The sequence below is a fragment of the Metapseudomonas boanensis genome, assembly GCF_018704125.1.
GTDB lineage: Bacteria > Pseudomonadota > Gammaproteobacteria > Pseudomonadales > Pseudomonadaceae > Metapseudomonas > Metapseudomonas boanensis.
Genome location: NZ_JAGTIS010000017.1, coordinates 1 through 56347, shown reverse-complemented (window position 1 = coordinate 56347; position 56347 = coordinate 1). Strand labels below are relative to the sequence as shown.

52 protein-coding genes and 4 pseudogenes (1 of these 56 cut by a window edge) are annotated in these 56347 nt (G+C 62.2%); 28 read left to right on the top strand and 28 right to left on the bottom strand.

All coding sequences use genetic code 11. The features are described 5' to 3' along the window. The 13 genes from benA to pcaC all read left to right on the top strand — a co-directional run. Positions 1-551: the final stretch of a benzoate 1,2-dioxygenase large subunit gene (benA, locus tag J7302_RS22605; RefSeq protein ID WP_215379994.1), read on the top strand. 808 nt of this gene lie to the left of the window's left edge; the window shows 551 of its 1359 coding nt (coding positions 809-1359); its start codon lies beyond the left edge, outside the window; its stop codon occupies positions 549-551. Next, the gene (benB, locus tag J7302_RS22600) at positions 548-1036 is read left to right on the top strand and encodes a benzoate 1,2-dioxygenase small subunit (RefSeq protein WP_215379992.1); all 489 of its coding nucleotides are present in this window, start codon (positions 548-550) and stop codon (positions 1034-1036) included. Before benA ends, benB begins: the two co-directional genes overlap by 4 nt. 10 nt (positions 1037-1046) lie before the next feature. Next, positions 1047-2060 carry a benzoate 1,2-dioxygenase electron transfer component BenC gene (gene benC, locus J7302_RS22595; protein WP_215379990.1) on the top strand — a complete coding sequence of 338 codons (1014 nt, stop codon included), beginning with the start codon at positions 1047-1049 and terminating at the stop codon, positions 2058-2060. Positions 2061-2193: 133 nt separating this feature from the next. Next, on the top strand, positions 2194-2970 hold the full coding sequence (locus J7302_RS22590; RefSeq protein WP_215379988.1) for a 1,6-dihydroxycyclohexa-2,4-diene-1-carboxylate dehydrogenase: 777 nt from the start codon (positions 2194-2196) through the stop codon (positions 2968-2970). Between the two features lie 155 nt (positions 2971-3125). After that, on the top strand, positions 3126-4463 hold the full coding sequence (locus tag J7302_RS22585) for an MFS transporter (protein ID WP_215379986.1): 1338 nt from the start codon (positions 3126-3128) through the stop codon (positions 4461-4463). 42 nt (positions 4464-4505) lie between these two features. Continuing rightward, positions 4506-5720: a benzoate/H(+) symporter BenE family transporter gene (locus tag J7302_RS22580; RefSeq protein WP_215379984.1), complete on the top strand. Its 1215-nt coding sequence runs from the start codon at positions 4506-4508 to the stop codon at positions 5718-5720. 148 nt (positions 5721-5868) lie between these two features. Continuing rightward, positions 5869-7134, top strand: a complete 1266-nt coding sequence (locus J7302_RS22575) for an OprD family porin (RefSeq protein ID WP_215379982.1) — start codon at positions 5869-5871, stop codon at positions 7132-7134. Between the two features lie 320 nt (positions 7135-7454). Beyond that, the gene (locus J7302_RS22570) at positions 7455-8318 is read left to right on the top strand and encodes a CoA transferase subunit A (RefSeq protein ID WP_215379978.1); all 864 of its coding nucleotides are present in this window, start codon (positions 7455-7457) and stop codon (positions 8316-8318) included. Beyond that, positions 8318-9100: a CoA-transferase subunit beta gene (locus J7302_RS22565; RefSeq protein ID WP_215379976.1), complete on the top strand. Its 783-nt coding sequence runs from the start codon at positions 8318-8320 to the stop codon at positions 9098-9100. The genes J7302_RS22570 and J7302_RS22565 overlap by 1 nt, the downstream gene beginning before the upstream one ends. Further along, positions 9097-10302: a 3-oxoadipyl-CoA thiolase gene (pcaF, locus tag J7302_RS22560; protein ID WP_215379974.1), complete on the top strand. Its 1206-nt coding sequence runs from the start codon at positions 9097-9099 to the stop codon at positions 10300-10302. The genes J7302_RS22565 and pcaF overlap by 4 nt, the downstream gene beginning before the upstream one ends. A 177-nt stretch (positions 10303-10479) precedes the next feature. Beyond that, positions 10480-11841, top strand: coding sequence for a 3-carboxy-cis,cis-muconate cycloisomerase (locus J7302_RS22555; RefSeq protein WP_285899570.1), 1362 nt, complete (start codon positions 10480-10482; stop codon positions 11839-11841). Positions 11842-11850: 9 nt separating this feature from the next. After that, positions 11851-12639: a 3-oxoadipate enol-lactonase gene (pcaD, locus tag J7302_RS22550; RefSeq protein ID WP_215379969.1), complete on the top strand. Its 789-nt coding sequence runs from the start codon at positions 11851-11853 to the stop codon at positions 12637-12639. Between the two features lie 104 nt (positions 12640-12743). Continuing rightward, positions 12744-13139, top strand: a complete 396-nt coding sequence (gene pcaC / locus J7302_RS22545) for a 4-carboxymuconolactone decarboxylase (RefSeq protein ID WP_215379966.1) — start codon at positions 12744-12746, stop codon at positions 13137-13139. 51 nt (positions 13140-13190) lie between these two features. Here the strand turns inward: pcaC and J7302_RS22540 are convergent, their stop codons facing one another. Next, positions 13191-14951: an FAD-dependent oxidoreductase gene (locus tag J7302_RS22540; RefSeq protein WP_215379963.1), complete on the bottom strand. Its 1761-nt coding sequence runs from the start codon at positions 14949-14951 to the stop codon at positions 13191-13193. 221 nt (positions 14952-15172) lie between these two features. Here J7302_RS22540 and J7302_RS22535 point away from each other — a divergent pair, with 221 nt between their 5' ends. The 6 genes from J7302_RS22535 to J7302_RS22510 all read left to right on the top strand — a co-directional run bounded on the left by J7302_RS22535 (position 15173) and on the right by J7302_RS22510 (position 19943). Continuing rightward, entirely contained in the window at positions 15173-15574 is a 402-nt protein-coding gene (locus J7302_RS22535) for an MbcA/ParS/Xre antitoxin family protein (protein ID WP_215379961.1), read from the top strand. Beyond that, positions 15574-16260, top strand: a complete 687-nt coding sequence (locus J7302_RS22530; protein WP_215379959.1) for an RES family NAD+ phosphorylase — start codon at positions 15574-15576, stop codon at positions 16258-16260. Before J7302_RS22535 ends, J7302_RS22530 begins: the two co-directional genes overlap by 1 nt. A 238-nt stretch (positions 16261-16498) precedes the next feature. Then, positions 16499-17623, top strand: coding sequence for an ABC transporter permease (locus J7302_RS22525; protein ID WP_215379957.1), 1125 nt, complete (start codon positions 16499-16501; stop codon positions 17621-17623). Further along, positions 17620-18408 (top strand): ABC transporter ATP-binding protein, encoded by a 789-nt coding sequence (locus tag J7302_RS22520; protein WP_215379955.1) that lies wholly within the window; start codon positions 17620-17622, stop codon positions 18406-18408. Before J7302_RS22525 ends, J7302_RS22520 begins: the two co-directional genes overlap by 4 nt. Next, entirely contained in the window at positions 18409-19326 is a 918-nt protein-coding gene (locus J7302_RS22515; protein ID WP_215379953.1) for an MlaD family protein, read from the top strand. Then, a complete protein-coding gene (locus J7302_RS22510; protein WP_215379951.1) occupies positions 19323-19943 on the top strand; it encodes an ABC-type transport auxiliary lipoprotein family protein in 621 nt (206 codons plus the stop codon). The genes J7302_RS22515 and J7302_RS22510 overlap by 4 nt, the downstream gene beginning before the upstream one ends. 150 nt (positions 19944-20093) lie before the next feature. On the opposite strand, the gene J7302_RS22505 is transcribed toward J7302_RS22510, so the two are convergent. Genes J7302_RS22505 through J7302_RS22485 form a run of 5 tightly spaced genes read right to left on the bottom strand, consistent with a single transcriptional unit; the run spans position 20094 to position 25066 of the window. Then, positions 20094-21026, bottom strand: a complete 933-nt coding sequence (locus tag J7302_RS22505; RefSeq protein WP_215380075.1) for a 5-oxoprolinase subunit C family protein — start codon at positions 21024-21026, stop codon at positions 20094-20096. A gap of 5 nt (positions 21027-21031) precedes the next feature. Then, positions 21032-21745 carry a 5-oxoprolinase subunit B family protein gene (locus J7302_RS22500; RefSeq protein ID WP_215379948.1) on the bottom strand — a complete coding sequence of 238 codons (714 nt, stop codon included), beginning with the start codon at positions 21743-21745 and terminating at the stop codon, positions 21032-21034. Next, positions 21742-22494, bottom strand: coding sequence for a 5-oxoprolinase subunit PxpA (locus tag J7302_RS22495; protein WP_215379945.1), 753 nt, complete (start codon positions 22492-22494; stop codon positions 21742-21744). The genes J7302_RS22500 and J7302_RS22495 overlap by 4 nt, the downstream gene beginning before the upstream one ends. A 29-nt stretch (positions 22495-22523) precedes the next feature. Beyond that, positions 22524-23753 carry an OprD family porin gene (locus tag J7302_RS22490; protein WP_215379941.1) on the bottom strand — a complete coding sequence of 410 codons (1230 nt, stop codon included), beginning with the start codon at positions 23751-23753 and terminating at the stop codon, positions 22524-22526. Positions 23754-23782: 29 nt separating this feature from the next. After that, positions 23783-25066, bottom strand: a complete 1284-nt coding sequence (locus tag J7302_RS22485; protein WP_215379938.1) for an MFS transporter — start codon at positions 25064-25066, stop codon at positions 23783-23785. 307 nt (positions 25067-25373) lie between these two features. Here J7302_RS22485 and J7302_RS22480 point away from each other — a divergent pair, with 307 nt between their 5' ends. Both J7302_RS22480 and J7302_RS22475 read left to right on the top strand, forming a co-directional pair. Next, positions 25374-26327: a LysR family transcriptional regulator gene (locus J7302_RS22480; RefSeq protein WP_215379936.1), complete on the top strand. Its 954-nt coding sequence runs from the start codon at positions 25374-25376 to the stop codon at positions 26325-26327. Between the two features lie 103 nt (positions 26328-26430). Further along, positions 26431-27228, top strand: coding sequence for a putative hydro-lyase (locus J7302_RS22475; protein ID WP_215379934.1), 798 nt, complete (start codon positions 26431-26433; stop codon positions 27226-27228). Between the two features lie 221 nt (positions 27229-27449). Here J7302_RS22475 and J7302_RS22470 read toward each other — a convergent pair whose 3' ends face one another. Continuing rightward, a complete protein-coding gene (locus J7302_RS22470; protein ID WP_215379932.1) occupies positions 27450-28367 on the bottom strand; it encodes a LysR family transcriptional regulator in 918 nt (305 codons plus the stop codon). 89 nt (positions 28368-28456) lie between these two features. On the opposite strand from J7302_RS22470, the gene J7302_RS22465 reads away from it, so the two are divergent. Both J7302_RS22465 and J7302_RS22460 read left to right on the top strand, forming a co-directional pair. Next, on the top strand, positions 28457-29377 hold the full coding sequence (locus J7302_RS22465; protein WP_215379929.1) for a carbon-nitrogen hydrolase family protein: 921 nt from the start codon (positions 28457-28459) through the stop codon (positions 29375-29377). 114 nt (positions 29378-29491) lie between these two features. Continuing rightward, on the top strand, positions 29492-29920 hold the full coding sequence (locus J7302_RS22460) for a GFA family protein (protein WP_215379927.1): 429 nt from the start codon (positions 29492-29494) through the stop codon (positions 29918-29920). 86 nt (positions 29921-30006) lie between these two features. Here J7302_RS22460 and J7302_RS22455 read toward each other — a convergent pair. From J7302_RS22455 to J7302_RS22445, 3 genes and pseudogenes are all read right to left on the bottom strand, one after another. After that, positions 30007-30213: pseudogene (locus tag J7302_RS22455) on the bottom strand (helix-turn-helix domain-containing protein); the annotation flags it as partial. Positions 30214-30397: 184 nt separating this feature from the next. Further along, the gene (locus J7302_RS22450; RefSeq protein WP_215379923.1) at positions 30398-30595 is read right to left on the bottom strand and encodes a hypothetical protein; all 198 of its coding nucleotides are present in this window, start codon (positions 30593-30595) and stop codon (positions 30398-30400) included. Between the two features lie 27 nt (positions 30596-30622). Continuing rightward, positions 30623-30853 carry a hypothetical protein gene (locus tag J7302_RS22445; RefSeq protein WP_215379920.1) on the bottom strand — a complete coding sequence of 77 codons (231 nt, stop codon included), beginning with the start codon at positions 30851-30853 and terminating at the stop codon, positions 30623-30625. Between the two features lie 177 nt (positions 30854-31030). Between J7302_RS22445 and J7302_RS22440 the strand changes: the two genes are divergently transcribed. After that, on the top strand, positions 31031-32671 hold the full coding sequence (locus J7302_RS22440) for a SulP family inorganic anion transporter (RefSeq protein ID WP_215379916.1): 1641 nt from the start codon (positions 31031-31033) through the stop codon (positions 32669-32671). Positions 32672-32745: 74 nt separating this feature from the next. On the opposite strand, the gene J7302_RS22435 is transcribed toward J7302_RS22440, so the two are convergent. Next, positions 32746-32934, bottom strand: coding sequence for a ribbon-helix-helix protein, CopG family (locus J7302_RS22435; protein WP_215379913.1), 189 nt, complete (start codon positions 32932-32934; stop codon positions 32746-32748). Positions 32935-33207: 273 nt separating this feature from the next. After that, positions 33208-34137 carry a DNA-binding protein gene (locus J7302_RS22430; protein WP_215379910.1) on the bottom strand — a complete coding sequence of 310 codons (930 nt, stop codon included), beginning with the start codon at positions 34135-34137 and terminating at the stop codon, positions 33208-33210. Between the two features lie 179 nt (positions 34138-34316). Here J7302_RS22430 and J7302_RS22425 point away from each other — a divergent pair, with 179 nt between their 5' ends. Together J7302_RS22425 and J7302_RS22420 are read left to right on the top strand one after the other, a co-directional pair. After that, entirely contained in the window at positions 34317-35195 is an 879-nt protein-coding gene (locus J7302_RS22425; protein WP_215379908.1) for a site-specific integrase, read from the top strand. Positions 35196-35309: 114 nt separating this feature from the next. Further along, positions 35310-35573 carry a hypothetical protein gene (locus tag J7302_RS22420; RefSeq protein ID WP_215379905.1) on the top strand — a complete coding sequence of 88 codons (264 nt, stop codon included), beginning with the start codon at positions 35310-35312 and terminating at the stop codon, positions 35571-35573. 476 nt (positions 35574-36049) lie between these two features. Here J7302_RS22420 and J7302_RS22415 read toward each other — a convergent pair whose 3' ends face one another. After that, complete coding sequence (locus J7302_RS22415) at positions 36050-36841, bottom strand: inositol monophosphatase family protein (RefSeq protein WP_215379903.1); 792 nt, start codon at positions 36839-36841, stop codon at positions 36050-36052. 185 nt (positions 36842-37026) lie between these two features. Further along, positions 37027-37488, bottom strand: a complete 462-nt coding sequence (locus J7302_RS26690; protein WP_251702207.1) for an antitoxin Xre/MbcA/ParS toxin-binding domain-containing protein — start codon at positions 37486-37488, stop codon at positions 37027-37029. 126 nt (positions 37489-37614) lie between these two features. Between J7302_RS26690 and J7302_RS22405 the strand changes: the two are divergent. Next, positions 37615-37940: pseudogene (locus J7302_RS22405) on the top strand (transposase); the annotation flags it as partial. Beyond that, positions 37939-39329 (top strand): annotated as a pseudogene (locus J7302_RS22400) (helicase/relaxase domain-containing protein); the annotation flags it as partial. The pseudogenes J7302_RS22405 and J7302_RS22400, both read left to right, overlap by 2 nt. A gap of 113 nt (positions 39330-39442) precedes the next feature. Here the strand turns inward: J7302_RS22400 and J7302_RS22395 are convergent. From J7302_RS22395 to J7302_RS22335, 14 genes and pseudogenes are all read right to left on the bottom strand, one after another. Continuing rightward, the gene (locus tag J7302_RS22395) at positions 39443-40297 is read right to left on the bottom strand and encodes a helix-turn-helix transcriptional regulator (protein WP_215379901.1); all 855 of its coding nucleotides are present in this window, start codon (positions 40295-40297) and stop codon (positions 39443-39445) included. 370 nt (positions 40298-40667) lie between these two features. Then, positions 40668-41639, bottom strand: a complete 972-nt coding sequence (locus J7302_RS22390) for an XdhC family protein (protein ID WP_215379898.1) — start codon at positions 41637-41639, stop codon at positions 40668-40670. Between the two features lie 458 nt (positions 41640-42097). After that, positions 42098-42402 (bottom strand): annotated as a pseudogene (locus tag J7302_RS27170) (ISL3 family transposase); the annotation flags it as partial. Positions 42403-42556: 154 nt separating this feature from the next. Then, positions 42557-43849: an OprD family porin gene (locus J7302_RS22385; RefSeq protein WP_215379894.1), complete on the bottom strand. Its 1293-nt coding sequence runs from the start codon at positions 43847-43849 to the stop codon at positions 42557-42559. Positions 43850-43997: 148 nt separating this feature from the next. Continuing rightward, positions 43998-45239, bottom strand: coding sequence for a benzoate/H(+) symporter BenE family transporter (locus J7302_RS22380; RefSeq protein ID WP_215379889.1), 1242 nt, complete (start codon positions 45237-45239; stop codon positions 43998-44000). A gap of 83 nt (positions 45240-45322) precedes the next feature. Then, the gene (locus tag J7302_RS22375; RefSeq protein ID WP_215379885.1) at positions 45323-46126 is read right to left on the bottom strand and encodes an enoyl-CoA hydratase/isomerase family protein; all 804 of its coding nucleotides are present in this window, start codon (positions 46124-46126) and stop codon (positions 45323-45325) included. 27 nt (positions 46127-46153) lie between these two features. Next, entirely contained in the window at positions 46154-47686 is a 1533-nt protein-coding gene (locus J7302_RS22370) for an AMP-binding protein (RefSeq protein WP_215379883.1), read from the bottom strand. After that, entirely contained in the window at positions 47686-48192 is a 507-nt protein-coding gene (locus J7302_RS22365) for a (2Fe-2S)-binding protein (protein ID WP_215379881.1), read from the bottom strand. Before J7302_RS22365 ends, J7302_RS22370 begins: the two co-directional genes overlap by 1 nt. Before the next feature lie 2 nt (positions 48193-48194). Continuing rightward, the gene (locus J7302_RS22360) at positions 48195-49001 is read right to left on the bottom strand and encodes an FAD binding domain-containing protein (RefSeq protein WP_215379879.1); all 807 of its coding nucleotides are present in this window, start codon (positions 48999-49001) and stop codon (positions 48195-48197) included. After that, on the bottom strand, positions 48998-52000 hold the full coding sequence (locus tag J7302_RS22355) for a xanthine dehydrogenase family protein molybdopterin-binding subunit (protein ID WP_215379876.1): 3003 nt from the start codon (positions 51998-52000) through the stop codon (positions 48998-49000). Before J7302_RS22355 ends, J7302_RS22360 begins: the two co-directional genes overlap by 4 nt. 566 nt (positions 52001-52566) lie before the next feature. Beyond that, positions 52567-52878, bottom strand: coding sequence for a hypothetical protein (locus tag J7302_RS22350; protein ID WP_215379874.1), 312 nt, complete (start codon positions 52876-52878; stop codon positions 52567-52569). Between the two features lie 62 nt (positions 52879-52940). Beyond that, positions 52941-53708 (bottom strand): hypothetical protein, encoded by a 768-nt coding sequence (locus J7302_RS22345; protein WP_215379871.1) that lies wholly within the window; start codon positions 53706-53708, stop codon positions 52941-52943. Between the two features lie 154 nt (positions 53709-53862). After that, positions 53863-55656 (bottom strand): alpha/beta fold hydrolase, encoded by a 1794-nt coding sequence (locus J7302_RS22340; protein WP_215379868.1) that lies wholly within the window; start codon positions 55654-55656, stop codon positions 53863-53865. A 565-nt stretch (positions 55657-56221) separates the two neighbouring features. Next, positions 56222-56347 (bottom strand): acyl-CoA dehydrogenase C-terminal domain-containing protein (locus tag J7302_RS22335; protein ID WP_215380070.1); only part of this gene is annotated, 126 nt, incomplete at its 5' end.

The following is a 56347-nucleotide window of genomic DNA, read 5'->3' as shown; positions in this document are numbered from 1 at the left end:
GGGCCAACCCCGAGGATCGCCCGCTCTACGAGCGTCGCGACGAACTGGCCCAGGACTTCGGCCAGGCCCGGGCTGACTGGATGATCGAGAACTCGCGCAACCTTTGCCTGTACCCGAACGTCTACTTGATGGACCAGTTCAGCTCGCAGATCCGTATCGCGCGGCCGATCTCCGTCGACAAGACCGAAATCACCATCTACTGCATCGCGCCGAAGGGCGAGAGCAGTGATGCCCGCGCCAAGCGCATCCGCCAGTACGAAGACTTCTTCAACGTCAGCGGTATGGCCACCCCGGACGACCTGGAGGAGTTCCGCTCCTGCCAGATGGGCTACCAGGGCAACCGTGGCTGGAACGACATGTCCCGCGGTGCCGAGCACTGGGTGGAAGGCGCCGACGCTGCTGCCCAGGAAATCGACCTGCACCCGCTGCTGTCCGGCGTACGCACCGAGGACGAAGGCCTCTTCGTCCTGCAGCACAAGTACTGGCAGGAAACCATGCTCAAGGCCGCAGCCGCCGAGCAGCAACTGATCCCCGTGGAGGCCGTGCAATGAGCATCACCTACGACGCCGTGCGCGACTTCCTCTACCGCGAAGCGCGCTACCTGGACGACAAGGATTGGGACAACTGGCTGGAGCTCTACGCGGCTGACGCGAGCTTCTGGATGCCATCCTGGGACGACAACGACGAGCTGACCGTCGACCCCCAGACCGAAATTTCGCTGATCTGGTACGGCAACCGTGGCGGTTTGGAAGACCGGGTATTCCGCATCAAGACCGACCGCTCCAGCGCGACCATGCCGGACACGCGTACTTCGCACAACATCAGCAACATCGAGATCCTCGAAGTCGCCGACGGCTTGTGCAAGCTGCGCTTCAACTGGCACACCTTGAGCTTCCGCTACAAGACCGTGGACAGCTACTTCGGCACCAGCTTCTACACCCTCGATGTGCGCGGCGAGAGCCCGCTGATCAAGGCCAAGAAGGTGGTTCTGAAGAACGACTATGTCCGCCAAGTCATCGATATCTACCACATCTAGGGTGGCCGCCATGTCCCACAAGATCGCACTGAATTTCGAAGATGGCGTCACCCGTTTCATCGACGCCAGCGCTGGCGAAACCGTGGCCGATGCGGCCTACCGCCAGGGCATCAACATCCCGCTGGATTGCCGTGATGGCGCCTGCGGCACCTGCAAGTGCTTCGCCGAAGCCGGCCGTTATGACATGGGCCAGGACTACATCGAAGATGCACTGAGCGAAGAGGAAGCCGAGCAAGGCTACGTGCTGACCTGCCAGATGCGCGCCGAGAGCGACTGCGTGGTGCGTGTGCCGGCGTCCTCCGACGTCTGCAAGACTCAGCAGGCGAGTTTCGAGGCCAGCATCAGCGACGTGCGCCAGTTGTCCGACAGCACCATCGCGCTGTCGATCAAGGGTGAATCCCTGAGCAAGCTGGCGTTCCTGCCGGGGCAATATGTCAACCTCAAGGTGCCGGGCAGCGAGCAGACGCGCGCCTATTCCTTCAGCTCCCTGCAGAAGGACGGCGAAGTCAGCTTCCTGATCCGCAACGTGCCCGGCGGTCTGATGAGCAGCTTCCTCACCAGTTTGGCCAAAGCGGGCGACAGCATGACCCTGGCCGGCCCGCTGGGTAGCTTCTACCTGCGCGACATCCGCCGCCCGCTGCTGCTGCTGGCCGGTGGCACTGGCCTCGCGCCCTTCACCGCAATGCTGGAAAAGATCGCGGAACAGGGCAGCGAGCACGCGCTGCACCTGATCTACGGCGTGACCCACGACTTTGATCTGGTGGAGATGGACAAGCTAGAGGCGTTTGCCGCACGTATTCCCAACTTCACCTACAGCGCCTGCGTGTCCAGCCCCACAAGCAGCTACCCGCAGAAAGGCTATGTGACTCATCACATCGAGCCCAAGCACCTCAACGAGGGTGATGTGGACGTCTACCTGTGCGGCCCGCCGCCCATGGTGGAGTCGGTGAACCAGTTCATCCGCGAGCAGGGCATCCAGCCGGCGAATTTCTATTACGAGAAGTTCGCCGCTTCAGCAGCGTAAGCGAATGCCCTCGATCTAACGCACGTCTTATAGGAGCGAGCTTGCTCGCGAACCGCCTCGCGCGGAGCTATTCGCGAGCAAGCTCGCTCTTACCGGCACCGTATAGGTTACGAGCCATTTTCAAGAGGCTGCCATGAGCAAGAGATTCCAGAACAAAGTCGCGCTGGTCACCGGCGCTGCCCAAGGCATCGGCCGCCGTGTCGCCGAGCGGCTGGCGGAGGAGGGCGCGCGGGTCATAGCCGTGGACCGCTCCGAGCTGGTCTTCGAGCTGGCCGACCAACTGGGTTCCAATGCCCAGCTGCTGGCCCTGACCGCCGACCTCGAACAGTTCGTCGAGTGCCATCGTGTGGCTGCCGCCGCAGCGGAGCGCTTCGGCCGCCTGGACATCCTCATCAACAATGTCGGCGGCACCATCTGGGCCAAGCCCTATGAGCACTATCAGGAACACGAGATCGAGGCCGAAGTGCGTCGCTCGCTGTTCCCCACGCTCTGGTGCTGCCACGCGGTGCTGCCCTACATGTTGGAACAGGGTGCAGGCGCAATCGTCAATGTCTCGTCCATCGCCACTCGCGGGGTCAACCGCGTGCCTTATGGCGCAGCGAAGGGCGGAGTGAATGCGCTGACTGCCTGCCTGGCGTTCGAGAACGCCGAGCGCGGCATTCGCGTCAACGCAACTGCGCCTGGCGGCACCGAAGCGCCACCGCGTCGCATCCCGCGCAATTCCGCCGAGCAAAGCGCACAGGAGAAGGGTTGGTATCAGCAGATCGTCGACCAGACGATCGACAGCAGCCTGATGAAACGCTACGGCACCATCGACGAACAAGTCGGCGCGATCCTCTTCCTGGCCTCGGACGAAGCGTCCTACATCACCGGTGTAACCCTACCTGTAGGCGGAGGTGACCTGGGCTGAATGCTCCCTCGTAGGATGGGTTGAGCAACGCGATACCCATCGATTCCGATGTGATGGGTATCGCTCCGCTCAGCCCATCGTACAGGCTCACAAATGGGCACCGTCACGCGCCCATCCCAGCGGTTTCTACACAACAAAAACAAGAGACAGATGCCATGCGAAAAATCGACGTACACGAGATCATCGATAACGCGCGCTTTACCGGCTTTCACTGGATGGTGATGTGCTGGTGTGCGCTCCTGCTCATCTTCGACGGCTATGACTTGTTCATCTATGGCGTGGTCCTGCCCGTCCTGATGAAAGAGTGGGGCCTGTCTCCGCTGGAGGCGGGGGCGCTTGGCAGCTACGCGCTGTTTGGCATGATGTTCGGCGCCCTGGTCTTCGGCTCGCTCGCCGACAAGATCGGCCGTAAGAAGGGCATCGCCATCTGCTTCGTGCTGTTCAGTGGATTTACGGTGCTCAACGGTTTCACCAGCAACCCCACAGAGTTCGGTATCTGCCGCTTCATGGCGGGCCTGGGCATCGGTGGGCTGATGCCCAATGTGGTGGCGCTGATGAATGAGTACGCACCGAAAAAGCTGCGCAGCACCTTGGTTGCCATCATGTTCAGCGGCTACTCGCTGGGCGGCATGCTGTCGGCGGGCGTCGGCATCTACATGTTGCCGCGCTTTGGCTGGGAAGCCATGTTTTTCGCCGCCTTGCTGCCGTTGCTGCTCCTGCCGCTGGTCCTGTACTTCCTGCCTGAGTCTGTGGGTTTCCTGCTGCGCCAGGGCCGCGTGGAGCAGGCTCGCGCAATCCTCAAGCGGGTCGACCCGCAGCGTGAATTGCATGATGACGACCGCTTGGAACTCACCGAGGTGAAAACCCAGGGTGCGCCGGTACTGGAACTGTTCCGCGAAGGACGCGCGCTGCAAACCCTGATGATCTGGGTCGCGTTTTTCTGCTGTCTGCTGATGGTCTACGCACTGAGCTCCTGGCTGCCGAAGCTGATGGCCAACGCGGGCTACAGCTTGGGTTCAAGCCTGTCGTTCCTGCTGGCACTCAATTTCGGCGGGATGTTCGGCGCCATTGCCGGCGGATTTCTTGGCGATCGCTTCAATCTGCCGAAGGTCGTGGCTGGCTTCTTCATTGTTGCCGCGGTATCCATCAGCCTGCTGGGCTTCAAGAGCCCGACGCCGGTGCTCTACCTGCTGATCGGTATTGCCGGCGCCACCACCATCGGCACTCAGATCCTGCTGTATGCCACCGCCGCGCAGTTCTATGGGCTGGCGTTCCGTTCCACCGGTCTCGGTTGGGCTTCGGGTATCGGCCGTAATGGCGCAATCGTCGGCCCGCTGCTGGGGGGCGCGCTGCTCGGTATCAACCTGCCGCTGCAACTGAACTTCATGGCCTTCGCAATTCCGGGTGCCATTGCAGCCGTGGCCATGTGCTTGGTTTACCATCGCCAGCTACAACAGGCTCCGCTGGCCACAGCGGCTGATGCGCAGGGTTGACCCAGCGCTGTACCTGAAGAACGCCAGGGCCTTGGAGGAAGCATGCGCAGTTTGATGAAGGACCTTTCGTTGTCGGCGTGGGTGGCTGGTTTCATCGCCACGCTGATTTCCTATGCCGGGCCGCTGGTGATCGTCTTTCAGGCGGCCAAGAGTGCCGGGATGTCGACTGAGGCACTGTCCTCCTGGGTGTGGGCGATTTCCATCGGCAGCGGTGTGCTGGGTATCGTCCTGAGCCTGCGCTTCAAGGTCCCTGTGGTGATCGCTTGGTCAGCGCCGGGCTCCGCCTTGCTGGTGTCGATGCTGCCGGGTATCAGCCTGAACGAAGCGGTAGGCGCCTACATCCTCGCCAACGGCATCATTCTGCTGGTGGGGCTGTCCGGTGCATTCGACCGTATCGTCGGCAAGCTGCCGACCGCCATTTCGGCGGCCATGCTGGCGGGCATCCTGTTCAGCTTCGGTACACGGCTGTTCGTTTCGCTGAAGGACAAGCCGGTCATGGTGCTGGCCATGTTCGTGACCTACCTGCTGTTCCGCCGGCTGGCGCCGCGTTATGCGGTGATGGCGGTGCTGGTGGTGGGTTGCGTTATCGCCGCCAGCTCCGGGGAGTTGAATCGCTCGGCGCTGGTGATCGGCCTGGCCACTCCCACGTGGATCGCGCCGGAGTTCAGCTGGCACGGGCTGCTCAACATCGCCCTGCCGCTGGTGATGGTGGCGCTGACCGGGCAGTTCGTGCCGGGTGTTGCAGTACTTCGGAACCACGGTTATGCAACGCCGGCCAGCCCGATCATTTCTGCCAGCGGTCTGGGCAGTCTCCTGTTGGCTCCGTTTGGTTGCCACGGCCTGACCCTGGCAGCCATCACTGCCGCCATCTGCACCAGCCGCGAAGCGCACGAAGATAAAGGCAAGCGCTACATCGCCGGTGTGGCCGGCGGAGTGTTCTACCTGGTGCTGGGTATCTTCGGTGCCACGCTGGTGTCGATCTTCAGCGCCTTTCCCAAGGAGCTGATTGCGGCTCTGGCGGGCCTGGCCCTGTTCGCCGCGATTGCGGGAGCGCTGGCTGGCTCGATGGCTGCACCCGATGACCGGGAGGCGGCGCTGATCACCTTCCTGGTGACGGCCTCCGGCATGTCCTTCCTGGGGCTGTCGGCGGCGTTCTGGGGGCTGATCTTCGGCTTGGCCGCGCACCTGCTGCTCACCGCGCGAACAGCGCCCAGAACGATACCCGATGACACGGAGGCTCTGGAGGCCGACCGCTAGTTCGCTGCACCCGGTGCGGGATCCCTGCGGGAGCTGTCCGCATCCCGCGCCAGTCTTTTCCCCCTTGCGTGCATGCCCCAGGGCCCGGTTCAACAAACCGTTTCCAGGGTAGGGGGAGTTTCGTCCCTATAAAAACAAGAGTGGTGACATGAAAAACAACGCAAGCAAGCTGTGTGCAGTGCTGTCCGCCGGCGTGTCCGCTGGTTTCCCCGCGCTTTCCCAGGCCGCTGAATCGGGTTTCATCGCTGACTCGACCGCCACCCTGCAAGCCCGAAACTACTACTTCAGCCGCGATTACTCGGATATCCGCGGGCCCGAGCAGTCAAAGGCCGAAGAGTGGGCCCAGGGCTTCATCCTCAACTTCAAGTCCGGCTACACGCCAGGGTCGGTCGGCTTCGGTCTGGACGCCATCGGCCAGCTCGGCATCAAGTTGGACAGCGGGAGAGGGCGGGTCAACACCGGGCTGCTTCCGGTTCAGCAGGATGGCGAAGCAGCCGACGAATACAGCCGCCTGGGCGTGGCGCTGAAGACCCGACTGTCGAAAACCGAGCTGAAGGTCGGCGAGCTGCAGCCGAACCTGCCGGTATTGGTATTTAGCGATATTCGCCTACTGCCGCCGACCTATCAGGGAGCCAGCGTCGTCTCCAATGAGATCGCGGGGCTGACCTTGCAGGGCGGCCATCTGACCTCCACAAGCCTGCGCAACGAAGCCGGGGATGACAAGATGCAGGCCATGCTCGGCCACAAGCCCCAACGCCAGGCGTCGAGCGATGCCTTCAACTACGCCGGCGCCGACTACGCCTTCAACGCTAACCGCACCACCTTGAGCGCCTGGTATGCGCAGCTGGAAGACCTCTACGACCAACGCTTCTTCGGCCTCAAGCACAGCGAGCCAATGGGGGATTGGGTGTTCGGCGCCAACGTTGGCTATTACGACGCTAGCGAAGACGGCAAGCATCTGATCGGCGCCATCGACAACCAGGCGTTCTTCTCGCTGCTGTCGGCCAAGCGTGGCGGCCACACCTTCTTCATCGGCTACCAGGCGATGTACGGGGACAGTGCCTTCCCGCGCGTGTTCGCCAACGTCAGCCCCCTGGGTAATGAGGTGCCGACTTACGAGTTCGCCTCGGCCGACGAACGCTCCTGGCAGGCTCGCTACGACTACGACTTCGCCGCCCTTGGCGTGCCTGGCCTGGTGGCCAGTACGCGCTACATCACCGGAGACAATGTCGACACGGGGCTGGGCTACGAAGGCAAGGACTGGGAACGCGACCTCGACATCAGCTACGCCTTCCAGAGCGGCACGCTCAAAGGCCTTGGAGTTCGCGTGCGCAACGTCACTGCCCGTTCCAATTACCGCACCGACATCGACGAGAACCGGCTGATCCTCAGCTACACCTGGACGCTGTTCTGAGGAATGTGGGGCGAATGAGTTGCTCTGTCGGCGTTAGCTGTTGCTAGCCATCGAGGGTCGGGCTGAGAGCCCTGCAGGAGCGAGGGGGACGCCGAGTTCTTGCTCGCGAACGGGCTCATTAGCTAACGCCGACAGGGCCAATGAGTTCGCCCCCACAGGAAAAGCTGTACCAGCGCACGAAAGGGATAGTCGGTAGCAACGCACACATTCGTTCGATAAACGAACAGATAGTCGATTATCGGATTGTTTGAGGGGCGAGGGGAGGTTACTTTTTCATCACCCGGCGCTCCATCGCCCTGGATAACAACACGAGATCGACCATGGCTGAACTCCTCTCTCTTCGCGAAGCGGTCGAACGCTTCATCAACGACGGCGACACCGTTGCCCTCGAAGGTTTCACCCACCTGATTCCTACTGCCGCTTCCCACGAAATCATTCGTCAGGGCAAGAAAGACCTGACCCTGGTGCGCATGACCCCCGACCTGGTCTATGACCTGCTGATTGGTGCTGGCTGTGCGAAGAAGCTGGTGTTCTCCTGGGGAGGAAACCCCGGTGTCGGTTCGCTGCACCGTCTGCGCGACGCGGTGGAAAAGCAGTGGCCGCATGCCCTGGAGATCGAAGAGCACAGCCACGCCGACCTGGCCAACTCCTATGTGGCCGGCGCGTCGGGCCTGCCGTTCGCCGTGTTGCGTGCTTATGCCGGCTCCGACCTGCCGAAGGTCAACCCGCTGATCAAGACCGTTACCTGCCCGTTCACCGGTGAAGTGCTGGCTGCCGTGCCTTCGGTACGCCCGGACGTGACCGTGATCCACGCGCAGAAGGCCGATCGCAAGGGCAACGTGCTGCTCTGGGGCATCCTCGGCGTACAGAAGGAAGCGGCCCTGGCGGCCAAGCGCTGCATCGTCACCGTGGAAGAAATCGTCGACGACCTGAACGCGCCGATGAACGCCTGCGTGCTGCCGACCTGGGCCCTGGCCGCTGTTTGCCATGTTCCCGGTGGCGCCCATCCGTCCTATGCCCATGGCTACTACGAGCGCGACAACCGCTTCTACCAGGCCTGGGACCCGATTGCCCGCGACCGCGAAACCTTCACGGCCTGGATCAACGAGTACATCCGTGGCACCAAGGATTTCGCCCAATTCCAAGAAAAAATCGCCAAAGCCAAGATTGCGGAGGCCAAGTGATGAGCGCCTACACCACCAATGAAATGATGACCGTTGCCGCTGCCCGTCGCCTGAAGAACGGCGCCGTCTGCTTCGTCGGCATCGGCCTCCCGTCCAAGGCTGCCAACCTGGCGCGCCTGACCTCGTCCCCCGACGTGGTGCTGATCTATGAATCTGGCCCCATCGGCGCAAAGCCAACAGTGCTGCCGCTGTCCATCGGTGACGGGGAGCTGGCCGAAACCGCCGATACCGTTGTGCCGACTGGCGAGATCTTCCGCTACTGGCTGCAAGGTGGCCGCATCGACGTCGGCTTCCTCGGTGCTGCCCAGGTGGACCGCTTCGGCAACATCAACACCACAGTGATCGGCGACTACCATCAGCCGAAAGTACGCCTGCCCGGCGCCGGCGGTGCCCCGGAGATCGCCGGCTCCGCCAAGGAAGTGCTGATCATCCTCAAGCAGTCGCACCGCACCTTCGTCGACAAGCTGGCCTTCATCACCTCGGTCGGCCATGGCGAAGGCGGCGATCACCGCAAGCAGCTCGGCCTGCCCGGCAAGGGGCCGGTCGGCATCATCACCGACCTCTGCATCATGGAGCCGGAAGCCGGCACCAACGAATTCATCGTCACCTCGCTGCACCCGGGTGTGACCCGTGAGCAGGTGATTGCAGCAACCGGCTGGCCGATCCGCTTCGCTGCCGAGCTCAAGGAGACCGTCGCGCCGAACGAAGAGGAACTGACCGCGCTGCGCGCTCTGGAAGCCCGGACTGCCGCCGCCCATGGCCAGCAAGGAGGTGAGGAATGAGCCGCGAGGTCTACATCTGCGACGCCATCCGCACGCCCATCGGTCGCTTCGGCGGCTCCCTGGCCCCGGTACGTGCCGACGATCTGGCTGCTGTCCCGATCAAGGCACTGGTCGAACGCAACCCGCAGGTCCAGTGGAATCTGCTCGATGAAGTGTTCCTCGGCTGCGCCAACCAGGCTGGCGAGGACAACCGCAACGTCGCCCGTATGGCGCTGCTGCTGGCCGGCCTGCCGGACAGCGTGCCCGGCGTGACCCTGAACCGACTCTGTGCCTCGGGCATGGATGCAGTGGGCACCGCGTTCCGTGCCATCGCCTCGGGCGAGATGGAACTGGCGATTGCCGGTGGCGTGGAGTCCATGTCCCGTGCTCCTTACGTCATGGGCAAGGCTGACAGCGCTTTTGGTCGCAGCCAGAAGATCGAGGACACCACCATCGGCTGGCGTTTCATCAATCCGCTGATGAAGGCCCAATACGGCGTCGACGCCATGCCGCAGACTGCTGACAACGTCGCTGATGATTACAAGGTGAGTCGTCAAGACCAGGACGCCTTTGCCGTGCGCAGCCAGCAACGCGCCGGTCGCGCCCAGGCCGAAGGCTTCTTCGCCGAAGAGATCGTCCCGGTGGTGATCAAGGGCAAGAAGGGTGAGACCGTGGTCGACCAGGACGAGCACCTGCGTCCGGACACCACCCTCGAAGCCCTGGCCAAGCTGAAACCGGTCAACGGCCCGGACAAGACCGTCACCGCTGGCAACGCCTCCGGCGTCAACGACGGCGCCGTGGCGCTGATCCTGGCCTCCGCTGAAGCGGTGAAGAAACACGGCCTGACCCCGCGTGCGAAAGTGCTTGGCATGGCCAGCGCCGGCGTTGCCCCGCGCGTAATGGGCATCGGCCCGGTGCCGGCAGTCCGCAAGCTGATGGAGCGCCTGAACCTGGCTATCGGCGATTTCGACGTGATCGAGCTGAACGAAGCCTTCGCCGCGCAAGGACTGGCCGTGATGCGTGAACTTGGCATCGCCGACGACAGCGACAAGGTCAACCCCAATGGCGGCGCCATCGCCCTTGGCCACCCGCTGGGTGCCAGCGGCGCGCGTCTGGTCCAGACTGCCTTGCACCAGCTGGAGAAATCCGGCGGCAAGAAAGGCTTGGCGACCATGTGCGTGGGCGTAGGTCAGGGACTCGCTCTTGCCATCGAGCGCGTGTGATCGTGTCATTTATGGCCTGCTAGTGGAGCTACGAACCTGTAGGAGCTAGCTTGCTCGCGAATGAACGGCGAGGGTGCCTGTTCGCGAGCAAGAACTCGGTGTCCGCCTCGCTCCTACAAGTGCGGTTGCCTCTACAATTGGCGGACACACCCACTTTCCGCATTTTGGAGCACTGGCTTGAACAGCCCGAGCAACCAACTCTTCGATGCCTACTTCACCCAATCGGCCATGCGCGCGGTGTTTTCGGACCATGGCCGGGTGCAGGGCATGCTGGATTTCGAAGCCGCGCTGGCTCGCGCCGAGGCGAGTGTCGGGCTGGTCCCGGCAGAAGCCGTGGCGCCCATAGCGGCGGCGTGCAAAGCCGATAGCTATGACTTCGCTTCCCTGGCCCAGGCCATCACCAGCGCCGGCAATTCCGCCATTCCCTTGGTCAAGGCCCTGGGTAAGCAAGTTGCTGCCAGCAGTGCCGAGGCCGAGCGCTTCGTGCACCTTGGCGCCACCAGCCAGGACGCCATGGACAGCGGTCTGGTGCTACAACTGCGCGCTGCCATCGTGCTCATCGAGCAGGATCTGGCGCAGTTGGCCGACGCCCTGGCCGTGCAAGCACAACGCTATGCGGAAACCCCGCTTGCTGGCCGCACCTGGCTGCAGCAGGCCACCCCCGTGACTCTAGGAATGAAGCTCGCCGGTGTGTTGGGCGCCATTACCCGTCATCGCCAGCGTCTGGTCGAACTCAAGCCGCGCCTGATGTGCCTGCAGTTCGGCGGCGCGTCTGGCAGCCTGGCTGCCCTGGGCGACCAGGCCTGGCCGGTGGCCGAGGCCCTGGCCCGTGAGCTCGACCTTAACCTCCCTGACCAGCCGTGGCATACCCAGCGTGACCGATTGGTGGAATTCGCCAGCCTGCTGGGGCTGATCGCCGGCAGTCTCGGCAAGCTGGGCCGTGACCTCAGCCTGCTGATGCAGACTGAGGCCGGCGAAGTGTTCGAGCCTTCCGCGCCCGGCAAGGGCGGTTCGTCCACCATGCCGCATAAGCGCAACCCGGTCAGCGCGGCTGTGCTGATCGGCGCCGCCACCCGTGCACCGGGATTGGTCTCCACCATGTTCGCCGCCATGCCGCAGGAGCACGAGCGCAGCCTCGGCCTCTGGCATGCCGAGTGGGAAACCTTGCCTGAGCTCAGCTGCCTGGTATCCGGCGCGCTGCAACAGGCGTTGCTGGTAGTGCCGGGACTGGAAGTGGATGCCGAGCGCATGCGCCGTAATCTCGATCTGACCCGGGGTCTGGTGCTGGCCGAGGCGGTGAGCATCGCCCTGGCCCAGCGCATCGGCCGCGATGCCGCGCACCACTTGATCGAGCAGTGCTGCCGACAGGCGGTGAAGGAGGGCGCGCACCTGCGCAAGGTCCTTGGTGCCAATGCCGAGGTGACCGCGCAATTGTCTGCCGCTGATCTCGACCGTCTGCTCGATCCCGCACATTACCTTGGCCAGGCCCGCCGCTGGGTGGACCGTGCCATTACCGAACACCGTGATTTCTCGCGTTAGGAGACTTGCATGCCTGCCGTAACCCTCGCCGATGGCGACCTGAACTACTTGCTCGAAGGCCCGGCCGGTGCGCCGGTTCTGGTCCTGTCCAACTCGCTGGGAACCGACCTGCACATGTGGGATGAGCAAATCCCGGCGTTCACCGAGCAGTTCCGCGTGCTGCGCTACGACACGCGTGGCCACGGGCAGTCGCTTGTCAGCGAAGGCCCCTACAGCATCGAACAACTGGGCCGTGACGTGTTGGCCTTGCTGGATGCGCTGGACATCGTCAAGGCGAGTTTCTGTGGTCTTTCCATGGGCGGCCTGATTGGTCAGTGGCTGGCCATCAATGCGCCTCAGCGTATCGAACGTCTGGTGCTGTGCAATACCGCCGCCAAGATCGGCAGCCCGGAAGTCTGGAATCCGCGCATCGACACCGTGCTGGCGGGCGGCGCCCAGGCCATGCGCGATCTGCGCGATGCCTCCATCTCTCGTTGGTTCACCGCCGAGTTCGCGGAAGCCCAGCCTGCCAAGGTCGACCCCATCGTCGGCATGCTGGCTCAGACCTCGCCTGCAGGTTACGCCGCGAACTGCGCGGCGGTACGCGATGCCGATTACCGAGAGCAACTGGGCAGCATCGTCGCGCCGACGCTCGTGGTTTGCGGTGACGCCGATCCGGTGACGACGACCGAGCACGGTCGCTTCATGCAGGAGCACATCCGTGGTGCCGAACTGGTGGAGTTCCACGCTGCGCACCTGTCCAACGTCGAAGCTGGTGAGCTGTTCACCCGCCGAGTGCTGGATTTCCTGACCGCCTGATTGCGCCTCTTGTGTAGGAGCGAGCCCTGCTCGCGAATGTCGCGAACATAAGGGCTTTGCGAGGAAGCTCGCGCCTACAGGGCACCTGATCCATGGAGTCGAAAATGGACGAGAAAGAACGCTACGAGGCCGGCATGCAGGTACGCCGTGCTGTGCTGGGCGACGCCCATGTAGACCGCAGCCTGCAGAACCTGACGCCGTTCAACGAAGAATTCCAGGAAATGATCACCCGGCATGCCTGGGGCGATATCTGGACGCGTCCCGGTCTGCCCCGGCACACCCGCAGCCTGATCACCATCGCGATGCTGATCGGCATGAATCGCGAAGGCGAGCTGACGTTGCACCTGCGCGCGGCCAAGAACAATGGCGTAACCCGCGACGAGATCAAGGAAGTGATCATGCAGAGCGCCATCTACTGCGGTATTCCCGCAGCCAACGCTACCTTCCACCTGGCTGAGGCCGTGTGGGATGAGCTTGGGGTCGAATCGCTGGAAGGTTGATTCACTGCAGGGCTGGACGCCGCCAGGGCCACGCATCCTGGCGGCGTTTTTTCATGCTCGGGAAAAGGCTAAATTCGCAGCCGCAATATCTCGGCTCTCGACCGGCATGCCGGCAATATGGCATCCGGCAATGTAGCCAAAGGTCATTGCCGGACCCAGATTGATCCCGCCCGACGGATAGTGCCCGCCCAATACACTGGCCATATCAGCGCCCGCGGCGTAGAGGCCGGTAATGGCCTGGCCGTCTGCATTCAGAACGCGGGCCTGACTATCAGTGCGCAGGCCGGCGAAGGTGCCGAAGCAGCCGGGCTGGACTTTTACCGCATAGAAAGGTCCCTGCTCGATGGGGGTAACGCAGGGGTTGGGGCCCTGATGCAGCGGATCACCACTCTTGCGATTGAACGGGGTGGACCCGCGACCGAACAGCGGATCTTCACCCTTGCGCGCATGCTGGTTGAACTCGGCCACTGTGTTGGCCAGCCCCACCGGATCGATGCCGCATTCGCCAGCAAGCTGCTCGATGGAGTCGCCACGCTTCAGGTAGCCATTACGCACATATGGCCACAGCGGGATGGGCGCAGGGCGGGCGAAGCCAAGGCCGAAACGGCGTTGGAAACGGTGGTCGCAAATCAGCCAGGAGCAGGCTTCTTCGCCTTTGGGTACAGCCTCCACCATGGCCGACACGTAGTCGTAGTAACCGCCGGCTTCGTTGACGAAGCGTTTGCCGTTCCTCAATACACCGATCACACCCGGCTTGCCGCGATCGATGATGTGGGGGAAGTGGCCAACGCTGCCGTCGGGGTAGGGGACCTTGGAAACTGGTGCCCAGGCTACGGGTGATTTCAGGTCATCGGCCACCAGGCCACCAACGGCTTCGCCGAGGCGCAAGCCGTCGCCGGAGCAGGCGCTGGGCGGCAGTGCCAGGTTGTCGTATCCGCTGGCATCGCGCGGGAACATCGCCTTGCGCCGTTCTGGGTCGTTCGGGAAACCACCAGCGGCCAATACCACGGCTTTGGCACGAATGCTCAGCTCCGCGCCCGCATGTTGGATCACTGCGCCGCACACCCTGCCATCCTCGACGAGCAGTCGCTTGGCCGGCGCTGACTCGAGCATGTGCACGCCAAGGTCGTCGGCAGACTTGGCCAGGCGCCCCACCAGCGCCACACCGTTGACCAGATGCATGGCTCGCCCATAGCGCGCCAAGTGGTAGAGATGTGCACCGAAACGCTTGGCCACATAGGCGAAAGCACGCAGCGAGCGGGTCATGCCAAGGAAGGCGGCGAGGTCAGCGCCGGCCATGATCGGCATGCCCATGAACGAAGTTTCGCGCATGGTCTTGCGTAGGCGCGGCAGCAGGGCGCCGACTTCGCGGGCGTCGAAGGGCGCTGCGATCACTTGATGACCGCCGCTGGCGGCGCCGGGCGTGTTGCCATGCATGTCGGGGATGCCATTGCCATCGACGAACTGCAGGGCAGTGTGCTGTTCGAAAAAGCCGACCATATGCGGGCAGGCCTCGAGAAAGGCGTCCACCAAGTCGGCACGATAGTGATTGCCCAGTTCATTGCGCAGGTAGGTGCGTGGCTGTTCGATGTCTTCCTCAATGCCGGCGCGGCGAGCCAGCGGATTACGTGGCACCCACATCCAGCCGCCGGACCAGGCGGTTGCGCCCCCCAGCACCGGGTCTTTCTCCACCAGGATCACCTTCTGTCCATGGAAGGCTGCCGTTACCGCCGCGCTGAGCCCTGCTGCGCCGGAACCTATGATCAGGACATCGCATTCCATCGAGCGTGACATGGGTGAATCGGAAGGCATCGGGATTTCCTCTTTTTTCTATTTATGGAACGTTGTTCCACATTTTAAAGAGACGTTTCCGAATCGCCAAGGAAAAGAGTTGGCCAAGCGATGAGCAGCAGGGATAAGCGCGAGCTGAACAAGAAAGGAAATCAAATGGGGATATACGGATATGAATAATATTGTTGCTGTGGTTCGTATGCGGAGTAAACTGAAGCTACCCAACAGACAGGGGAGTTGCCATGAGCATTCCTGCAAGAGCGCCTGCGCTAGAAATCCAGAGTGGCGACGCAGGGCGTGTCGCCCTCAAATTCTTCTTCAACCTGATGGACAAGTGGGGTTGCACCAAGGAGCAGCAGCGCACGCTGCTGGGCTCGATCGGCAACACGACCTACTTCAGCTACAAGAAACTGCCGAGCGTGCGATTGCCCCACGATACGCTGGAGCGGATTTCCTACTTGATGGGCATCCACAAGGCCCTGCGCATCCTGTTCAGCAACCAGGAGGCACGCGCCTACGAGTGGGTGCACAAACCCAACAGCGCTGCGCCTTTCAATGGGCGCAGCGCCCTGGAATACATGCTGGGCGGGCAAGTTGTCGACGTGGCCGATGTGCGCCGCTATCTGGACGGAGTGCGGGGCTGATGACGCAATCGCTCGCGGAACTGCTGCCCGAGTGGGGTAAGGCCTATCGGTTGGTCAATAGTTCGTTCCCGCCGATCTCGGTATTCGAAGACACATTGGACCCGGCTGAGCTGGAGCTGGCTTACGCCATAGAGGCCATGACCAATGACCGCTTGCGTGACCAGGTAGGTGAGATTGCCCGGGTGCTGCCGCAGGACCGGGTCAGCGGTGCCGGGGCGACGATCGTAATGGCACCGTTCACCCACATCGGCCGCGCCAGCCGTTTTACCGACGGCTCCTACGGCGTCTATTACTGCGCCAACTCCGTCGACGCTGCGATTGCCGAGACGCGTTATCACCAGGAGCGATTCTGGCGGGCAACCCAGGAGGCCAGTATCGAGATCACCATGCGGGCCTATGTGAATCGAGTGGTGAGCCCTATGGTCGACGTGCGCGGCCTTGCCCAACTGCATGATCCCGACCCGTTGAGCTACGCCGCCAGCCAGGCGTTCGCCGGGCAGTGGCGGAACGCCGGGAAGTGGGGGCTGCTCTACAACAGCGTGCGCTTGCCAGGGCATGAGTGCGTGGCTGCTTTCCGTCCTCCGGCGGTGACCTTGCCCGTCCAGGCGCAACATTTTCGCTATCTGTGGGACGGTAGGACCCAGACGATTTCCTGCGTGCTGAAGGTCAGTCCGGTGAAGGCATAAGTCGAGTCCTACGTTGTGTGAAGACAATTCCAGGGAGTGGGCAGGGAGGGGCGGTAAGACGTGAAGCTACGTCAGCCGCAGGCTGTACGGGTATCATTTCCCGTCTGCCAAATAGTCAAGGAGGGCAATTTGTGGTGCACAGATCCGCTTTCAGTCCCAGGTCAACGCGTGGAGAGCCGCCGAGCGTCAGGCTGAAGCTCACCGATGGGTTGCCGCAATCCGGAGCTAAGCTGCCTGCATGACAACGGAACCTTTCATCAGCGCCCAGGAGTCCGGCCTGCAGATCGGCGGTGACTGGACGCTTGCCCACTACGGCAAATTGCAGACTCAGGTGGACACCGTGCGCGGTGGCCTCGGCAGTGGCGTAGCAGTTGATCTCAGCGCCCTCGGCTCGCTGGACACGGCCGGTGCGGCGCTGATCGTCGAGCTGCTCGGCGTCAGCCGCATGGCTGACCTTGATGCGACGATGCCTAACCTGCCTGCGGAGCGGCGTGCATTGTTGCAGGCCGTCGCCACGGCCATGGCCCTGGGGGGCAAGGAGGCCAAGGCCCCGCGCCGTTCGGCGTTGATCGAACTGTTGGAAAACATCGGTAAGGCAGTCCAGGGGTTTTGGGAACAAGCGGTTGCCTTGCTGGGATTCACCGGTCTGGTGCTTAGCTCGATGTTCACCATCCTTCTGCTCCCTGGTCGGTGGCGTATCACCTCGCTGGTCGCGCACCTGGAGCAGAGCGGACTCAACGCCGTACCCATCGTTGCGTTGCTGACCTTCCTTGTCGGCGCGGTGGTGGCGTTCCTCGGCGCGACCATCCTCGCTGACTTCGGGGCCAGCATCTACACCGTCAATCTGGTGGCGTTCTCGTTTCTGCGGGAGTTCGGCGTGCTGCTCACCGCGATCCTCATGGCCGGCCGCACAGCGAGCGCGTTCACTGCGCAAATCGGCTCGATGAAGGCCAATGAAGAGATCGATGCAATTCGCACATTGGGCCTCAGCCCCGTGGAACTGCTGGTGTTGCCCCGGGTGTTCGCCATGCTCATCGCACTGCCGATGCTGACCTTCATCGCGATGCTCAGCGGCATGGTGGGCGGTGCCGTGGTGTGCGCCCTGGCATTGGACATCTCTCCATCGATGTACCTGTCGATCCTGCAGGAGAACATCGAACTCAGGCACTTCCTGGTGGGTATCTGCAAGGCACCGATCTTTGCCTTCCTGATCGCGGTGACCGGTTGCCTGGAGGGCTTCAAGGTCACCGGCAGCGCGCAGTCGGTGGGCGAACGGACCACCTCCAGCGTCGTGCAGTCCATTTTCGTCGTCATCGTGCTGGATGCGATTGCCGCGTTGTTCCTCATGGAGGTGGGCTGGTGACGGGTGAAGCGATCATCGAAGTACGCGGCCTGTGCAACCAGTTTGGAGCCCAGGTAGTGCACGACCACCTCAACCTCGACCTTGTGCGTGGTGAGGTGCTCGGTGTGGTGGGCGGCTCGGGCACCGGCAAGTCCGTGCTTCTGCGTTGCATCCTCGGCCTGCGCCATCCCAACGCCGGTACAGTGCGGGTATTTGGTGAAGAGTTGCTGGCCTTGCCCCCAGGGCGGCGCTCCCAACTGGAACGTCGGTTTGGCGTGCTCTATCAGCGCGGCGCCTTGTTTTCCTCATTGACCGTCACCGAGAACATTGCACTACCGTTGATCGAGCATGCGGGCCTGGATCGTCCCTCTGCTGAACGGCTTGCACGTGTGAAGCTAGCCTTGGTTGGCTTGCCCGTGGAGGCTGGGGACAAATACCCCACCGAGCTTTCTGGGGGCATGATCAAACGCGCCGCCCTGGCGCGCGCGCTGGCCCTGGACCCGGACATCCTGTTTCTCGACGAGCCCACAGCAGGACTGGACCCCATCGGCGCCGCTGCGTTCGACCATCTGATTCTCACGCTGAGGGATGCCCTTGGGCTAAGTGTGTTCCTGGTCACCCATGACCTGGACACGCTCTACACAATCTGCGACAGGGTCGCCGTGCTGGCGAAGAAGCACGTCCTGGTGGCCGATCGACTGGAGGTCGTGGCCGCCAATGGCGATCCCTGGATCCAGGAATATTTTCACGGACCGCGCGGTCGCGCGGCCGAGCAGGCCGCATCGCGCGTGCCGGGGAGTGTTTGAATGGAAACTCGTGCCCACCACGTCATGATCGGTCTGTTCACCGTGCTGGTGGTCGGAGCCGCCATGTTGTTCGCCTTGTGGCTGAGCAAGTCCAGTTCCGACCGGGAGTTCCGCGAGTACGAAGTGATATTCACCGAAGCCGTAAGTGGCCTCTCGAAGGGCAGTGCGGTGCAGTACAGCGGCATCAAAGTCGGCGAAGTCGTGTTGTTGCGACTGGACACCAAAGACCCGCGCAAGGTCAAGGCACGCATCCGTGTCGTCGGCGCTACGCCGATCAAGGAAAACACCCGCGCACGCCTGTTCATCACCGGCGTTACCGGTACGGCAGTGATCCAGTTGCACGGTGGCACCCCCTCAAGCCCGTTGCTCCAGGGCAAGGATGGCAGAAGACCGGTGATTGTCGCCGACCCATCTCCCATTGCGCGCCTCATGGCCGGTGGCGAGGATCTGATGATCAGCATCACGACGCTGTTGGAGCAAGCCAACAAATTGTTCTCCAGCGACAACATCGCACGCGTGTCGGAGACCCTCGCCAATCTTGAGCAAACCACTGCGAGTTTCAACGGCCAACGGAATGAGTTGGCCCAGACCCTGAAGCAGATCAACTCCGCAACTGCCGAAGCTGCGGCACTGATGCACAACGCCAATACGCTCATCAATGGTCATGGCCGCGAAGCAGTGGCCAATGCTGGAGCGATGTTGGCATCCCTCGAGCGCAGCAGCCGGAATATCGAGCAATTGCTAAACACCAACCGCGACGCGCTGGACGGCGGACTCAAAGGTATTGGCGAACTGGGCCCGGCCATTGCCCAGTTGCGCGACACGCTGGAGGCCCTGCGTTCATTTTCCCGGCGCCTGGAGGCAGACCCTGCGGGGTACTTGCTGCGCAGCGACACCATCAAGGAGTTCCAACCATGAAGCGGATCTTTCCTCTTGGCGTGCTGCTGGTGAGCAGCTTGCTTGGCGCGTGCTCGATACTTCCCGAGCGCGAGGAACTGGATGTCTACGTCCTGCCGACGAGCAATCCGCCCTCTCGTGTGCAGGTGAAGGCTGTCGACTGGTCTCTCAGGGTGAACCGTCCGCAGGCCAGTCAGACGCTCGATAGCACGCGGATTGCGGTGGCGCCTGCGGGGGATCGACTCAGCGCCTACAAAGGCGTGCGCTGGAGCGACCGGGCGCCCGTGTTGGTGCGGGATCGACTTGTCGACGCATTTCTGTCGGACGGGCGGGTAGGGGAGGTCAGCAGCGATGACAGCCGCCTGCAGGCTGACCTGGAACTGACTGGAGATTTGCGCGCCTTCCAGAGCGAATACCGCTCCGGCACTCCGGAAGCCCACGTATTGCTGGACGCGCGCCTGGTTCAAAGCGGGACTCGGCGTATCGTCGCCAGCCAGCGTTTCGAGGTCCGCGAACCCGCCACCGGCACATCGCCTGAGCAGGTGGTGACCGCGTTTGGCAAAGCCAGCGACACGCTTTCAGCCAAGGTGCTGGAGTGGACGCTGGCCAAAGGGCGCGGGATTACCGAGTCGAAATGACACGCCCCCGCGCGCATTCAGGTGGACTGAAGCCGCGGGCAGAATGCTGACGATTCTGGCCTTGGCTCCGTCCGCTCATTCCCCACCCCCTCCAACGACGGCCCTGTCAGCAGCACAATCCGGTTGACCAGACGTGAGTCGCGCTCCGTTTCAATCAGCCCACCAGGTTGCCAGCCGCTGCTGGTGCGCCCGGTGCGCTGCCTCCTGCACCGTGGGTGCGAAGCGCAAGGATGTACCCGGCAGGCATTGGGCGAGCCGCGCCACTGCCAGTGGGGTGAGAGCGCCAAGGCGGGGGTACCCGCCAATGGTCTGGCGGTCGTTGAGCAATGCGATGGGCTGACCATCTGGCGGAACCTGAAGGGCGCCCAGACCGATCCCTTCGGACACCATCGATTGGCGCTTGCATTCCAGCACCGGTCCAAGCAGGCGCACGCCCATCCGGTCGGAGCGGGTATCCACTGTCCAGTCGCTGTTGAACGCATCGAACAGGCTCTGACCGGAGAAGTCGCCGATCTGGGCGCCCAGTATCACCTCCAGCTGAACCTCGCCGGCCAGGTCAGGGATGCCCGCACGCGGCATGACCCGCGGCTTGGCGGCTTCTCCGTGCCAGGTGAGCTGGTCACCCGCCGCGAGCGCCTTGCCGTCCGCATGCAACCCGCCCAAGGCTTCCCGGCCAACGCAGGCCAGGCTACCGAGCTGAAGTTTGCCCAGAAAGCCGCCGGGTGCAGCCAAATAGGCGCGTGCGCCCCGTCGAGGATGGGCGAATGCCAGCCGTTGTCCGGGGCTCACCTTGAAATGGCTCCAGAGCGGCAGCGGCTGGCCATCGAGGGTAGCCCCGAGGTCGGCACCGGCCAGGGCCAGGCAGCCGTCCTGCTGGCAGGTCAGCGAGAAGCCACCGAGGCCGATCTCCACCACCGCCGCGTCCAGCGGGTTGCCCAGCAGCCAGTTGGCCCAGCTCATGGAGACCCAGTCCATTGCTCCTCCCTGGGTTACGCCCAGGTGACGGCAGCCAAAGCGGCCACCGTCCTGCAGGAGGATGAAGGGCGTGCTGGTTTCGATGCGCAGGCCTTGCAGCGCAGACATTGCGGTCATTGCGGAGTCTCCAGCGGGGTGTCGTCACCGCCCAGACGGACGAATTCTGCGTGATCGACAGGTTCGAAACGTACGCGGTCGCCGGCCTTCAGCAGGCTGTAGCCTTCCAGCTCAAGGTCGAACAGGCGGATCGGGCTGCGCCCCAGTAGGTTCCATCCTCCGGGCGAGGCGACCGGGTAAACGGCGGTCTGGCGCTCGGCGATGCCGACGCTACCCGGCGCAATGCGCTTGCGAGGCGTGGCTAATCGAGGGCTGGCCAGGGCCTCCTCGACCAGGCCCATGAAGGCAAAGCCGGGCGTGAAGCCAAGGGCGAACACCTGATACTCGCGATGGCTGTGGCGCTTGATCAGCTCAGCTACCGGAATGCCTTTTCGCTGCGCCAGCGGTTCGAGGTCGGGCCCCACCTGCGGGTCGTACCAAGTGGGGATGCGATGGTAGCGGCCGCTGGCGTGGTGCTCTGGCTCCAGGTCGCGCAAGGCTTCGGCGATCCGCTCGCGAGCCTGGCGTGGGGCCAGGTGGCGCAGGTCGTAATGCAGCAGCAGCGTAGTGTAGGAGGGCACCAGGTCTACCAAGTGTTCGCCAAAGCTTTGCCGCAAGCGTGTTCCAGCCGCCATCAGCCAGGGCATGTTGGCTTCGTCGATGCGGTCGAACAGGCGCAGGATGAAGCTGTCGATCGTAGCCACTTCGATTCGCAGGTGTGGCGTGTTCATTGGGCCTCCAGCGCATCCAGGGCTTCGCGGATGTGGCGCACGGCGGCGACCGAGCCGGGGTTGTCGCCATGTACGCAAAGGGTATGGGCGCGCAGCGGTAGGGCGCTGCCGTCGCTGGCCACGAGGGGCTTACCGCTCGCGATCGCGACGGCCTGGGAAATCACTTGCCCAGCCTCGTGGTGTACCGCCCCGGGAAGATTGCGCGAAACCAGGAAGCCATCTGCGTCGTAGGCACGGTCTGCGAAGGCTTCAAACCAGAGCGTCACGCCGCACTCATCGCCAATGTCCTGGGCCGGCGTGTTGTCGCGGGTGCTCATCAGCATCAGCGGCAATTGCGGATCGTAGGCGGCCACGGCACGCATCACCGCCGCGAGTATCTTCGGGTCGCGCATCATGTCCTGATACAGCGCGCCGTGCGGCTTCACATAGCTGACCCGCGCGCCTTGGGCGCGACAGAGGCCGTCGAGGGCGCCGATCTGGTAAAGCAGCAAGTCTTCCACTTCGGCCGGGCTGCAAGCCAGGGAGCGGCGGCCGAAACCGACCAGGTCCGGATAGCCTGGATGGGCGCCGATGCTGACCCTATGTTCGATGGCCAGGGCAATGGTGTGGTGCATGGTGCTGGGGTCACCGGCATGGAAGCCACAGGCGATGTTGGCGCAATCGATCAGCGGCATCACCTCTGCATCCAGCCCCATCTTCCAGGCGCCGAAGCTTTCTCCGATATCGCAGTTCAGCAGCAGTCTGCTCATGGTCTGTCCTTCAGCTATCGAGCCGGTCCTCACCACAGCGCCAAGCTGTAGCTGAGGATCAGGCGGTTTTCGTCGAGATCGTTGGTAAAGTTGGAGTGCACCGTGGCATTGCGCCATTTCAGGCCGAGGTTCTTCAGCGGGCCGCTCTGGATCACGTAGGCGATATCGGTGTCGCGCTCCGATTCCTCGCCATCGTCCACCGCACCAAGCTGGACCTGGTCGCCGGATACATAACGGCTCATGAAGGTCAGGCCCGGCACCCCGAGACTGGCGAAGTCGTAGTCGTAACGCAGCTGCCAGGAGCGTTCACCAGCATTGGCGAAGTCGCCGATCTGCACGAAGTTGACCAGGAAGGGATCGCTGCCCGCTATGTAAGGAAAGGGATCATCGCCGGCCATCTTCTGGTAGCCGGCACCCAGCGCGTGTCCCTCGATCCTCCAGGTGAACAGCGCGCCGAACGCCTCGTTGTCCAGCTCACGGAAGCTGCCGTCCTCGCGGGAGCGGGCATAGCGCATATCGCTCTTGAGTGACTGCGTACCGCCAAGCGCCAGGTTGTGGGTTAACCCGACGAAGGTCTGCGCGTAGATGCCTTCCAGCTGACCATAGTGAAGGCTGGTGGTCAGGGCTGGGGTGATGCGGTAGTCGCCTCCGGCAAAGGTGAAGGCATCGCTACGCCCCCCAATGCGATTGGCGCTGAACTCCTGGTAATCGCTGGAACTGTTCAGCTTGATGCGGTCGAGGCGGCCGCCCTGCAGGGTCAGGCTCTCGATCTCCTGCACACCGAGCAAGGCGCCACGAAAGAGTTGCGGCAGCAGTCGAGAGTCGTTGGCCGAGACGATTGGACTCTTGAAGTGCAGGGCGCCGGCCTTGAGCAGGCTATTGGAGATCTTCATCTTGCCGGTCAGGCCGAGCTTGGAGTACTCGTCCTGGGAGCCGCCGCTACCGCGGTCAGCAGGCAGCAGGCCGGTGCCAGCGGTGCCGTCGCCGGAGTCGAGCTTGACCCCGAGCAGGCCGATGGCATCGGCTCCGAAGCCTACCGGGCCCTTGGTGAAACCGGATTCGACTCGCAGCAGGAAGCCCTGGGCCCATTCTTCGGCCTTGTCGCGGGCGCCGGTTTGGCGAAAGTCGCGATTGAAGTAGTAATTGCGCAGTTCGAGGCTGGCATGGCTGTCTTCGATCAGCTCGGCCTGGGCGAGCAGCGGCCAGCCCAGGCCGCTGCCGGCTAACAGCGCGGCAGCCAGACGGGTGTTCGGGTGCATGGGGAAATCCTGGGTGTGGAAGGGGCCGATCAGATTTCGAGTTGTTTGCCGCGGGTTTCCGGCAGGCTGAGGGCCGCGAGGATCACCACCCCGTAGGACACCGCGGCGAATCCGCCGATGCCCAGGCTGAGCGGGACGTGCTGGCTGATCATGCCGATCAGCATCGGGAAGAGGGCAGCAATGGCGCGGCCGGAGTTATAGCAGAAGCCCTGACCCGAGCCGCGGATACGGGTGGGGAAGAGCTCGGTGAGGAATGACCCCATGCCGCTGAAGATGCCCGAGGCGAAGAAACCCAGGGGGAAGCCCAGCCAGAGCATGGCCGCGTTGCTCACTGGCAGCTGGGTATAGAGCAACACCACGGTGAAGGAGCCGGCAGCGAACAGAATGAAGTTCTTCTTGCGGCCGATCAGGTCGGTGAGGAACGCACTGATCACGTAGCCGACATAGGAGCCGATGATGACCATGGCCAGGTAGCCACCAGTGCCCAGCACGGTCAGGCCGCGTTCGGTCTTGAGGAAGGTCGGCAGCCAGGAGGTGATGGCGTAGTAGCCGCCCAGCGCTCCGGTGGTCAGCAGCGACGCGCGCAGGGTGATGCTGAGCATGCCAGGGGCGAAGATCTCGTAGAAGCTGACTTTTTCCGCCCCCTGGTTGTGCTTGCGGGCCTCTTGGTAGATTTCCGGCTCCTTCACCAGGCGGCGGACCACCATCACGAACAGCGCAGGCAACAGACCCAGCATGAACAGTGCACGCCAGGCGTCTTCCGGCGGCAGCAGGCTGAACATCAGGGAATAGAGAATGGCGGTCATGCCCCAGCCGAGGGCCCAGCCGGACTGCACCAGTCCCACGGCCTTGCCGCGGTCCTTGGCCTTGATCACTTCGCCGATCAGCACGGCGCCAGCCGTCCATTCGCCGCCAAAGCCGAAGCCCATCAGGGTGCGAGCGACCAGCAATTGCTCGTAGCTTTGCGCGATGCCACAGAGGAAGGTGAAGAACGCGAACCAGAGCACCGTCAATTGCAGGGTCAGCACACGGCCGATGCGATCGGAGAGGATGCCGGCGACCCAACCGCCAACGGCGGAGGCGAGGAGGGTGAGCGTGTGAATGAATCCGGCTTCGCCCGTGGTGATCCCCCAAATCGCAATGAGCGTGGGGATGACGAAACTGAGCATCTGGGTGTCCATGCCGTCCAGGCCATAGCCGATCTTGCAGCTCCAGAAGGTCCGGCGCTCCTGCTTGTTCAGGTCCCGATACCAACCGAAATAGCCGCCCTGGTCCACGTCCAGGCCGCCCGCATGGGTCGCTTGTTTTTCCATGGTGTTCTCCGATCGCTGTTCTTGGCGTTGTATGAGCATTCGGTGGATGCGGAGTTGGATTGCCGCAGCCTGTGGCGGCATTCTTGGGCGCTGTCGAAGCCAGCGTCCAACTAATTAAAACGGCCGGGGGGGATAAGAAATTCCGATACCCGCGCGACTCGTCGAACAACGATCATATGGCGGCACACCCGGGCACGTTCGTCGAATGAACCCATTGCATGGCACAGGAAGTGCTTGAATTTACTCTGTCTATCATCGTTAGCGGCGGCCCTGGCCGGCGCAACTTCACTGATTGCCGGTAGCTGTCATGAACCTCAAGTTCCTCGAAACCTTCGTCTGGGTCGCCCGCCTTAAAAGCTTCCGGCTCACCGCTGAAAAGCTGTTCAGCACCCAGGCCTCCATCTCCAGCCGCATAGCCGTACTGGAGGACGAACTCGGGGTGAAACTGTTCGTACGCGACTCCCGGGGTGTGACCCTGACGCCTGAGGGACACAAGGTGCTGGAGTACGCCGAGCAGATGATGGACACCATGCATGCGCTCAAGCAGTCCATCGACACCAGCAGCACCGCCCAGGGGCGCATCCGCATCGGAGCGATGGATACCGTCATCCATACCTGGCTGAGCCCACTTGTCTCGAAGGTGATGGAGGAATTCCCTGCGGTAGAGATCGAGCTGATGGCCGATACCGCACGCAATCTTTCCGAGCAGTTGCAGAAGGGCTATCTGGACCTGATTTTCCAGACCGACCCGCTGCGTCATGAGTCTGTACTCAACCTGGAGCTGGGCAGCTACCCGATGCGCTGGATAGTCTCGACCGGCTCGATCTATCACCGCGATTACGCCTCATTGGCTGAGCTGGCCAGCGAGCGGGTCGTTACCTTTTCCAAGCATTCACGCCCACATCAGGATGTGCTCAGCCTGCTGCACGCTAACGGTGTTGTGGCGCCCCGCCTGAGTTGCGTGAACTCGGTGGCGGCCATGACCCGCCTGTTGCGCGACGGATTCGGCATAGGTGCCTTGCCGCCGGCTCTGGTGAGTCGGCCATTGGAGCGTGGTGAACTGACCGTCCTGCGCATTGGTCCTCCGCCACCAGACCTGCCACTGGTGGTTTCCTGGCGCGGCGGTACCGGCCTGGAGCTGGTCGACCAGATTGTCGAGGTCAGCAAGGCGGTGGTCAGCGACTATTCGGAGAACGTCGGCAAGGACTGTTTCGTGCCGGCACCGCTGAACAAGGGGGCAGCGCGGTTACGGACCCTGTGATTCAACTTTCCTTATGCCCGGTCGCGGAAAGTTTTTGTTGGACGCCACGATGGTGGGCCGTCTAAAAGATCCGCCATTCCCTGCACTGGAGTGGAGCCGGCAGATGACCTCGAAAACCTTGAATGCACTCGCCACCCGTACGCCGCGCGAGCTGCGCCAGCTGATTCGCCGAGGTGACTATACCGGGCACACCAGCGGCCTGGGACAACGTCATCTACAGGCGAATATCGTCATCCTGCAGCGTTCCTGGGCGGACGAGTTCCTGCGCTTCTGCGTCCTCAATCCCCGATCCTGCCCACTGCTCGATGTCACCGAACCCGGTTCGCCGTATTTCGAGAAGCTTGGCAGCGACGTCGATGTGCGCAGCGACGTGCCGCGTTACCGCATTCATCGCCGCGGGCAGCCATATCAGGAAGTGACCGATATTGGCGAGTATTGGGAAGCCGACTTCGTTGCCTTCGCCATCGGCTGCTCCTTCTCCTTCGAGCAGGCGCTGCTCGATGCCGGCATCCGGATGCGGCATATCGATATGGGCCGCAATGTCGCCATGTACCGCACATCCATCGACACCATTCCGGCAGGGCGCCTGGCCGGGAAAATGGTGGTTTCCATGCGCCCTATGAAGGCTGTCGATGCGGTACGTGCCATCGAGATCACCTCGCGCTTCCCCATGACCCATGGCGCTCCCGTGCATATTGGTGATCCGACCCTGATCGGCATCAACGACCTACAGGCTCCCGACTTCGGCGACCCGGTGCCCATCGCCGAGGATGAGATTCCGCTGTTCTGGGCTTGCGGCGTCACGCCCCAGTCAGTCATCGCCGAAGCTTCGCCGGAACTGTGCATCACCCATGCGCCTGGGCACATGCTGGTGAGCGACAAGCTTTATGGCGAGCTCTGACACCTGAAGGCACTCAGGAATCGAATAGTGTCAACGCCGACCTTTGGCGCTGACACCAGGTTTCAGCCTCCCAACGGTCAGCGCCCGGCAGCTGCAAGCTTGAGCTCCCGTGTATCCTGTGGATCCTTCGGTCCTCAAGCCTTGCCGACGGACTCCGTCTGCTGCCTGATCTGAGAGTGAGAGAGGCGAAGAGTTTCAGGCCTGATACGACGGCCAATGCGTCATCGCTCTTTGGCAAAACAGCCCGCGATCGCCTCTCTGACCCGCAACACTGCCGTATCCACCTGTGCCACGGTGCGCCAGCCTAGTTCGATCGGGTAGCCCGGCAGTGTCAAAGGGCAGGGCAGCATGGCCAGCCCTGTGGCGCGGGACACCGCTTCGGCAGCATGGCTGGGGATGGTCGCAATGGCCGCCGTGCCCTGTAGCAAATAGGAGAGGGCCGCGAAGTGGGTGGTCGAGGCGCTGATCCTCCTGGTCCGTCCCAACGTCGCCAAGGCCTCATCGACGATGCCGATAAAGCCGCCGGAAGAAACCAGGATCTGCTCGCGCTCCACAAACTCTTCCACGCTCAAGCTGTCCTGCCCCGGCATCAGGCTATGGGCATCCACCAGGCAACGGTAATCCCCCTCTGCCAACACCTGGCGGCTGAGCATGCGCTCATTGAAACCACCGGCAGTAATCGCCAGATCGATGCTGCGCTCGATCAGCGCGTTGGCGACGATCTGGCTGTGGGTCTGCCGGAAGATCAAGCGCAAGCCCGGCGCCTGCGACCGCACCTCAGCGATTAGTCGCTGCCCGTAGGCAATCTCGAAATCATCCGACAGCCCGAGCGTTACCGCGCGCCCCGTGTAGTTGCTGGCGTGCGGATCGAGCAAGGTCAGGCTCTGCCGGCACTTGTTCATAGCCTCGCCGATCAGTGGCTTCAACTGGTTGGCGCGCAACGTGGGCGCCAGTCCACGCCCGGTGCGTACGAACAAGGGGTCGTCATACAGGTTGCGCAACCGTCGCAGCGCCGCACTCACCGCCGACTGGGTAATGCCCAGGCGCAATGCTGCGCGGCTCGCACTGGCCTCGTCATGCAACGCCTCGAATACCTTGAGCAAATTGAGATCAACGTCGACGATATTCATCTTGTTCATATCATTCAGTAGCGGATATGGCTTTATTCATGATTCAGCAGCCGCTGACAATGCGCAACGCCCACCGCATATCCAGGAGCAAGACAGACATGCCCAAGTCCATCGTAGCGGCCCTACAGATCGGCTCTCTGCCCGCCGGCAAGGCAGAAACCCTCGAACAGATCCTTTCTTATGAAGCGGCCATCCGTGAGGCAGGCGCCAATCTGGTGGTGATGCCCGAAGCCCTGCTGGGCGGCTACCCCAAGGGGGAGCGCTTCGGTACCCAACTGGGCTACCGCCTGCCGGAAGGCCGGGAAGCATTTGCCCGTTATTACGAAAATGCCATTGATGTGCCCGGCGTTGAAACCGATGCGCTGGCCGCGCTTTCTACCCGCACCGGGGCCAATCTGGTGATAGGCGTGATCGAGCGCAGCGGCCACAGTCTCTACTGCACCGTGTTGTTCTTCGATCCGGAGGCAGGGCTTGCCGCCAAGCACCGCAAGCTCATGCCGACCGGAACCGAGCGGTTGATCTGGGCCAAGGGTGACGGCTCGACCCTGCCGGTGGTCGAGGGCCAGGCCGGCCGCCTCGGCTCTGCCGTCTGCTGGGAAAACTATATGCCGCTGCTACGCACAGCCATGTATGCCAAGGGCGTCGACATCTGGTGCGCGCCCACCGTCGATGAGCGGGAGATGTGGCAAGTCACCATGCGTCATGTCGCCTGCGAAGGCCGCTGTTTCGTGGTCAGCGCCTGCCAGGTCCAGGACTCGCCGAAGGACCTTGGCCAAACGATCGAGAACTGGCCCGCCGAACGTCCGTTGATCAACGGCGGCAGCATCATTGTCGGCCCGCTGGGCGATGTCCTGGCCGGCCCTCTGGTGGGCGAGCGCGGCCTGCTGGTGGCGCAGATCGATACCGATGAACTGGTGCGTGCGCGCTACGACTTCGATGTGGTGGGGCACTACGCACGGCCCGACGTGTTCGAACTGACGGTGGATGAGCGGGCCAAACCCGGCGTGAGGTTCATCTGAAGTAGAGGACTCATCCCTGGCTCCGGCAAAGAGCAGATAGGCGCGGACTGTCTACACTCATCGGACCGCGCCAACGCGCGACATCATCATGCCAAAAGGCGCAAGGGGCGAGCCATGACTCAGAGTTACAAGGGTGCCTGTTTCTGCGGGGCGGTCGAGCTCACTGTCACCGGTGAGCCGGTAGCCGCCGGATTCTGTCACTGTGCATCATGCCGGAGTTGGTCAGCCGCGCCGGTAAACGCGTTCAGCCTCTGGAAGCCCGAGGCTGTGACGATTACCAAAGGCGAGGACAACATTGGCGTCTACCACAAGACCGAGAAGAGCTACCGGAAGTTTTGCAAGACGTGTGGCGGACACTTGCTGACAGACCATCCACCTTTCGGTCTGGTCGATGTGTACGCCGCCACCATCCCCACCTACCGCCATGAGCCCATGCTTCATGTTCACTATCAGGAGGCAGTGCTCAGGATCAAGGACGGGCTGCCCAAGATGAAGGATATGCCCAAGGAAATGGGTGGGTCGGGCGAGACACTGCCGGAGTAGTTTGCCAACCGCCCTGAAGCATGCAGCCTGCTTCGGGGCGATTGGTTGTCGCCAATGAGCTCGTGTGATCAGTCAGGCTCACGCAGCTATTGCTCAATCTCGTTCCAATCTACCGGGGCCATCGCCAAAGCCAGCTGCATGCGGCTATTCGTGAGGGTCAAGCGCAGGATCTGTGAGACGTAGAGCTTTACGGTATTTTCCGTAAGTCCGAGTTCGCACGCGGTCTGGAAGTTTGTCATGCCCTTGCTGATTCTTCGGGCGACTTCGAGCTGGCGTTGAGAAAGCATATCGAAGGGCGGTGGGACTGATAGCTTTGGTCTGAACCCGACTTGAGTGGGGGGATCGACCGGCCTGCGCCGACGCTTGTTGACTTCGCCGTAGAGTTCGTCAATCGATTCAGCCAATGAGCTTACACATGCTGGTCAACATCGGCGGCAAGGCGTGTTTGCCCGGAATGGAACGATTGCCGTGATGTAATCAGCGCGCCTTGCCATTCCGTTCTCGTGCCAACTGGTCAGCACGTGGGTACACGTGAGGAGCCTCAATGCGCTGCTTCAGTTTGGCCGCGAAGTCCCTGGCGCAGCGCTCATGACGGAATTGCACCCGCCGGATGCCAAAGTGCACAGCCCAAAGCTCTTCGCTGTGGCTGGATAGATGCTCGATTCTAACGGGCATGTTCGTGTCTCCAGGGCCATTCAGTGGTCAGAAATGGATTTCGGCATTCTTTATTCCAAGGTCGCGGAGTTCATGGATCAGGTCATCCAGATTCGCAAAGGATTCGACCTCCTCACGCTCATCGACCAGGAAATAGCTTCGTCCCGCGTCTTTCTTGAAGAACACGATCCACTCTTTGGTGTTGGTAGGGTTCGCGATTACATGGGTGTCGAAGGAAATGCCTTCGGCATGCCTGAGTTTCACATCATTACGATTCATCTGAGTCACCACGCTGCATGCGCGCTCGCGCGCCTCTACTCAAAACGAGTGCTATCTCGGCAGCATCTCGGCATTTGATCAGCATCGATGCCTCGCCCGACAGAAGCTGGAGGGGAGACATTTACCATTATCACAAGATGTTAATATTATGCACATGCGCCGATACAGGAGCTAGTCATGATTGCCGTACGTGAAGCGTGGATTGCGGGGTTGTTTGGCCGGGCGCACTGGGGGCGTAACCTGGTTTCCGGGGTGATAGTGGGCATCGTGGCATTGCCCTTGGCCATGGCGTTCGCCATCGCCTCAGGAGTCAAGCCGGAGCAGGGCATCTATACGGCCATCATTGGTGGCGTACTGGTATCGCTCCTGGGAGGAAGCCGTTTGCAGATCGCTGGGCCAACCGGAGCCTTCATCGTCATCCTGGCTGGGGTAACAGCGAAGTACGGTGTGGATGGTCTGCAACTCGCCACCATGATGGCGGGCGTCATCTTGTTTCTTCTGGGAGTCACTCGACTCGGTGCCATCATCAAGTTCATCCCCGACCCGGTGATCGTCGGCTTTACCGCAGGGATCGGGGTGATCATCTGGGTGGGGCAGTGGAAGGACTTCTTTGGCATCCCCAACATCATCGGCGAGCACTTCCATGAGAAGCTCGTGCACCTGGTGCAGGCGCTACCGAATTTGCATGTGGCCACTACCTTGCTCGCGGTAGGCAGTCTTGCCTTGATCATTGCGGCCCCCAAGCTGCCGGGGCTGAAGAGGGTGCCAGGCCCACTAGTGGCGATGGTCTTTGCCACGGCCGTCCAGTCGGCATTCCATTTCGAGGGAGTGGCGACAATCGGCAGTGCTTTCGGTGGAATTCCCCAAGGGCTGCCCGAACTTGCCTTGCCTGATATCGCGCTGCCTCGCGTCATCGAACTGATTGGCCCAGCATTCGCCATTGCCATGCTGGGCGCTATCGAGTCACTGCTTTCCGCGGTGGTGGCCGATGGCATGGCGGGCACCAAGCACGATTCCAATCAGGAGCTCATCGGGCAAGGCGTCGCGAATTTTGTCGTGCCGTTGTTCGGTGGATTCGCCGCCACTGGCGCTATTGCCCGTACTGCCACCAATATCCGAAACGGTGCCACCGGACCATTGGCCGGGATTACGCATGCCCTGACCCTGCTGCTGATCATTCTGTTCCTGGCGCCTTGGGCTTCGAACATTCCGCTGTGCGCGCTGGCCGCTATCCTGTTTGTCGTCGCGTACAACATGAGCGAAGTGAAACACTTCATACGAATGGTGCAGCGTGCACCGCTCGCTGATGTGGCGATCCTGCTTGTTACCTTCAGCCTGACCGTGTTCAGCGACCTGGTGATCGCGGTGAACATCGGAGTCATCCTGGCCATGTTGCAGTTCATGCGGCGCATGGCCTCTTCGGTCGAGGTGCAACAGGTCGTCGAGGAGGAGTTGGAAAATGAACTGCGCGTCAATGGGCAAACCCGACTGCCGCCTGGAGTGTTGGTATATACGATCGAGGGTCCGCTGTTCTTTGGCGCGGCAGAAACCTTTGAGCGTGTGCTGGCGCAGACTCACACCGATCCGCGCATGTTGGTCATCCGCCTAAAGCGAGTGCCGTTTATGGACATCACCGGCCTGCAGACGCTGGAGGAGGTCATCCAACAGCTACATAAGCGGCGTATCGTAGTGAAATTATGCGAGGCGAACCGGAAGGTACTGAGCAAGCTCGATAGGGCGGGTGTTCTGCAAGCCATCGGTACGGAGCACTACCACGACGATTTTGCTGCTGCACTCGCGTCCAATGGGGCGTCGTAGGCCCCCGGACAACACTCAAGCTCTTGATTTGGGTGAGGTCAGTTGGCCCGAAATTGGCCAACTCCCTTGCGGCGTCATGCTTTGGTGTTGTTAGCCAGCTTGCTCTTGGTGACGTAAGTGACGCCATGATTGTCCAGGTACTCGCGGATCAGTTGTCGCACCACCTGCGAAGGCGTCAGGTCTTGTGCTGCGCACAGCTCCTCGAACGCTTTCTTCTTGTGGGGGTCGATGAGTACGGTAAGTCGCGCAGTCTTGCTTTCCACAGATACCTGCTCATTCAATTTGAGGGATGTTAATCAAATTGTAATTGACGGACCTGGCACTGTCACCGAAGTGGCGGGCTTTGGCGATCGGTTTCTGGCGTTGGCCTGATCCATGCCCGACCAGAAGCAGAAGCGTGCGGGAAAAGACAGATGCGCGCGTCAGTGTCCACGTGTGGGGCCGAGTAAGGGCAAATCGAGGCGAGCGCGTGAGCGATGCCTAAGAAATAGATAGTCCGAGTTCGAGTGGCAGGTGCGCGCTGCCAATTATATTCACTATTCATTTCGGTGAACTGGCGTTGCTGCTGCCTGCTGCCTGGCCTTGGATCTGTTGACGCTCTTTAGCTTCTTCTGCAGGTCCTGATGGCGTTGCTCGAGGAGCATATTTGCGGTTTTCTCGGTGCTGAGCTGACTCTGCAGGGCTGCCAGTTCCTGGGATTTCTGCTCCAGAAGACGCTGTTGGCTGTGCTGCTCCTTCTGGTGCTGTCGGGCCTCGGTGTGCAGGCGCGCATTGTCACGGTTCAGCTGAGTCAGCTCGTCCTGCTTGACGATCAACGTCTGCCGCAGCTGACGCAGCTCCAGTTGCAGCTGTTGCGTCTGGGTTTCATGCCGGCGTTGCTCCTGCTCGCGCTGTTCCTTGCTCGCCTGGCGATAGTGCTCCAAGGCCTCGCGGGCGTGTTGATGCTTATTTTCCAGCGAACGGATCTGTTCGTCGCGATCCTGAACGCGCGCTTCCAGGTCGCGGTTGGCCTGCAGCAGCCGGGCGTTCTCGACCTCGGTCTGTTGGCGCAGCTGCTGCGCCTCCTGCTGGGCGGCCTGCAGCGCTTGTAGCTGCTCGGCAAGGCTAGTGGTGTGACCTTCGAGCTGCTGAATACGGCTCTCAGCCTCGCGAACCTGTGCCAGATACCCCTGACGTTCACGGGCCAATTGCTCGCGTTCTCCAGCCACCGCAGCCTGGGCTTCGTCCTGGAGCTGATCGGCGAGCTGCCCCACCAGATGACTGAGCTGCTCGCTAAGTGTGAAGACCGCCCCGCCTTGGCCCTGCTCGGCGGCGTCCAATTCCTTCAGGTAGCGGTGAATGGTGGTTTTCGACCCAGTGTTGCCGAGTTCGATGCGCACCGCGTCGATGCTCGGGTGCTCACCGCGGGCGAGGATAGCGGTGCGGGCTTTTTGCACTACGGCCTTGTTGATACCACCACGCGCCATATTGGCCCCCTACAATTACGTACTGTGATACATACTATGCAATTACAGTATATTATTCGCGACTGTTTCACGCTAAATCAACCATGAGTTAATATTTGATAATCACGAATTATCCAAGGTCAGGCCGGTTTTTGAGCGAATTGGAGTCGAAAGCCGGTACGTCAGGGCGGGGAGGGGCGGTGAATCAGCAAGTCGAGCGCTACCTGCAAGCGGGCACCCGCGCTAATACCCGGCGCAGCTACCAGCAGGCGATCGAGCACTTCGAGGTGAGCTGGGGCGGCTTCCTGCCGGCCACCAGCGACGCCATCGTGAGTTACCTGGTGGACCATGCCGGCAGCCTGGCGAGCAGCACGCTGAAGTTGCGCCTGGCCGCCCTGGCGCAGTGGCATGTCAGCGCACCCGAAACCGGAGAAGCAGGCCGAGCCGCTGCAGCTGCGCGAACTGGAACAGTGCGTTGCGTGGTTGGAGCGCATCGGGGCGGCGGCGCGTGGCGAAGGGGATCTGCCGCAGCTGCTGCGCTGCTGCTGATCGGTTTCTGGCGCGCCTTTCGCAGTGATGAGCTGTGCCGCCTGCAGGTGGAGCACATCCAGGTGCGACCGGGGGAGGGCATGCAGTTCTTCCTGCCCTGGAGCAAGGGCGATCGCGACAACCAGGGCCAGACCTACCAGGCGCCTGCCTTGGCGCGGCTGTGTCCGGTACAGGCCTATAGCGACTGGATCAGCGTCGCCGGCATTGCCTGCGGGCCGGTATTCCGCAGCATCGACCGCTGGGGCCATCTGAGCGAGCAGGCACTGCACCCACACAGCGTCATCCCGCTGCTGCGCGCGGTGTTGCAAGGGGCAGGGCTGCCGGCCGACTTGTACAGCAGCCACTCCTTGCGCCGCGGCTTTGCCACCTGGGCCACGCGCAGTGGTTGGGACCAGAAGGCCCTGATGGACTATGTCGGTTGGCGCGATGCCAAGCCGGCACTGCGCTATGTCGAAGCAGTAGTGCACTTTCCGGGGCAGCAGCTCGGTGAGTCGCTGACAATGACATCCACCTTGCTCCGATCGACTTAGTCGAGATGAGAGCCTTGTCAGCGGAATCGCATCCCCAACGGTGTGGTTCTCGTACTAGACGAAATCTGGCGGCGCTGGCCAAGCGATCAAAAGATCAACTATTAGCGCTTCACAATGAAGATTTATAGCGGGTGTCCGGCTGGGGCCAATCTTCCGGCAAAGCTGAAGATTCGGGAGCCCATTTCGACCTACAAGGAGTTTGTCTATCAGTTCTACAGGTCCGCCACGCAGAGCGAATCTGAGGTCTTGAACGCTGGCGACGAGCAGGTGATGGATAAGCGGGCCAACATATCGGCGAGCTGGCAGATGCTCGCGGTGCTCGTGCTGTCGCCTTTGGCGCTCATCGGCGGCGGGTGGCTGGGTTATGACTACATCTAGAACAAGATGGCGCCCGAGGCTGATATCGTGGAGACGAGTGCCCACGAGCAAGCTTCATCGCCCTAGAGGTCAACCCATGGCCTGAGGACATGCTGCCGGCCGCACTAGGGTCGATCCGCCTCTGTCGGGCTTCTGGCGCATCGGTGCGCTACGTGAAGAAAGGATTCCAACCTAAGAACGGCCAGTGGCGTTCTGATGGTGGTTACAACGCACCTGACACACCCGATCCGCAGGCCAGCGGTGGCTGGATGCAGGATCGGGTGATGCTCACCAGCCGGTCCGCGCCACTGGCTTCGCATAATGTATATTATGGTAAATAGGATATTTGGTAGAACATACCGGTTTCATTTCTGTTAGCGCACCCAACTCTTGCGGGGAAAGCAATGTGGCACTTTTGGCCGCTTATGACCCAGTGTTTTCCTGTTTTTGGAACGCAACGTGGCACTCAACACTGGCACTGGAAGGCAATTTAAGACTCAGCATCGCAGTACCCGCTCCCAGTCACGCCTTAGCAAGTCTTGGCAGGCTTGCGGCGCACCACCGAAGCAGCGATTGGACACAACGGCCATTTCGCTCTCGGTGCGGTACTGGACTGGCTGGGCATCCTGATCAAGCAGTACTCCGCCACTGGCACGCAGCAAGGCATGCCCAGCTACCACGTCATGGGCAGACACCGGGTACAGCGAGACTGCGCAAACCGCGTCACCGGCCGCAACACGCGCCAGGCGGTAGACAATACTTGGCATCGCATGAAACTGAGCGGGTGCACAGAGCTCAGCGTTTATCTGGGGTTTAGCTTCGGCAGTCGCACTCACCATGACCACGGCCAGACCACTTAGTCGCTGCTGGCGGAGGTCATTCACGACTGGTTGGCCATTGCGCAGCAGGTGCGGCAATCCCTCGGCCCAAGCGATGCAGTCAGCTCCACGATCTGGCGTGACCGGCGCGTGGACAACACCCAGTACCGGCAGCGTGTCTCTTAAGAGCCCGACCGAGATGGCCGAGCCTTTGCGGCCCTTCAGGAAGTCGCTGGTGCCGTCGTTGGGATCGATTACCCAACACCATGAGTCTCCGGTCAGGGCATGCCCGGTTTCCTCGCCCCAGAAGTCGCAGGGCAATAGTTGTAATAACGCTTCACGCAGTTGTTGCTCGATCTCCACGTCCACGGGTGCCTTGTCACCATGACCGCGCGGCCCCTCGGCTCGGGCCCATTCGGCAGACAGCCGCTTCCCGGCCTGGAGCACCTGAGCTACTACTTGATCGAGCAAGGTAAGGCAGGAACTATCTTATACGCCCAGACGCAGTTGGCTGCTGCCGCCTCCTAATAAGGCTGCCTCCCCTACCCTCGCTCTCCGTTCGTCACGCGCAAGTACCGAGCGCCGCGTCGGAGGTTCGACCACTACCTTGGCTACTACGTGCTGAGGGCAGCCAACGTACCCCGCGAGCCTGACCCTTACTGGTATACACCGTACTCGAGCCGCACCAGAAAGGCAGCCAACTGCTCGTAGTCGGCGGACTCTTTGATCATGTCCAGGGGGACCTGGCGGTCTAGCCCCATAGCCGGGACGGTGAACCAGCGTTCTGCTGCAGCACCGGAATCAAACACAATTTCCGCGTGGGCGGATATGGCAATCAATCTGAGCAACCGCTCCCCATTTGCGGGCTTCAAGTGCGCAGACGGCTCGTGCAGCCAGCGGCGCAAAGTCCGTTCAGAAATGCCCAGCGCGCGACATACCATCGGACGTTTCTGAAGAAGTGGTGCGCGCCGGGCGGCGTAAAGCAGCTCGTTGAGCGACATACTGGTGCCAGGCACTGCGAAAGATTCCGTTGAATGCCCGGACGGTGAGAGTAGTTGGAACGCTCGCTGCGCCAAGGCTTCCAGGGCGGTGGTAGATGACTCGCGAGCTACATTCATCTTTATAGTCCTTGGGCTTTGCCGGCCTCTGCCCTCCCCCACGAGGCCGCGGGAGGCGCTATGTAGTGGTCTACTGATCCCGGACACCGATTTCGGCGAAAATCCTCGCCGTGAGAGAGGTGTCTGATGAGTAAGCAACGACGTACGTTTTCCGCTGAGTTCAAGCGTGAGGCCGCCGCCTTGGTGCTGGATCAAGGCTACAGCCATATCGAGGCCTGCCGTTCCCCAGGAGTGGTGGACTCGGCATTGCGCCGTTGGGTGAAGCAGCTCGAGCCGGAGCGCCAGGGTGTAACCCCAAAGAGCAAGGCGTTGACGCCTGAGCAGCAGAAGATCCAGGAGCTGGAAGCCCGGTTCAACCGGCTGGAGCGGGAGAAAGCGATATTAAAAAAGGCTACCGCTCTCTTGATGTCGGACGAACTCGATCGTATGCGCTGATAGACCAGTTGAGTGAGCATCTCGGGCAAGCCGTTCGCTTCACTCTACCTAGCGCCGTTGGAACGCTATGCCGAGCTGGTCCAACAACTGCCTGCCTCCGATAACCACCACCATGCCTACCTCGGCGGCTTGCTGGACCACGGTCTCGAGATCGTGGCGTATGCGCTCAAGCTGAGACAATCGTATCTACTGCCCACCGGTATCACCCCCGAAGATCAGGTCGTGCAGGCGGAAGCCTGGACCGCCGCCACGGCCTACGCTGCGCTGTTGCATGAGCTCGGCAAGATCACCGTCGACCTGCATGTTGAGTACGGCGACGGTAGTCACTGGCACTCTTGGCACGGCCCACTGGAGCGCCCTGCAGCGCAAGCTAATCGATGGCCTGCGCTACCTGCTGAAGGCGGAGCTGAACTCAACCAGCCCCAGGCGTCGGACGGCTGGCTGACCCAGGACGCACTGTGGTTGGTCAGCAAGACGGTGTCGAACAAGCTGCGCGCGCACCTGCTGGCCCAGGGCATCGACGGTATTCCCACCAACAATACCGTCGTGTTCAACGTGCTGCAGGATCACGGCATGTTCCAACCCACCGCTGATGGCAGGCCATCTGGCGCGCCACCATCACGAGCGCAGCAGGCTAGTCGCACACGTTCACGCTGCTACGACTTACCCCCGCCCTGATCTGGGAGGGCGACGATCAACCAGCGTCGTTCACCGGCACCGTAGTGATGAAGCTGGAGCCCAATGATAACGCGCCAACAACACCGACAACCGAAACGGGTGATGCCTTACCAACAACCGACACACCTGCTCCACCGGCAGCACCGGCTATCGATAATGTTGACGCCCTGCTGGCAATAATCGGCCCCTCCGATGCCGAGTTGCCCGCGTCGGCGCCAGCGGTTGAACCATCGCCAGCAATCGCCCTCGATGACCCATCCGCGCCCTCTTATGCGGACAATCCAACGCCACCACCCGCCCCCCCCTCCTGTCCTCCTCGGACAGCGGACGTTTGCAGGAACTGCCTTCCGGCGAACACTTCATCACTTGGCTGCAGCAACGCATCCAGAACCGCAAGCTCATCATCAATGACGCCAAGGCGTTGATACAACGCCGTAACTGACACCGCCTTTCTGGTCAGCCCAGGCGTGTCCCAGCGCTACTCGCAAGAACACCCGCAAATGGCCGCACTTGCCAAGCAGAATCAGCTCGCCGATTGGTACGTGGGTGCAAAAACGCTTCGAAAAGCTGCAACCGCACCGCAAGCCGGACAACGGCCTGAACATCTGGACGTGCGAGTTGAACGGGCCGCGCAAGTCGCGGCGGTTGCTATCTGCTGAAGGAACCTCGGCACTTATTTGAGGATGCCCCCCAACAACCCGTATCTACAGCTCCGCGTTGATGGGTGATTTCCATTGGTCGCATAAACCGCTAGCCGCTGAAGCCACTCGCGTCAATTCCATAACCCTGTGCACTCGGCTCCGGCAACCGTCCCTTCTACTCAAAGCCAACGATCTATGGCTCAGGAATGCAGGTAACTGTCCACCACCCGCTGGTACTGGCTCGGCGAGGCGCCGATATGGTGCTTGAAGAAGCGCGTGAAATGCCCCTGCTCGGAGAACCCCAATGACTCGGAAAGCAAGCCCAGGGTGCCACTACGCTCGCTGTCGAGCCAGGAAAAGGCACGCCGCATCCTCGCCGCGTTGAGCAGTAGGTTGGGTGTCATCCCGGTGTCCTTGCGAAACAGGGAATAGAAGTGTGCGCGTGACAGACCACAGGATTTGGCTGCATTGTCGATTGGCGCCGGGTCATCCAGGTGATTGAGCAAATAGTCGGTACCTCTTCGCACCCGCGCGTCGCGGTATTCATTGACGGTGCGAGCGCCCATCCGACAGAGATGCCGCCACTGCGAGGAGTCTTCGATCAGCTGGATGAGGAAGTCGAACAAGTAAAGCTCGATACGCTCCTGCGGAACCAGGCCGGGGCTGTGCATTTCAGCAATCAAGCGATCCGCCAGATTGCGGTTTTGCGTGCTCAGTTCCATGGAGGATTGCGCAAAAAAGTCTGGACGACTGCTCAAGGCTAGCGACTGTTGCGCGGTGGCAAGCCAGGCCGGCTCAATATACAGAGCCAGAATCAAGGTATTGCCGGCACCTGCCTGATAATCGAAATAATGCGGTTCCCAGGCGTTGACCAAGACCGCATGGCGGTCGGTCAGCGGCACCTGACGGCCGCGGACGTTGAAGAAGGTGTCGTCACCCGCCACTTTCACCAGAACATGGCATTCCGAATGGGTATGCATGACTAAGGGTTTATTCATGTTCAACAAGGCAACTCGGCCGAAATTGCCGTGAAATACGCGTTGTGCGACCGACATAAGCAGTTCTCCCTCATCCGCTGGATGAGCGTTGTCCGCAGCGCTTGGTTCTATTTGCGCCGTCTTGGAAAATTTCTCTCGGGGCGGTTAGCCGAAGGTCAGCAGGCGGATCAACATCCTGGTGGATACCTGGATCCTCCAGGTCGACAATTACGCAGGACGCCGCTTACTTCCGGAGGACCTCGCCATCGAGTTCCCGCAGCGCTGGCCAGCAATCTCGGCCGAACAACCCGGATGTCCTGCATAGCGTCGATTGTGCGACTGAGCAATATTTGACCAATTCACCTTGACGCACAAGTACCTCTTAGTCGTAGCGCCGATCCAGGGCATATCGCCGAGGAATACCGTCAGCGCCAGGGCAATGACCTGATCACAAGGCATGACGCTCCCTGCCGTGGTATACGCGCAGAACATCCGCCATCACTGCCAGGGCTATTTCCGCCGGCGCCTTACTGCCCAGATCCAGACCGATGGGCATGTGCAGGCGCGCGATCTGCTCGTTGGACAGGCCGCCAACGCGCTTGAGCCGTTCCGCGCGCTTGGCCGATGTGGCCTGCGAGCCCATGGCCCCAATGTAGAACGCCGGGGTGTGCACCGCCTCCATCAGGGCCAGGTCGTCGATGCGCGGATCGTGGGTCAACGCCACCACCGCGGTGGCGGCGTGGCAGCCTCCAGCAGCGATAAACAGCGAGGGCAGCACGCGCTGCATCTGCACGCCGTCGAGCACGATGTGCTCTACCTCCTCACGGGGGTCGCAGGCGATCACCTCACAGCCGATGGCACGAGCAAAAGCGGCGCAGGCCTCGGCCACCGGCGAGAGCCCGGCGAGAATCAGGCGCAGGACCGGGCCGACATGAATGCGCACCGTTTCATCGACGACTTGCACCCGTTCGCTACCCTGGCCGACGTCCGGTTCCAGGCGCAGCGCACCACTGGTAAGGTCGAAATGACGCACTAAGCGATGCTGACCGAGCAATGCCGCCTGCAGGCTTTCCAGATGCTCGAGCCACTCGCCGCTGGGTGCGCGGTGTTCCACCAGCACCACCAGCACCCCACCGCACGGCAAACGCAGGCGCCGACTCTCCTCGGCGCTGTCGCCGTAGCGGACAATCTGTGCCGACTCACGCAACTCGCCACGGGCCAGGCTGGCCAGGAATTCTTCCTCGACACAGCCGCCGGAGAGCGAGCCGACATGCTCACCAGCACCGCAGGCCACCAGCATCGCCCCCGGTGCGCGCGGCGCCGAACCATAGGTCGAGAGGACCGTACAGAACCACAACGCACGACCGGCACGGGCCCAGTCGAGCGCCTGGCTGACAACCTGTAGATCGAGATGGCGCATGATTCCAGTACCTCGTAGAGCCAGTATCACCCGTGCCTTGACAGGGGAGACAGCAGACGCGAACTTGCCGGATTCGCACTTATCCAGACATGCGCTGGTGCGGGAGATTTCCGGTGACGCCTCCGTTTTGTCGTTGCTGCGTTTATCAATCGTCCTCCGGATGGTCAGGTTACGGAAACGGAATGGCGCACGTATTGCCAACCCAATGGAATATTGATCTTCACGTCCGTCGATTTGCCTTTTCGTCTAAGTAAGGGCTGGCTAGCGAATAAAAAAGGTTCATCGCGGAATCTGGGGGAGAGGCGAGTTGACAGCCGGATAGCCGGTACTCTCTCTGTAGGAGCCAGCTTGCTGGCGAACATGCGCCATTCGCCAGCAAGCTGGCTCCTACAAGGTTTCGTGCGCCTTCGATGTGTCACTCCGCCCGACAAGTCCGCCAAGGAGGTGTTGCAGGCTGCTTTCCGGGGAAGGCGGGAAGCCGGCGCCAGACAGTCGATCCGCTCGGATACACGTCCGCAGTACAGGCAGTCGACGCGACACACCGGCAGTTGTAGCAGGACGCGCTGATCCTGCAGGTCACGATCCCGCACCTGGCGGATGTGCTGCTGCTCGTGGATCAACAGGTTGGGTTTGGCACGCGGCTGCAAATCGGTAAGCGCTCAGCTTGGGGTTCAAGACTGATCAGCAGGGTGTCGTGAGTGGATTGGCGACAGGCGACGACCTCGTAGCCCGGCCAGAAAGCGGCCAGATCAATAGGATGCACGGTGGCAGCAGGGGGTGGGGGTTGGGATGTTTGGCGACTGCCAATTTACCCGCTTCCCTGACTGTCAACTCGCTCTTCCCCCAGATTCTGCTAAGAACCATAAAAAAGGCCCACGAGAGCGGGCCAAGCCATCACCCGGGATACCGGGAAGGGCTCAAAACAAAGTCAGGGTGTAGCTAAGGATCAGACGGTTTTCATCGACGTCGGTGCGGTAGTTGGACCGCGCGGTGACGTTGCGCACCTTAACCCCCAGGCCTTTGAGCGAACCGCTCTGCACCACGTAGCCGACGTCCAGGTCGCGCTCCCACTCCTTGCCCTCGAAACCGCGGCCGGTGTCGACGTTGTCGCCGGTCAGGTAGCGCACCCCGGCGACAAGGCCCGGCAGGCCCATGGCGGCGAAGTCGTAGTCGTAGCGCACTTGCCAGGAACGCTCATCAGCCGAGTCGAAGGTGAAGGTCGGCACCTCGTTGCCCAGCGGGCTGACGTTGGCGAATACCCGCGGCAGGCCGTCGTCGCCGAACATGGCCTGGTAGCCGAGATAGAAAGTGTGGCCGCCGTGCTTGGCCGAGAGCAGGGAGTAAAAGGCCTGGTTGTCGATCTCGCCCGCCAATTGCTTGCCGTCCTCTGCCGAGTCGAAATAGCCGAGGTTGGCGCCGAGTACCCAGTCGCCGACCGGCTCACTGTGCTTGAGGCTGAAGTGACGCTGGTTGTAGATGTCCTCCAACTGGGCGTACCAGGCGCCGACCGAGGTACGCGTGGCGTTGAAGGCGTAGTCGGCGCCGGCATAGTTGAAGCGATCCGTGGTGATCAGCCCGCCGGCATTGCGCAGTGGGACGAACCCGAGCATGGCGCCCAGCTCCTCGTCACCGGCCTCGTTGCGCAGGCTGGTGGAGCGCAGCTGGCCGCCCTGCAGGGTCAGGCCGGCGATCTCGTTGGAGACGATACTGGCGCCCTGGTAGGTCGGCGGCAGCAGGCGGATATCGCCGAAGTACAGCACCGGCAGCATCAGTTGCTGTTCGCCGATCTTCAGCTCGGTCTTCGACAATTTAACCTTCAGTGCCGCCCCCAGGCGGCTGTAGTCATCGGCCGCCCTGCCCTCGTCGGTCACCGGCAGCAGGCCGGTATTGACCCGATCCGGGCTGCTATCGAGCTTGATCCCCAGCAGGCCCAGAGCATCCACGCCAACGCCCACGGTGCCCGGGGTGTAGCCGGATTTGACATTGAGGATGAAACCCTGGGCCCACTCCTCGGCCTTGGACTGCTGGTTCGGCCCGACGATGTCGGAGAAGTCGCGACTGAAGTAGTAATTGCGTGCTTGCAGGGTCGCCGTGGCGTCCTTGAAAAAAACACTTTCGTCAGCCAGAGCCTGGATCGGCAACCCCAGCAGCAAACCGGTGTAGAACAGGCAATGGATGGGTTTGCATATGCGAGTTAAGGGAAGGATCATTGTTGTAAGCTCTCTTTCTTATTAGATTTTTAGGCGAAAGAATTCCCACGAGCCTCTTGCAGGCCCATGTGTGGCAGTGGGAACTCTTCAGAGGTACAGCGCTTAAGAAGTGCGCAGTTTGTCGTTACTGGGCGACGACAACGCGACGCTAGGCGGCCCGCTCACGGTGCAACTCGCCGAGCACCCAGGACACCGCCACGCCGATCACCAGCGCCCAGAACGGCGCGCTGATACCGAACAGGCTGAACTTGCTCATGGCCACCACCAAGGCGACGAATGCACCGATCTGGCAACCGGTTTCTTTGTGGAAGGCCTGCTGCAACGAGCTGAGCAAAACGCCGATCATCGCCAGGCCGGCGACCACCAGGATCAACTCACGCGGCAAGGCGAGGATGAACGGCACGGCGACACCGGCGAACACGCCAAACAGGGCGAACAGCACGCCATTGACCAGGGTCGCCCCGTAGCGTTGACGCGGATCGTCGCCGGCCTGCTCGGAACTGCAGATCGCCGTCATTGGCCCGGCGATGTTGGCGTTGTGCCCGCCCAACAGCCCGGCCAGCATGCCGCCCACGCCGCTCACCACGGTCATCGCATTGACCGGAGGCTTGTAGCCCTCGACCATCAGCACACCGGTGGCCTGGGCATTCTCGGCACCGATTACCAGCGCCGCCAGCGGCACCGATATGGCGAAGAAGGTCGCCAGGGTGAACATGGGCGTGGTGAAAGCCGGCATGACGAAGGCGATATCCACTTCTGCCGGCTTCAGCAGGCCCAGAGCCAAGGCCGCGGCGAACCCCACCACCCCGGCAGCCAGCACCGGCGGCACCGCCTTGACGAAGCGCATGACCAGGAAGAAGGTCAGCGCCGCCAGACCAGCCATCAGCGGAGCGCTGCCGACCGCGTCTACCGCGCCGACGCCGAAGCGAATCATCGCCCCCGCAATCATCGCCATGACGATGGGCATCGGCAGCCAGCGCATCAACTTGCCGATCACCCCGCTCAAGCCGAGCAGCAAGACCAGCGCACCGCTCATGATGAAAGCGCCGACCGCCTGGCGAAAATCCAGACCACCAAGTGCCGCGATCAAGATCGCCGCGCCAGGAATCGAATAAGCGCCGCAGATCGGCTGACGGTAGCGCAGCGCCATGCCGATGCTGATCAGTCCGCCGAGCACGTAGATGGCGAATAGCCAGGCAACCGTCTGGCCATTGCTCAAATGGCCGGCTTCGGCGGCGCTGATGACGATCAGCGCCGGCCCGGAACAGCCGAACAGCGCGGCTACTACCCCGGCGCTGACCGACTTGAGGGTGATTGCCCCTCGGATTGAGTAGCCCGATGAGGCGCCGGAAGGTGGTGCAAAGACAGTGTTCGCTTTATTGCCAGGCATGACCCGTTCTCCGCGATTGTTGTTGTACTGCGGTATGGCCGTTGTCTGCCGAGGCCTGCCGCTGGCAAGCCCCGACGGGAAGGTTACTCGCCGCGGAATACCGCTGGCCGCTTGCTGTGGAACGCCTCGACGCCTTCCTTGAAGTCGTGCGAGCTGCGCAGGCGGCTGTAGCAATGGCCTTCCATCTCGATGGCCACGCTCAGGGGCGCGTCTTCGTTGTCGTTGATCAACCGCTTGGCCGTGCGCTGGGCCAGCGGCGAGAAGCGCCGCAGTTCATCGACCAGCGCGTCTACCGTGCTTTCCAGCTCGGCGTCGGCCACGCACTCGGTGGCGATGCCCCAGTCGTAGGCCTGTTCGCCGCTGATGCGCTTGGCGCGCATGACCATGTGCTTGGTGCGAGCCACGCCGATGATCTTCTGCAGGCGCGCCGAACCACCGGAGCCGGGGATCTGCCCGAGATTCTGCTCGGGCAATGCATAGCGAGTCGTCTCCGAGGCGATGCGGAAATCGCAGGCCAGCGACAGCTCGAAACCGACGCCGAAGGTGTAGCCACGGTTGGCGGCGATCACCGGCTTCTCGCAGCGCACCGGCGCGGCGACGTTCCAGGCCAGCTTGGAGACGTGCTCCGGCGAGGCCTCGAGGAAGCCCTTGATGTCGCCGCCGCTGGAGAAATGCTCGCCCGCCGCGCGCAGCACGATGACGCGCACGTGCGGATGTGCGTCAAGCACTTCGAAGACCTGGCGCAGCTGGTCGCGCTGGCCCATGGAGATGACGTTCAGCGGCGCACGGTTGAGGATGATATCGGCGCGCTCGCGGGCCGCATCGACCTCGACCTGGAATCCGTCGAACGGGGTTTCGAGAAATTGCTGGATCGCTTGCAGTTGCATGGTAGATGTCCTCGGGATAATGAGCGGTCAGACTTTTTGGGCCTGTTTCTGGTGCTGAGCCAGCAAGACGCGGCGCAGCACCTTGCCAACGGGGGATTTGGGAATCTGCTCGATGAACTGGTAACGCCGCGGCCGCTTGAACTTGGCCAGGCCGGAGCTGATGCAGTGGGCATCCAGTTCGCTTTCGCCGACCTCGGCACGCAGCTTGATGAAGGCGGCGATGATCTTGCCCCACTGTTCGTCCGGCAAACCGACCACCACCACTTCCGCGACAGCGGGGTGCAGTGAGAGCACATTCTCGATCTCCACCGGACTGACGTTCTCGCCGCCGGTGATGATCAGGTCGTCCACCCGCCCGGTGACAAACAGGTCGCCGTCCTCATCGAAATAGCCGGTGTCACCAGTGAAATACCAGCCTTCGCGAAGCGCCTTGGCCGTGGCTTCGGGGCGGTTCAGGTAGCCTTCGAACGCCTCGTCGCTAGCCAGGTCGGCGATGATCTGGCCCTCTTCCATCGGCTTGGTTTGCACCTGTGCCGATTCGGCGTCGATCGGCACCACCCGCACCCGCTGGTTCAGCGCGCTGCGTCCCGAGGAGCCAGGCTTGCGACTGGCCTGCTGGTCGATAGTGAAGGTATAGATCTCCGAGCTGCCGTAGTGGTTGACGAACAACTGCGGCTGGAACGCCTGCTCGACGCGGCGCATCAGCCCGTCGCTCATGGGCGCGCCGGCGAAGCCGATTTTCTCCACGCTGGCGACCCGTTCGCGGGCGAAGGCTGGGTGCTCGATGAGCATGTGATAGAGGGTCGGCACCAGGTACAGGTTGCTGACCTGTTCCCGCTCGATAGCCTCCAGGGTGGCCTCGACGTCAAACTTCGGCACGCAGACGAAATGCCCGTCGATCAGCGCCATGGCCAGCAGCGAGCGCACGCCCATGGTGTGGTACAGCGGCATCACGCCGAGGGTGCACTCGCCGTGGCGATAGAGGTTCTGCGCCACATGGGCGACCGCCGCCGCGCGTTCCGCGCGATGCCGGCGCGGCACGCCCTTGGGCTTGCTGGTGGTGCCGGAGGTATAGAGCAGCAGGGAGAAATCCTCGGGCGTGGCGCGCAGGATGGTCGCTGTCGGCGCCTCCGCGCACAGCTCCGCGAAGCTCAGGTCGCCGTCCGCGGCGCGCTCCCCCGCGGCGATCCGCGGCAGACCGTTCGCCGCCGCGCAGGCTGCTACCGCGGCAACGGTAGAGTCGTCATAGGCCAATGCGCGGATCTGCGCATCCTCGATGCAGTAGGCCAACTCCTCAGCAGTCGAACGCCAGTTCAGCGGGGTCATGACGATGCCGGCGAACTGGCAGGCCCAGTGCAGGGTCGCCATCTGCCAGCGGTTCTGCATGACCACCAGCAGGCGATCCCCCCTGCCCAGCCCCAGTGACTCGAGGCCGTGGGCGGCACACTGGATATCGGCGAACCACTGTTCGTAGTTTTTTTTCACTGTGCCGTCGCTGACCGCAGTGGCCAGTGGGCGGCGTTCCACGGCAGCGAGGAAGCTGCGTCCGAGATCGAACATTATTGTTGTACCTCTTCGTTCGTTTGGCGTTGGGCAGCCACTTCCAGCACCGCCTGGACGATGCCGGTGTAACCGGTACAGCGGCACAGGTGCCCGGAAAGCATGTCGCGCACTTCAGCCTCGCTCGGGTCGGGCTGCCGCTCGAGGAAATCCACGCAGGACATGAGGATGCCCGCAGTGCAGAAACCGCACTGCAGGGCGTGATGACGGCGGAACGCCTGTTGCAGGTCGTTCAGCGTGTCGTCGTCGGCCAGCGATTCGACTGTCTCGATGCGCCGCTCGTGGGCCTGCACGGCGAGCATCAGGCACGAGCGCACGGCGACGCCGTCCACCAACACCGTGCAGGCGCCGCAGACGCCGTGTTCGCAGCCGACATGGACGCCGGTGGCGCCGAGGTCGTGGCGCAGGAAATCGCACAACTGGGTGCGCGGCTCGGCCAGGCCTTCGCGCGAGCGGCCATTGAGTTCGAGACGGACGGGAAAACGTTGTTCGGCGGTTGCGCGCATGTTCAGACTCCTTCGATGAGCCGGTGACCCAGCTCGCGAATCAGTTGCCGGCGGTAGGCCGCGCTGGCGTGCACATCGTCCTGGGCGTCAAGCGACCAGGCGGTTTCGTTGAGCGCGTCGGCTAGCGCCATGCCGCGCGGCAGGCTGCGCACCACCGGGCGATCGGCGACCCCGCCGACGCCCAGGCGCACCTCGTCGGTGCCGACACAGGCAGCCAGCGAGACGATGGCGAAGTCGCCGTGGCGCATGGCGATTTCCTGGAAGCGGTAGCTGATGCCCTCGCGTTTGAGCGGGAAGCGCACCTCGACGACCAGTTCGTCGGCGCGTTTGTCGGTGGTGAGGATGCCCTGGAAGAACTCGGCGGCCGTGACCACGCGCCTGCCCTTCTTCGACTCCAGGACGATCTCGCCGCCTAAGGTCACCAGGCACAGCGGAAGCTCGGCGCTGGGGTCGGCGTGGGCCACAGAACCGCACACGGTGCCGCGATTGCGGGTCTGGAAGTGGCCGATCCAGGGCATCGCCAAGGCCAGCAGCGGCACCTCGTCGACCAGCGTCGGCCGCGCCAGCAGCTGCGTCTGGCGCACCGCCGCGCCAACCGCCAGGCAATCCTTGCGCAGCTCGATATAGCCCAGGTCGGCGACCTGGTTGATGTCGATCAGCAGCTTGGGCTGGGCCAGGCGCATGTTCAGCACCGCCATCAGCGACTGCCCGCCGGCAATGATGCGCGCATCCGCGCCATACTCGGCGAGCAGCTCGAGCACCTGGCGGCGGCTCTCGGCACGGACGTAATCGAAGGCAGCCGGTTTCATTGCGCACCTCCCTTGCCGAACAGCCTGGCGAACAGCGCACGCAGGCGCGCCCACCAGCCACCGGCGATCGCCTGGCCACTGACCCGCTGCGACAGGCGGGTGAAAATCTGCCCGATGATCACTTTCGAGGCCCCTTGCATCATGCGGCTGCCGACCGCGGCGACCTTGCCGCTGACGGCGACCTGGTATTGGTATTCCAGGCGTGTGTGACCGTTCTCCAAGGCGACGAAACGCACCCTGGCGTGGCCCTCGGCCGAGCCCATGGAACTGGTGCCGGAGCCGGACAGGCGCAACGAATGCGGCGGGTCCAGCTCGCTCAAGGCGACCTTGGCCTCGAAGCGTGCGCGGATCATGCCCACGCCGACGGTGACGTCCGCGCGGTAGCGATTCTCGCCCTGCAGTTCGAGGGCATGGCAGCCGGGGATAATCGCCGCCAGGGTGGCCGGGTCGAGCAGGGTGTCGAACACCTGCTGTGGCGGCGCCGGGATCACCACCACATCGTTAGCGCGCAAGGCCGAACCACCAGCGGGCTCTGCGGCGAAACCGTCGTCCTGCTGCATGCCGGCCGGCCGCGGTGGCTCGTCGATACCGATCATGCTGCGCACCTTCGAGGGTGTCAGCGGCAGGCGGATGTCGGCGCGGCCGAGGGCATCGGCCACGGCGTTGGCGATGCATACCGGAGTGCTCATGTTGTTGCCCTCGCCGACGCCCTTGGCCCCCAGAGGGGTGAACGGCGACGGTGTTTCCAGATGCAGGATCACGGGCTCGAGCACTTCTGGTGCAGTGGGCACCAGGTAGTCGGCGAAGGTTCCAGAGAGGAAGCTGCCGTCCTCGCCATAGGCGAACTCCTCCATCAGCGCCGCGCCAAGCCCCTGGGTAAAACCGCCGCGGATCTGGCCGTCGACCAGCGCAGGATTGAGCAGGCGGCCGGCATCGTGGCACGTCACGTAGCGGTCGATGTGAATCTCACCGGTGACGCGGTCGATCTCCAGGCCACAGATGTCAAAGACGAAGCCGTAGCACAGCGAGCTGTTGATGAGATCGCTGTCGTCTGGCGCCATGAGCTGCGGTGGGCTCCAGAATGCGGTCTCGCGCAGGCCACCCGGCTCGCCTTGCGGGAGCAGGCCAGGCGTCCAGTGGGTGGCGCCGGCGATGCGGTGAAAGGGTGCAGAAGGACCGCCGTTAGCGACGAAGATCTTGCCGTCGGCGAAGCGGATGTCTTCCGGTTTGGCTTGCAGTTGCGCGGCGGCGATCGCGGCGAGGCGATCGCGCACCTTCAACGCAGCCTGGTAGACCACCCCGGCCACCGCGCCGGCGAAGCGGCTGGAATAGTTGCCCGAGGCGATCGACCAGGCGTCCTTCTGGGTGTCCAGTTCGACGTTGACCACGATCGACTCCAGCGCCACGCCGAGCACATCGGCGACTATCTGAGCCACCGCGGTCTGGTGCCCCTGGCCCTGGGGCGTCGAGGAGACGTGCACGCTGACGTCACCGAGCGGGCCGACGTTGATGGTTGCCGTGCTCACCGCACCGTTCTTCGGCCCGGCCTTGCGCCGTTCCTCGGGCGTCATCGCGGTGGTGATGTAGCCCATGTTGGAGATCGACGGCTCGATCACCGCGGCATAGCCGATACCGTACAACCGGCCTTCGCCGCGCGCCTGGTCGCGGCGGCACAGCAACTCGTCGAGACCGCCGTCCTTGACCGCCAAATCGATGCCGGCCTGGTAATTTCCGGAATCCAGCAGAGCGCCGGCCGCGGCCCGGTAGGGGAAAGCGTCGGCCGGTACCAGGTTGCGACGGATCACCTCCAGCGGATCGAGATCCAGCTGCACGGCGATATGCTGCAACAGACGCTCCAGGGCGAAGTACACCTGCGGGCCGCCGAATCCCCGGTTTAGTCCGGTGGGGGTCTTGTTGGTCAGCACCACGCGGTTGCGCACCAGCAGATTACGAATCGCATAGGCACCCGTGAGGTTGCCGTGCATGCGGTAGAAGGTGGCCGGCTCTGGTGCGCGCAGGTAGGCGCCGCAGTCGTCGATCTGGTCATAACGCAGGGCGGTGATGCGACCGTCCGCCTGCACCGCCGCCTCGATTTCGGTGACCCGATTGGTTGCAGAGGACGCGCCTTGCAGATGCTCGAGGCGGTCTTCGACCCATTTCACCGGGGCACCGACCTTGCGTGCCGCCAGTCCCATCATCACCACGTAGGGGAATACGCCCTGCTTGATACCGAAGCTGCCGCCGGAGTCTTTCGGGGTGCGCAGACGCAGGCGGTTGCTCGGCACGTTAAGCGCGCGGGCCATCACCGTGTGCAGCGCATAGGGTCCCTGGAAGTTGGCCAGCACATCGTAGATGCCAGTGGCGCGCCCGTACTGCGCAAGCACCACGTAGCACTCGATGGGCGTGCAGGAGCTGCGCGGAAAACTCACCTTCAGCGATACCCTGTGCGGCGCCTGCTCGAAGGCCTGTTCCGGTTCGCCGTAGCGGAAATGCCGCTCGTTGACCACGTTGCTGCCGACTGCCTCATGCAGCACCGGCGCCTGCTCGGTGGTGGCGGCTTCCGGGTCGATGATCGGCGGCAGCAGCTCATAGTCGACGCGTACGCCTTCCAGGGCGTCTTCGGCCAGGTAACGGCTCTCGGCGATCACTACCGCCACCGGCTCACCGACGTAGCGCACCTTGTCCACGGCGATGCACCAATGCTCCATCGGCTGGCGTACGCCGACCGGAAATGGCAGGGACCAACGCTTGACGTCCTCACCGATGAGTACGCCGTGCACGCCTTTCATAAGCAGCGCTTTGGAGAAATCCACGGCAGTAATGCGCGCATGGGGATGGGGTGAACGGACAATGGCAGCGTGCAGGGTGCCGGGCGGGGTGGCAGCATCGTCGGCATAGCAGCCCAGGCCACGCAGCAATGCAGCGTCCTCGACACGGGTCTGGCGAGCACCGATATGGCTGCTGTGCTGGGTAACGAGGTCAGGCTGATATAGGTTCATCACTACTTCTCGCGTTTATTGTTGTGCGCGATTTACTCGTAGTGGAGTGTATGGAGCCTAACCAGCCGGCCGCCTTGCCTGGGCCGATGAATATCTGTCCGGAAGTCCGCTGAACTGCCTTTTAGTCTGATGGGTGAGGAGAATTCGTACCGGTCTTGCTTTACCTGACGCACTCGTATTTGGGGCGTTGCGCAGTTGGCGCTTGGTCCAGCGCGGCTTGCCCACTACATACGGCCAGGCGTACGGCTTCGTCATCTACCGCCAACGGAGCTGCCACCCGCCTTTCGGCGGATAAACGCCCAAGTGAAGTCTGTCTTATTGCTCCCCAGCGCCTGCGGCTATCCCCGTTCGTCTTACCAGCTACAGGGTTATTTCCCAGTCTGTTGGGATGCCCGCACTCCGCTCGACGAGTCTTGCACTGCGCCTGCGCTCAATAGGCGAGCTCGAATCCCAGTTTGGAAAGGGTGCCTTTCTGAGCTGCTTTCAGCTGTTTCACTGCCCAAATGAGCAAATGCCGGGGGCGTGAACTCGCCACATACGCGAACCTGGCGCCCTCAGATGTTGGATCAGCGAGCCTGTCCTGCCAGTGGGAAAGGTGAACGCCACGCTGACGAGACGACCACCGTTGCGTCGTGGGTTCCGCCTTTAACTTGATGAATGGTTTCGTAGCGTAAGCCGTCTACTGCAGGTTGTTGAGCAACACCTTGATTAAGGCGGGCGGAAAGCGCGATATCACCTTGCTGGGCGGGTGATCTGATGTTCAGGGCCCTGAGTGGCTCAAGATCGTTGCTGATTTCGGCCAAAACGAATGGCTGGTCGGGTAACGTGCGCAGGGCTTGGATAGCGTGCAGAAACTTGTGTAACCACGGGCGGAGCATGTAGCGGTTCCTCCAGGACGCAAGCAGGGCGCAGTGGTACCAAGGAACGTTAAGCACGGCGACTAGAGCGGAGGCTGCCCTGAATCTGTCGGCCGCGTCATGACTGCCAGTTCATCGAGGTCGGCCACTGCACGGCTCAGGTAGAACTCAACGCCACCTTGAGCGCGCCCTTTATCCTGCAACAACTGGGCGCGCGCGAACTGGTAGTTGCCCCTGATCTTGGCCAACAGCTCCGCCTGTTCGGAGTGCCTGACCAGCAGCATCTCGAAACGCTGCTCGATCGCCCGGTCAAGGTCCAGCACTTGCTCCCGCTTCATTGTCAATTCATGCTTGCCGGGCATTGGATAGAAGCGCAATTGGTAGTCCATCAACAGGCTCGCCAAGGCTTGGCTTTGCGCGTTGAACGGCTGCCCCTGGGCGGCCTCTGAACTGCTCTGCCTAACGCCAGAAAGGATGTCCACGGCAGCCTGCTGCAGCTGCCGCTGCTGCACCAACATCTGCCGAAGCAATTCCGGATAGCGCTCTCGCTGGCTGCTTGGCAAGCTGTCCAATTGCGCGAAAATGCGCTTCATGGCGTGAAGGGGTTGTACCAGCGATTCCGGCTGGCCGAGTTGCAGAACATAGGTCTCCAGCGTGCTGAGATGATGGAAGACCACTGTCAGGCTGCGAGGGTCAGGCGCACGCTCCTCCGGGTTGAAATAGAGCATGGCACTGGCGCACAGCAGTTGGCTGCGACTGGACAGCTCGCTCAACTGCTGATTGCTTCGTCCATCGCCCCAGGTCATGGGTGAAAGCAGGTACAGCAGGCACAACATCACTATCGGTCGCATTTCCCTATCCTCGATTCTTGTTGTTATGTCGATTCCTGAGATGAACGTGTTTAGCCCTGCCCTCCTGCGTCGAATTAGTGAGGGCCAAGGAGCGTGCTGCTGCGCCCCTGTACCCTCGAACCTACCAATGCCTGCTCAGCGAACGATTTTACCCTCAGCGCTCAAGCACATACGTGCCGGGAGCAGCGCACAGCGGCGGATACTTGCGCGAGCCGAGCTTTTTCGGCGCTGGCAGATTAGCGCCCGAGCGTTGCTGAATCCACTCGCGCCAATGCGGCCACCAACTGCCCCCCTGGCGTTCCCCGGCGTTCTGTAGCCAGGCCTCCGGGTCATCGGCGGTCGCAGGTGCTGCGTAGAAATACGACTTGGGATTGCCAGGCGGGTTGACCAGACTCTGCAGATGACCGGCGTTGGACAGCACGAAGGTAGTGTCCTCACCGAACAGGCGTGCCGTGCCGTAGCAGCCCTGCCAGGGCGTGATGTGGTCAGTGGTTCCCCCGATCACGTAGGCGCCGACCCTGACCTTGGTCATGTCGATAGACTCGCCGGCGATTTGCATGGCGCCCGGGTTGCTATAGGGGTTCAGCTGGACCAGATCGAGGTAGTCCGCATGCAGTTGTGCCGGCAGTCGCGTGGTGTCGTTGTTCCAGGCCAGGATGTCGAAGGCTGGCGGCTTGTTGCCAAGCAGGTAGTTATTGACCCAATAGTTCCAGATCAGATCATTGGGCCGCATCCAGGCGAACATCCGCGCCATGTCCTGACCACTTAGTACGCCCTTGCGCCGCGAGCTGGCCTTGGCTGTGCGCAACGCAGCCGGGGTGGTAAAGAGTCCCAGCGTGGAGTCGTCGAGTGCCGACGGCATGTCGAGCACGCACACCGCCCAGCTGGTGTTGGCAACCTTGTGGCCTTCGCCGCGCGCGGCCAGCCAACCCAGGTAGGCCGCCAGGGTAATCCCGCCCGAGCAGGACCCCCACATGTTCACATCCGGGCTGCCGGTAATCTTCCGGGCCACCTCGACTGCCTGGTCGAGGCACAGCGCGTACTCGGACAGGCCCCAGTCACGGTGCTCGCTCGTCGGATTACGCCAGCTGATGACGAACATTTGCACGCCGCTATCCTGCGCCCACTTGATCAGGCTTTTTTCCGGCGAGAGGTCGATGGCGTAGTACTTGTTGATCTGCGGCGGCGACATTACCAACGGCCTTGCGTAGACGTTTTCGGTGGTCGGTGCGAACTGCAACAGCTCGAACATGTCGTTACGGAACACCACTTCACCCTTGGCCGTGGCAATGTTCTCCCCCACCTTGAACGGCGTGCTGTCGACCTGCGCGGGCATCCCCCGGTTGTTCAGCGCATCGTGGGTGAACTGTCGAATGCCCCTGACCAGGTTCATGCCGCCGGTGTCTACCAGTTTGCGCAGTGCAGCAGGATTGGTCAGAAGCGAGTTGCTCGGTGACATCGCATCGGCCAGAAGCGATGTGACGAACTGGGCACGGCCTTTTTCCAGGGGCGTAAGGTTGGAGGAGTCGATAAAGCGAGTGAGTTCGCTTTGGCCGGCCAGGTAGCTTTGCAGCAGGGCGCGTAATACGAAATTGGATTGCCAGGCCGGGTCGGCGAAACGCTTGTCTCTGGGGTCCGGGGCAATGCTGGAAGTTCCGCCGACTATGCCGCGCAACTCCTTGAGGTAGCCACCGAGGTGATATCCGGCTTTGATTGGCGTTTTGCCCAAGGCCTTCAACAAGTAACCGGCAGACCCTGCCAGATCTACTGCACGCACACTGACCAGCGGGTTGCCTGCCAGCGTGTGATTCATCGCAGCGCCAACCAGCTCATGCTCCTGGGAATTGCACGCGAGCTCGGTATCTTTGCTTTTACGCGGGCCCCTGCCTGCTGCTGGGCGACGCTTCGTGGTGGTTGTTGTCTGGCTCGCTCGAGGGGTTTTACTCATTGCGACTCTCGTGGTTCAGGGAACAGGCTGAAGGTCAGCGCAACGGCGATGCACCTGCGATAGCTCGGGATGCCGACGAAGTATCGACGCCCTCACCCTTCGCGCTGTGGTGAAAGGCCATGTCTCCATCGGTTTGTCTTGCATCGGCCGGTTGTTCTGGTCCGTCGTCAAAGTCAACCAGGGACGGACAGGTCGTGGCTGCCCGTCCCTGATCCGGACGCTGTATCTTCCTGGCGCGGTCAGCGATCACTGCATCACATGACGTCGAGCCACGTATTCGTCGCCTGCGCGTGGCGGGCACAGCATCCGACCCCCGACCTGATCAGCAGGGGCTGACTCTTCCATCATCCGGGCGATGGTTTCTAACTGCGATGGTTGGCATGGACTGTAGGCTGGATGCAGGCCCGACACTTCTCATCGGGCGACAGCCAATTTCCATTTCATGACACGGGATGCGCTTGCCAATATGGCAGGAACCGGCACAGCCAGAGGCTTCGAGTAAAGATGGCAAAGCGTGGCTCGCCCGAGCCTCAAACGACGCTGGGCGAGCCAGACCGGAGGCTGCTTAGAACTGCGCAGTGTCCAGCAGGTACAACGATTCGCTACCGGCCTTCACCGAGGCGGTCAGCGAGTGGATGCGCGGCAGCAGGCGCGCGAAGTAGAAGCGCGCGGTGCCGAGCTTGCTGGCGTA

What these genes read in the sequence shown, in the direction of transcription:
- benB (WP_215379992.1), top strand. Translation starts at nt 548, where the DNA reads ATGAGCATCACCTACGACGCCGTGCGCGACTTCCTCTACCGCGAAGCG.
- benC (WP_215379990.1), top strand. Translation starts at nt 1,047, where the DNA reads ATGTCCCACAAGATCGCACTGAATTTCGAAGATGGCGTCACCCGTTTC.
- J7302_RS22590 (WP_215379988.1), top strand. Translation starts at nt 2,194, where the DNA reads ATGAGCAAGAGATTCCAGAACAAAGTCGCGCTGGTCACCGGCGCTGCC.
- J7302_RS22585 (WP_215379986.1), top strand. Translation starts at nt 3,126, where the DNA reads ATGCGAAAAATCGACGTACACGAGATCATCGATAACGCGCGCTTTACC.
- J7302_RS22580 (WP_215379984.1), top strand. Translation starts at nt 4,506, where the DNA reads ATGCGCAGTTTGATGAAGGACCTTTCGTTGTCGGCGTGGGTGGCTGGT.
- J7302_RS22575 (WP_215379982.1), top strand. Translation starts at nt 5,869, where the DNA reads ATGAAAAACAACGCAAGCAAGCTGTGTGCAGTGCTGTCCGCCGGCGTG.
- J7302_RS22570 (WP_215379978.1), top strand. Translation starts at nt 7,455, where the DNA reads ATGGCTGAACTCCTCTCTCTTCGCGAAGCGGTCGAACGCTTCATCAAC.
- J7302_RS22565 (WP_215379976.1), top strand. Translation starts at nt 8,318, where the DNA reads ATGAGCGCCTACACCACCAATGAAATGATGACCGTTGCCGCTGCCCGT.
- pcaF (WP_215379974.1), top strand. Translation starts at nt 9,097, where the DNA reads ATGAGCCGCGAGGTCTACATCTGCGACGCCATCCGCACGCCCATCGGT.
- pcaD (WP_215379969.1), top strand. Translation starts at nt 11,851, where the DNA reads ATGCCTGCCGTAACCCTCGCCGATGGCGACCTGAACTACTTGCTCGAA.
- pcaC (WP_215379966.1), top strand. Translation starts at nt 12,744, where the DNA reads ATGGACGAGAAAGAACGCTACGAGGCCGGCATGCAGGTACGCCGTGCT.
- J7302_RS22540 (WP_215379963.1), bottom strand. Translation starts at nt 14,951, where the DNA reads ATGCCTTCCGATTCACCCATGTCACGCTCGATGGAATGCGATGTCCTG.
- J7302_RS22535 (WP_215379961.1), top strand. Translation starts at nt 15,173, where the DNA reads ATGAGCATTCCTGCAAGAGCGCCTGCGCTAGAAATCCAGAGTGGCGAC.
- J7302_RS22530 (WP_215379959.1), top strand. Translation starts at nt 15,574, where the DNA reads ATGACGCAATCGCTCGCGGAACTGCTGCCCGAGTGGGGTAAGGCCTAT.
- J7302_RS22525 (WP_215379957.1), top strand. Translation starts at nt 16,499, where the DNA reads ATGACAACGGAACCTTTCATCAGCGCCCAGGAGTCCGGCCTGCAGATC.
- J7302_RS22515 (WP_215379953.1), top strand. Translation starts at nt 18,409, where the DNA reads ATGGAAACTCGTGCCCACCACGTCATGATCGGTCTGTTCACCGTGCTG.
- J7302_RS22510 (WP_215379951.1), top strand. Translation starts at nt 19,323, where the DNA reads ATGAAGCGGATCTTTCCTCTTGGCGTGCTGCTGGTGAGCAGCTTGCTT.
- J7302_RS22505 (WP_215380075.1), bottom strand. Translation starts at nt 21,026, where the DNA reads ATGTCTGCGCTGCAAGGCCTGCGCATCGAAACCAGCACGCCCTTCATC.
- J7302_RS22500 (WP_215379948.1), bottom strand. Translation starts at nt 21,745, where the DNA reads ATGAACACGCCACACCTGCGAATCGAAGTGGCTACGATCGACAGCTTC.
- J7302_RS22495 (WP_215379945.1), bottom strand. Translation starts at nt 22,494, where the DNA reads ATGAGCAGACTGCTGCTGAACTGCGATATCGGAGAAAGCTTCGGCGCC.
- J7302_RS22490 (WP_215379941.1), bottom strand. Translation starts at nt 23,753, where the DNA reads ATGCACCCGAACACCCGTCTGGCTGCCGCGCTGTTAGCCGGCAGCGGC.
- J7302_RS22485 (WP_215379938.1), bottom strand. Translation starts at nt 25,066, where the DNA reads ATGGAAAAACAAGCGACCCATGCGGGCGGCCTGGACGTGGACCAGGGC.
- J7302_RS22480 (WP_215379936.1), top strand. Translation starts at nt 25,374, where the DNA reads ATGAACCTCAAGTTCCTCGAAACCTTCGTCTGGGTCGCCCGCCTTAAA.
- J7302_RS22475 (WP_215379934.1), top strand. Translation starts at nt 26,431, where the DNA reads ATGACCTCGAAAACCTTGAATGCACTCGCCACCCGTACGCCGCGCGAG.
- J7302_RS22470 (WP_215379932.1), bottom strand. Translation starts at nt 28,367, where the DNA reads ATGAACAAGATGAATATCGTCGACGTTGATCTCAATTTGCTCAAGGTA.
- J7302_RS22465 (WP_215379929.1), top strand. Translation starts at nt 28,457, where the DNA reads ATGCCCAAGTCCATCGTAGCGGCCCTACAGATCGGCTCTCTGCCCGCC.
- J7302_RS22460 (WP_215379927.1), top strand. Translation starts at nt 29,492, where the DNA reads ATGACTCAGAGTTACAAGGGTGCCTGTTTCTGCGGGGCGGTCGAGCTC.
- J7302_RS22450 (WP_215379923.1), bottom strand. Translation starts at nt 30,595, where the DNA reads ATGCCCGTTAGAATCGAGCATCTATCCAGCCACAGCGAAGAGCTTTGG.
- J7302_RS22445 (WP_215379920.1), bottom strand. Translation starts at nt 30,853, where the DNA reads ATGAATCGTAATGATGTGAAACTCAGGCATGCCGAAGGCATTTCCTTC.
- J7302_RS22440 (WP_215379916.1), top strand. Translation starts at nt 31,031, where the DNA reads ATGATTGCCGTACGTGAAGCGTGGATTGCGGGGTTGTTTGGCCGGGCG.
- J7302_RS22430 (WP_215379910.1), bottom strand. Translation starts at nt 34,137, where the DNA reads ATGGCGCGTGGTGGTATCAACAAGGCCGTAGTGCAAAAAGCCCGCACC.
- J7302_RS22420 (WP_215379905.1), top strand. Translation starts at nt 35,310, where the DNA reads ATGAAGATTTATAGCGGGTGTCCGGCTGGGGCCAATCTTCCGGCAAAG.
- J7302_RS26690 (WP_251702207.1), bottom strand. Translation starts at nt 37,488, where the DNA reads ATGAATGTAGCTCGCGAGTCATCTACCACCGCCCTGGAAGCCTTGGCG.
- J7302_RS22395 (WP_215379901.1), bottom strand. Translation starts at nt 40,297, where the DNA reads ATGTCGGTCGCACAACGCGTATTTCACGGCAATTTCGGCCGAGTTGCC.
- J7302_RS22390 (WP_215379898.1), bottom strand. Translation starts at nt 41,639, where the DNA reads ATGCGCCATCTCGATCTACAGGTTGTCAGCCAGGCGCTCGACTGGGCC.
- J7302_RS22385 (WP_215379894.1), bottom strand. Translation starts at nt 43,849, where the DNA reads ATGATCCTTCCCTTAACTCGCATATGCAAACCCATCCATTGCCTGTTC.
- J7302_RS22380 (WP_215379889.1), bottom strand. Translation starts at nt 45,239, where the DNA reads ATGCCTGGCAATAAAGCGAACACTGTCTTTGCACCACCTTCCGGCGCC.
- J7302_RS22375 (WP_215379885.1), bottom strand. Translation starts at nt 46,126, where the DNA reads ATGCAACTGCAAGCGATCCAGCAATTTCTCGAAACCCCGTTCGACGGA.
- J7302_RS22370 (WP_215379883.1), bottom strand. Translation starts at nt 47,686, where the DNA reads ATGTTCGATCTCGGACGCAGCTTCCTCGCTGCCGTGGAACGCCGCCCA.
- J7302_RS22365 (WP_215379881.1), bottom strand. Translation starts at nt 48,192, where the DNA reads ATGCGCGCAACCGCCGAACAACGTTTTCCCGTCCGTCTCGAACTCAAT.
- J7302_RS22360 (WP_215379879.1), bottom strand. Translation starts at nt 49,001, where the DNA reads ATGAAACCGGCTGCCTTCGATTACGTCCGTGCCGAGAGCCGCCGCCAG.
- J7302_RS22355 (WP_215379876.1), bottom strand. Translation starts at nt 52,000, where the DNA reads ATGAACCTATATCAGCCTGACCTCGTTACCCAGCACAGCAGCCATATC.
- J7302_RS22350 (WP_215379874.1), bottom strand. Translation starts at nt 52,878, where the DNA reads ATGCTCCGCCCGTGGTTACACAAGTTTCTGCACGCTATCCAAGCCCTG.
- J7302_RS22345 (WP_215379871.1), bottom strand. Translation starts at nt 53,708, where the DNA reads ATGCGACCGATAGTGATGTTGTGCCTGCTGTACCTGCTTTCACCCATG.
- J7302_RS22340 (WP_215379868.1), bottom strand. Translation starts at nt 55,656, where the DNA reads ATGAGTAAAACCCCTCGAGCGAGCCAGACAACAACCACCACGAAGCGT.